At 66.9% G+C, this 55,514-nt stretch carries 54 protein-coding genes (1 of these 54 running past the window's edge); 32 read left to right on the top strand and 22 right to left on the bottom strand.

Features of this window, described 5'->3' with window-relative positions:
- The 3 genes from rfaE2 to glmS all read left to right on the top strand — a co-directional run.
- Nucleotides 1-602 carry the end of a D-glycero-beta-D-manno-heptose 1-phosphate adenylyltransferase gene (rfaE2, locus tag EDC64_RS16385; RefSeq protein ID WP_132033578.1) on the top strand. Its footprint begins 838 nt before the window's first position, so the window shows 602 of its 1,440 coding nt (coding positions 839-1,440); its start codon lies beyond the left edge, outside the window; its stop codon occupies nucleotides 600-602.
- 95 nt (nucleotides 603-697) lie between these two features.
- Nucleotides 698-2,056, top strand: a complete 1,359-nt coding sequence (gene glmU / locus EDC64_RS16380; protein ID WP_132033323.1) for a bifunctional UDP-N-acetylglucosamine diphosphorylase/glucosamine-1-phosphate N-acetyltransferase GlmU — start codon at nucleotides 698-700, stop codon at nucleotides 2,054-2,056.
- Between the two features lie 116 nt (nucleotides 2,057-2,172).
- On the top strand, nucleotides 2,173-3,996 hold the full coding sequence (gene glmS, locus EDC64_RS16375) for a glutamine--fructose-6-phosphate transaminase (isomerizing) (protein ID WP_132033321.1): 1,824 nt from the start codon (nucleotides 2,173-2,175) through the stop codon (nucleotides 3,994-3,996).
- 12 nt (nucleotides 3,997-4,008) lie between these two features.
- On the opposite strand, the gene EDC64_RS16370 is transcribed toward glmS, so the two are convergent.
- Both EDC64_RS16370 and recG read right to left on the bottom strand, forming a co-directional pair.
- Entirely contained in the window at nucleotides 4,009-4,374 is a 366-nt protein-coding gene (locus tag EDC64_RS16370) for a YbaN family protein (protein ID WP_132033319.1), read from the bottom strand.
- Between the two features lie 9 nt (nucleotides 4,375-4,383).
- A complete protein-coding gene (gene recG / locus EDC64_RS16365; RefSeq protein WP_132033317.1) occupies nucleotides 4,384-6,477 on the bottom strand; it encodes an ATP-dependent DNA helicase RecG in 2,094 nt (697 codons plus the stop codon).
- Between the two features lie 121 nt (nucleotides 6,478-6,598).
- Here recG and EDC64_RS16360 point away from each other — a divergent pair, with 121 nt between their 5' ends.
- The 3 genes from EDC64_RS16360 to EDC64_RS16350 all read left to right on the top strand — a co-directional run bounded on the left by EDC64_RS16360 (nucleotide 6,599) and on the right by EDC64_RS16350 (nucleotide 9,922).
- Nucleotides 6,599-7,252: a protein-L-isoaspartate(D-aspartate) O-methyltransferase gene (locus EDC64_RS16360; RefSeq protein WP_132033315.1), complete on the top strand. Its 654-nt coding sequence runs from the start codon at nucleotides 6,599-6,601 to the stop codon at nucleotides 7,250-7,252.
- 79 nt (nucleotides 7,253-7,331) lie between these two features.
- The gene (locus EDC64_RS16355; protein WP_132033313.1) at nucleotides 7,332-8,603 is read left to right on the top strand and encodes an alpha/beta hydrolase; all 1,272 of its coding nucleotides are present in this window, start codon (nucleotides 7,332-7,334) and stop codon (nucleotides 8,601-8,603) included.
- Nucleotides 8,604-8,758: 155 nt separating this feature from the next.
- A complete protein-coding gene (locus EDC64_RS16350) occupies nucleotides 8,759-9,922 on the top strand; it encodes a M23 family metallopeptidase (RefSeq protein ID WP_245504746.1) in 1,164 nt (387 codons plus the stop codon).
- A gap of 223 nt (nucleotides 9,923-10,145) precedes the next feature.
- On the opposite strand, the gene rpmG is transcribed toward EDC64_RS16350, so the two are convergent.
- The 5 genes from rpmG to rnr all read right to left on the bottom strand — a co-directional run bounded on the left by rpmG (nucleotide 10,146) and on the right by rnr (nucleotide 15,141).
- Nucleotides 10,146-10,313 (bottom strand): 50S ribosomal protein L33, encoded by a 168-nt coding sequence (gene rpmG / locus EDC64_RS16345; protein ID WP_132033308.1) that lies wholly within the window; start codon nucleotides 10,311-10,313, stop codon nucleotides 10,146-10,148.
- A 116-nt stretch (nucleotides 10,314-10,429) separates the two neighbouring features.
- Nucleotides 10,430-11,602 (bottom strand): MFS transporter, encoded by a 1,173-nt coding sequence (locus EDC64_RS16340; RefSeq protein WP_132033305.1) that lies wholly within the window; start codon nucleotides 11,600-11,602, stop codon nucleotides 10,430-10,432.
- Between the two features lie 46 nt (nucleotides 11,603-11,648).
- Nucleotides 11,649-12,380, bottom strand: coding sequence for an NUDIX hydrolase (locus tag EDC64_RS16335; protein WP_132033303.1), 732 nt, complete (start codon nucleotides 12,378-12,380; stop codon nucleotides 11,649-11,651).
- Nucleotides 12,377-12,808: a DUF983 domain-containing protein gene (locus EDC64_RS16330; protein WP_132033576.1), complete on the bottom strand. Its 432-nt coding sequence runs from the start codon at nucleotides 12,806-12,808 to the stop codon at nucleotides 12,377-12,379. Before EDC64_RS16330 ends, EDC64_RS16335 begins: the two co-directional genes overlap by 4 nt.
- Before the next feature lie 8 nt (nucleotides 12,809-12,816).
- Nucleotides 12,817-15,141 (bottom strand): ribonuclease R, encoded by a 2,325-nt coding sequence (gene rnr / locus EDC64_RS16325; protein WP_132033301.1) that lies wholly within the window; start codon nucleotides 15,139-15,141, stop codon nucleotides 12,817-12,819.
- Nucleotides 15,142-15,432: 291 nt separating this feature from the next.
- Between rnr and EDC64_RS16320 the strand changes: the two genes are divergently transcribed.
- Nucleotides 15,433-16,920 (top strand): MDR family MFS transporter, encoded by a 1,488-nt coding sequence (locus tag EDC64_RS16320; protein ID WP_132033299.1) that lies wholly within the window; start codon nucleotides 15,433-15,435, stop codon nucleotides 16,918-16,920.
- A gap of 24 nt (nucleotides 16,921-16,944) precedes the next feature.
- Here EDC64_RS16320 and topA read toward each other — a convergent pair whose 3' ends face one another.
- Complete coding sequence (topA, locus tag EDC64_RS16315; protein WP_132033297.1) at nucleotides 16,945-19,680, bottom strand: type I DNA topoisomerase; 2,736 nt, start codon at nucleotides 19,678-19,680, stop codon at nucleotides 16,945-16,947.
- Nucleotides 19,681-19,875: 195 nt separating this feature from the next.
- Between topA and EDC64_RS16310 the strand changes: the two genes are divergently transcribed.
- The gene (locus EDC64_RS16310) at nucleotides 19,876-20,073 is read left to right on the top strand and encodes a hypothetical protein (RefSeq protein WP_132033295.1); all 198 of its coding nucleotides are present in this window, start codon (nucleotides 19,876-19,878) and stop codon (nucleotides 20,071-20,073) included.
- Nucleotides 20,074-20,075: 2 nt separating this feature from the next.
- On the opposite strand, the gene dprA is transcribed toward EDC64_RS16310, so the two are convergent.
- From dprA to EDC64_RS16290, 4 genes are all read right to left on the bottom strand, one after another.
- Nucleotides 20,076-21,188 (bottom strand): DNA-processing protein DprA, encoded by a 1,113-nt coding sequence (gene dprA, locus EDC64_RS16305; protein WP_132033293.1) that lies wholly within the window; start codon nucleotides 21,186-21,188, stop codon nucleotides 20,076-20,078.
- Complete coding sequence (plsY, locus tag EDC64_RS16300) at nucleotides 21,185-21,826, bottom strand: glycerol-3-phosphate 1-O-acyltransferase PlsY (protein WP_165933798.1); 642 nt, start codon at nucleotides 21,824-21,826, stop codon at nucleotides 21,185-21,187. The genes dprA and plsY overlap by 4 nt, the downstream gene beginning before the upstream one ends.
- Nucleotides 21,827-21,905: 79 nt before the next feature.
- On the bottom strand, nucleotides 21,906-23,216 hold the full coding sequence (locus EDC64_RS16295; RefSeq protein ID WP_132033291.1) for a dihydroorotase: 1,311 nt from the start codon (nucleotides 23,214-23,216) through the stop codon (nucleotides 21,906-21,908).
- The gene (locus EDC64_RS16290; RefSeq protein WP_132033289.1) at nucleotides 23,209-24,156 is read right to left on the bottom strand and encodes an aspartate carbamoyltransferase catalytic subunit; all 948 of its coding nucleotides are present in this window, start codon (nucleotides 24,154-24,156) and stop codon (nucleotides 23,209-23,211) included. The genes EDC64_RS16295 and EDC64_RS16290 overlap by 8 nt, the downstream gene beginning before the upstream one ends.
- A gap of 315 nt (nucleotides 24,157-24,471) precedes the next feature.
- Between EDC64_RS16290 and EDC64_RS16285 the strand changes: the two genes are divergently transcribed.
- Entirely contained in the window at nucleotides 24,472-24,915 is a 444-nt protein-coding gene (locus tag EDC64_RS16285) for a BA14K family protein (RefSeq protein ID WP_207916120.1), read from the top strand.
- 56 nt (nucleotides 24,916-24,971) lie between these two features.
- Here EDC64_RS16285 and EDC64_RS16280 read toward each other — a convergent pair whose 3' ends face one another.
- On the bottom strand, nucleotides 24,972-25,907 hold the full coding sequence (locus tag EDC64_RS16280) for an AEC family transporter (protein ID WP_132033287.1): 936 nt from the start codon (nucleotides 25,905-25,907) through the stop codon (nucleotides 24,972-24,974).
- Nucleotides 25,908-26,021: 114 nt separating this feature from the next.
- Nucleotides 26,022-26,525: a Holliday junction resolvase RuvX gene (gene ruvX, locus EDC64_RS16275; protein ID WP_132033285.1), complete on the bottom strand. Its 504-nt coding sequence runs from the start codon at nucleotides 26,523-26,525 to the stop codon at nucleotides 26,022-26,024.
- Nucleotides 26,526-26,701: 176 nt separating this feature from the next.
- On the opposite strand from ruvX, the gene EDC64_RS16270 reads away from it, so the two are divergent.
- Together EDC64_RS16270 and EDC64_RS16265 are read left to right on the top strand one after the other, a co-directional pair.
- Nucleotides 26,702-27,412 carry a metal-dependent hydrolase gene (locus EDC64_RS16270; RefSeq protein WP_132033283.1) on the top strand — a complete coding sequence of 237 codons (711 nt, stop codon included), beginning with the start codon at nucleotides 26,702-26,704 and terminating at the stop codon, nucleotides 27,410-27,412.
- Between the two features lie 217 nt (nucleotides 27,413-27,629).
- Entirely contained in the window at nucleotides 27,630-27,986 is a 357-nt protein-coding gene (locus EDC64_RS16265) for an argininosuccinate lyase (protein WP_132033281.1), read from the top strand.
- A 52-nt stretch (nucleotides 27,987-28,038) separates the two neighbouring features.
- Here EDC64_RS16265 and xth read toward each other — a convergent pair whose 3' ends face one another.
- On the bottom strand, nucleotides 28,039-28,827 hold the full coding sequence (gene xth, locus EDC64_RS16260) for an exodeoxyribonuclease III (RefSeq protein WP_132033279.1): 789 nt from the start codon (nucleotides 28,825-28,827) through the stop codon (nucleotides 28,039-28,041).
- 89 nt (nucleotides 28,828-28,916) lie between these two features.
- Between xth and EDC64_RS16255 the strand changes: the two genes are divergently transcribed.
- Entirely contained in the window at nucleotides 28,917-30,365 is a 1,449-nt protein-coding gene (locus EDC64_RS16255; RefSeq protein ID WP_245504745.1) for an MBOAT family O-acyltransferase, read from the top strand.
- A gap of 3 nt (nucleotides 30,366-30,368) precedes the next feature.
- On the top strand, nucleotides 30,369-31,505 hold the full coding sequence (locus tag EDC64_RS16250; protein WP_132033277.1) for an alginate O-acetyltransferase AlgX-related protein: 1,137 nt from the start codon (nucleotides 30,369-30,371) through the stop codon (nucleotides 31,503-31,505).
- Nucleotides 31,506-31,523: 18 nt separating this feature from the next.
- Here EDC64_RS16250 and erpA read toward each other — a convergent pair whose 3' ends face one another.
- Entirely contained in the window at nucleotides 31,524-31,874 is a 351-nt protein-coding gene (erpA, locus tag EDC64_RS16245; protein ID WP_132033275.1) for an iron-sulfur cluster insertion protein ErpA, read from the bottom strand.
- A gap of 76 nt (nucleotides 31,875-31,950) precedes the next feature.
- On the opposite strand from erpA, the gene EDC64_RS16240 reads away from it, so the two are divergent.
- From EDC64_RS16240 to EDC64_RS16230, 3 genes are all read left to right on the top strand, one after another.
- Nucleotides 31,951-33,153 carry a deoxyguanosinetriphosphate triphosphohydrolase gene (locus tag EDC64_RS16240; protein WP_132033273.1) on the top strand — a complete coding sequence of 401 codons (1,203 nt, stop codon included), beginning with the start codon at nucleotides 31,951-31,953 and terminating at the stop codon, nucleotides 33,151-33,153.
- A 33-nt stretch (nucleotides 33,154-33,186) separates the two neighbouring features.
- Nucleotides 33,187-34,935, top strand: coding sequence for an arginine--tRNA ligase (gene argS / locus EDC64_RS16235; RefSeq protein ID WP_132033271.1), 1,749 nt, complete (start codon nucleotides 33,187-33,189; stop codon nucleotides 34,933-34,935).
- A gap of 84 nt (nucleotides 34,936-35,019) precedes the next feature.
- On the top strand, nucleotides 35,020-36,576 hold the full coding sequence (locus tag EDC64_RS16230; protein WP_132033269.1) for an SPOR domain-containing protein: 1,557 nt from the start codon (nucleotides 35,020-35,022) through the stop codon (nucleotides 36,574-36,576).
- A 92-nt stretch (nucleotides 36,577-36,668) separates the two neighbouring features.
- Here EDC64_RS16230 and EDC64_RS16225 read toward each other — a convergent pair whose 3' ends face one another.
- On the bottom strand, nucleotides 36,669-37,562 hold the full coding sequence (locus EDC64_RS16225) for an ATP-binding protein (RefSeq protein ID WP_132033267.1): 894 nt from the start codon (nucleotides 37,560-37,562) through the stop codon (nucleotides 36,669-36,671).
- A gap of 270 nt (nucleotides 37,563-37,832) precedes the next feature.
- Between EDC64_RS16225 and EDC64_RS16220 the strand changes: the two genes are divergently transcribed.
- Nucleotides 37,833-38,708 (top strand): hypothetical protein, encoded by an 876-nt coding sequence (locus EDC64_RS16220; protein ID WP_132033265.1) that lies wholly within the window; start codon nucleotides 37,833-37,835, stop codon nucleotides 38,706-38,708.
- 7 nt (nucleotides 38,709-38,715) lie between these two features.
- Here the strand turns inward: EDC64_RS16220 and EDC64_RS16215 are convergent, their stop codons facing one another.
- Both EDC64_RS16215 and dusA read right to left on the bottom strand, forming a co-directional pair.
- A complete protein-coding gene (locus EDC64_RS16215) occupies nucleotides 38,716-39,552 on the bottom strand; it encodes a sulfite exporter TauE/SafE family protein (protein WP_132033263.1) in 837 nt (278 codons plus the stop codon).
- A gap of 169 nt (nucleotides 39,553-39,721) precedes the next feature.
- Nucleotides 39,722-40,717, bottom strand: a complete 996-nt coding sequence (dusA, locus tag EDC64_RS16210) for a tRNA dihydrouridine(20/20a) synthase DusA (RefSeq protein ID WP_132033261.1) — start codon at nucleotides 40,715-40,717, stop codon at nucleotides 39,722-39,724.
- A gap of 112 nt (nucleotides 40,718-40,829) precedes the next feature.
- Between dusA and EDC64_RS16205 the strand changes: the two genes are divergently transcribed.
- Nucleotides 40,830-41,891, top strand: a complete 1,062-nt coding sequence (locus EDC64_RS16205) for a site-specific integrase (protein ID WP_132033259.1) — start codon at nucleotides 40,830-40,832, stop codon at nucleotides 41,889-41,891.
- 14 nt (nucleotides 41,892-41,905) lie between these two features.
- Here EDC64_RS16205 and EDC64_RS16200 read toward each other — a convergent pair whose 3' ends face one another.
- Both EDC64_RS16200 and EDC64_RS16195 read right to left on the bottom strand, forming a co-directional pair.
- The gene (locus EDC64_RS16200; RefSeq protein ID WP_132033257.1) at nucleotides 41,906-42,994 is read right to left on the bottom strand and encodes an XRE family transcriptional regulator; all 1,089 of its coding nucleotides are present in this window, start codon (nucleotides 42,992-42,994) and stop codon (nucleotides 41,906-41,908) included.
- 1 nt (nucleotide 42,995) lies between these two features.
- Nucleotides 42,996-43,592: a hypothetical protein gene (locus EDC64_RS16195; RefSeq protein WP_132033255.1), complete on the bottom strand. Its 597-nt coding sequence runs from the start codon at nucleotides 43,590-43,592 to the stop codon at nucleotides 42,996-42,998.
- Nucleotides 43,593-43,808: 216 nt separating this feature from the next.
- Between EDC64_RS16195 and EDC64_RS16190 the strand changes: the two genes are divergently transcribed.
- The 9 genes from EDC64_RS16190 (at nucleotide 43,809) to EDC64_RS16155 (ending at nucleotide 52,275) form a co-directional block, all read left to right on the top strand.
- Nucleotides 43,809-45,002, top strand: a complete 1,194-nt coding sequence (locus EDC64_RS16190; protein WP_132033253.1) for a DUF932 domain-containing protein — start codon at nucleotides 43,809-43,811, stop codon at nucleotides 45,000-45,002.
- Between the two features lie 158 nt (nucleotides 45,003-45,160).
- Entirely contained in the window at nucleotides 45,161-47,224 is a 2,064-nt protein-coding gene (locus EDC64_RS16185; protein WP_132033251.1) for a ParB/RepB/Spo0J family partition protein, read from the top strand.
- A gap of 62 nt (nucleotides 47,225-47,286) precedes the next feature.
- Nucleotides 47,287-48,321, top strand: a complete 1,035-nt coding sequence (locus EDC64_RS16180) for a DUF7146 domain-containing protein (protein ID WP_132033249.1) — start codon at nucleotides 47,287-47,289, stop codon at nucleotides 48,319-48,321.
- Nucleotides 48,322-48,636: 315 nt separating this feature from the next.
- A complete protein-coding gene (locus tag EDC64_RS16175; protein WP_132033247.1) occupies nucleotides 48,637-49,563 on the top strand; it encodes a DUF2493 domain-containing protein in 927 nt (308 codons plus the stop codon).
- Between the two features lie 84 nt (nucleotides 49,564-49,647).
- Complete coding sequence (locus EDC64_RS16170; protein ID WP_132033245.1) at nucleotides 49,648-49,902, top strand: FitA-like ribbon-helix-helix domain-containing protein; 255 nt, start codon at nucleotides 49,648-49,650, stop codon at nucleotides 49,900-49,902.
- On the top strand, nucleotides 49,899-50,321 hold the full coding sequence (locus EDC64_RS16165) for a type II toxin-antitoxin system VapC family toxin (protein WP_132033243.1): 423 nt from the start codon (nucleotides 49,899-49,901) through the stop codon (nucleotides 50,319-50,321). The genes EDC64_RS16170 and EDC64_RS16165 overlap by 4 nt, the downstream gene beginning before the upstream one ends.
- 282 nt (nucleotides 50,322-50,603) lie before the next feature.
- Entirely contained in the window at nucleotides 50,604-50,771 is a 168-nt protein-coding gene (locus tag EDC64_RS23595; RefSeq protein ID WP_165933797.1) for a hypothetical protein, read from the top strand.
- Nucleotides 50,772-50,878: 107 nt separating this feature from the next.
- On the top strand, nucleotides 50,879-51,319 hold the full coding sequence (locus EDC64_RS16160; RefSeq protein WP_132033241.1) for a hypothetical protein: 441 nt from the start codon (nucleotides 50,879-50,881) through the stop codon (nucleotides 51,317-51,319).
- 629 nt (nucleotides 51,320-51,948) lie between these two features.
- Complete coding sequence (locus EDC64_RS16155; RefSeq protein ID WP_132033239.1) at nucleotides 51,949-52,275, top strand: DUF736 domain-containing protein; 327 nt, start codon at nucleotides 51,949-51,951, stop codon at nucleotides 52,273-52,275.
- A gap of 88 nt (nucleotides 52,276-52,363) precedes the next feature.
- Here EDC64_RS16155 and EDC64_RS16150 read toward each other — a convergent pair whose 3' ends face one another.
- Nucleotides 52,364-52,612, bottom strand: a complete 249-nt coding sequence (locus EDC64_RS16150) for a helix-turn-helix domain-containing protein (protein WP_132033237.1) — start codon at nucleotides 52,610-52,612, stop codon at nucleotides 52,364-52,366.
- A gap of 255 nt (nucleotides 52,613-52,867) precedes the next feature.
- On the opposite strand from EDC64_RS16150, the gene EDC64_RS16145 reads away from it, so the two are divergent.
- The 5 genes from EDC64_RS16145 to EDC64_RS16130 all read left to right on the top strand — a co-directional run bounded on the left by EDC64_RS16145 (nucleotide 52,868) and on the right by EDC64_RS16130 (nucleotide 55,462).
- Nucleotides 52,868-53,128, top strand: a complete 261-nt coding sequence (locus EDC64_RS16145) for a DNA -binding domain-containing protein (protein ID WP_245504743.1) — start codon at nucleotides 52,868-52,870, stop codon at nucleotides 53,126-53,128.
- Nucleotides 53,129-53,248: 120 nt separating this feature from the next.
- Nucleotides 53,249-53,629 (top strand): transcriptional regulator domain-containing protein, encoded by a 381-nt coding sequence (locus EDC64_RS23850; protein ID WP_245504742.1) that lies wholly within the window; start codon nucleotides 53,249-53,251, stop codon nucleotides 53,627-53,629.
- On the top strand, nucleotides 53,541-53,981 hold the full coding sequence (locus EDC64_RS16140) for a DUF2285 domain-containing protein (protein WP_245504741.1): 441 nt from the start codon (nucleotides 53,541-53,543) through the stop codon (nucleotides 53,979-53,981). The genes EDC64_RS23850 and EDC64_RS16140 overlap by 89 nt, the downstream gene beginning before the upstream one ends.
- A 121-nt stretch (nucleotides 53,982-54,102) precedes the next feature.
- Nucleotides 54,103-54,384, top strand: coding sequence for a helix-turn-helix transcriptional regulator (locus tag EDC64_RS16135; protein ID WP_132033233.1), 282 nt, complete (start codon nucleotides 54,103-54,105; stop codon nucleotides 54,382-54,384).
- 10 nt (nucleotides 54,385-54,394) lie between these two features.
- Complete coding sequence (locus EDC64_RS16130) at nucleotides 54,395-55,462, top strand: replication initiator protein A (protein ID WP_132033231.1); 1,068 nt, start codon at nucleotides 54,395-54,397, stop codon at nucleotides 55,460-55,462.
- Nucleotides 55,463-55,514 lie beyond the last annotated feature (52 nt).

Genomic DNA, 55,514 nt, shown 5'->3' with positions numbered 1-55,514 from the left:
AGCCGATGGCCCATGTCCTGGCGGTCGCGAATGCGGCGGCAGCCGTGGTGGTCGGTAAGGCAGGAACCGCGACGGTCACCCCAGAGGAGATCGACGAGGAAATGCGGGCCCGCCGAACCCGCCGCTCGGCCGCGCGCAGCAAGGTTGTCGCGCGGGAGGAGGCGCGGCGGGCGGTCGCCCAATGGCGCGCGGAAGGGCGGATCATCGGCTTCGCCAATGGCTGTTTCGATCTGCTGCACCCCGGACATATCGATCTGCTCGAACAGGCGGCCGAACAGTGCGACCGGCTGGTTGTCGCCCTCAATACCGACGCATCCGTCCGTCGGCTGAAGGGAGAGAGCCGTCCGGTCCAGGACGAACACGCGCGGGCCACGGTCATGGCCGCGCTCGGCATGGTCGATCTCGTCGTGCTGTTCGACGAAGACACGCCGAAGGCGCTGATCGAGGCCCTTCTCCCGGACGTCCTCGTCAAGGGCGCGGACTATACGGTGGAGACCGTGGTGGGCGCCGACATTGTTCAGGCCAATGGCGGGCGGGTCTATCTCGCGACCCTGGTGCCGGACATGTCGACCTCGGCGCTGGTGCGTAGGATGCGTGGCTGAACCATTCACGCTTTGGAGGGAATTGACGTGCTTCTCTCCGCGCGGAACACAGTTGGCTGCGGGGCCGGACAGGTAATGCGGGGCGAGGGGCAGCGATGACCGAGCGCAGTCTTCTGGTGGTGGTGCTCGCCGCGGGCGAGGGAACGCGAATGCGGTCCAGCCTGCCGAAGGTGCTGCATCGGATCGCGGGATTCCCGATGCTCACCCACGTTCTGCGTGCCGCCACCGACGCCGGAGCCAACCGCATTGCGGTTGTGGTCGGGCCGGGGCGGGCCGACGTCGCCGAAGAGGCCCGCAAGGTCGCGCCGGACGCGCAGGTGTTCGTCCAGGCGGAGCGGCGCGGCACGGCCCACGCCGTTCTGGCGGCACGCGCGGCGCTCGCCGAACCCGCCGACGACGTGCTGATCCTTTATGCCGATACCCCCCTGGTGCGCGCCGAAACCCTTCTGTCGCTCCGGGCGCCGCTGGCGGCGGGCGTGGCGGTCGCGGCGCTTGGCTTTGAGGCGACCGATCCCGCGGGCTACGGCCGCCTGATCGTCGAGGGCGGCGAGCTGCGCGCGATCCGCGAAGACCGCGAGGCGAGCCCGTCCGAGCGGGGCATTACCTTCTGCAATGGCGGCCTGATGGCGCTCGCCGGCGCTCAGGCGCTGCGCTTGCTGGATGGGGTGCGGAACGACAATGCCAAGGGCGAATATTATTTGACCGATGTGGTCGAACTCGCCCAGGCGGCCGGCCTCGGCGCGGCGGCGGTCGAGGCCGCGCCGGAGGAAGTGGTCGGGGTCAACAGCCGGGTCCAACTCGCCGAGGCGGAAGCTCTGCTGCAACGCCGCCTGCGCCGCGTGGCGATGGAAGCGGGTGCGACCCTTGTTGCGCCGGACACCGTCTTCTTCTCAGCCGATACCCGGCTCGGCCGCGATGTCGTGGTCGAGCCGCACGTCGTTTTCGGCCCGGGCGTGACGGTGGCGGATGAGGTGGTGATCCACGCTTTCTCGCATCTCGAAGGCGCGGTGCTGGCCCGCGGGGTCTCGATCGGACCCTATGCCCGTCTGCGCCCCGGTACCCGTCTCGATGAAGGCGTCCGAATCGGGAATTTCGTCGAGACCAAGGCGGCCCACCTCGAACAGGGGGTGAAGGTCAACCATCTATCCTATGTGGGCGACGCCCATGTCGGGGCCGACAGCAATCTCGGCGCCGGCACCATCACGTGCAATTATGACGGCTATTCCAAGTTCCGCACCGAGATCGGGAAGGGCGCCTTCATCGGCGTGCATTCCGCATTGGTCGCACCGGTGACGATCGGCGCGGGGGCCTATGTCGGAACCGGATCGGTTATCACCGAGGACGTGCCCGAGGATTCACTGGCTCTGGCGCGTGGCAGGCAGGTGACGAAGCCGGGTCGTGCGATCACGATGCGGGCGCGGCTCGCCGCGGCGCGGGAGACGGGACGGGGCTGACGGGCGATGCCTCCCGGACTGCGGCGGCGCTGTCAGAATGCGACAGACGAAGTGAAGGGCCGGCCGCTTCTGCCGTGCTACCAAGACCCCCTGTCATCTGCGGAGCAACATGGTCTATGTGCGGCATAGTGGGCATCCTGGGCAAGGACGCGGTCGCCGATAATCTGGTGGAAGCGCTCCGTCGCCTCGAATATCGCGGCTACGATTCGGCGGGAGTTGCAACCCTCGAACAGGGACATCTCGCGGTCTGCCGGGCCGAGGGCAAGCTCAAGAACCTCACCCACAAATTGCTCAGGCAGCCGTTGTCCGGGCGTTCCGGCATCGGCCATACCCGCTGGGCGACCCACGGCAAGCCCACCGAGCGCAACGCCCACCCCCATGTCACGCCGCGGGTCGCGGTGGTCCACAATGGCATCATCGAGAATTTCCGCGAGCTCAAGGCCGAGCTGGAGGCCGAGGGCGCCTGTTTTCTCAGCGACACCGATACTGAGGTGGTCGGGCAGTTGGTCGACCGTGAAATTGTTCGGGGGAAGGATCCGGTCGCGGCTGTGGAGGCCGTTCTACCTCGCCTCAAGGGTGCGTTCGCGCTGGCCTTCCTGTTCGAGGGCGAGGACGATCTGATGATCGCGGCGCGGCGCGGCTCGCCTTTGGCGATCGGCTATGGCGCGGGCGAGATGTTTCTCGGGTCCGACGCCATCGCGCTCGGCCCGTTCACCGACCTCGTCGCCTATCTCGAAGAGGGGGACTGGGCGGTGATTACCCGCACCGGCGCCGAGATCCATGACGAGAGCGGTGCAGTGGTGGTCCGCCCGGCCCAGAAGGTGCCCCCCGGAACGCTCCTGGTCGATAAGGGCAACCATCGCCATTTCATGGCGAAGGAGATTTACGAACAGCCCGAGGTGATCGCCCACACCTTCGGCCACTATCTCGATCTCACCCGAGAGACGGTGACGCTGCCCGATCTGCCGTTCGACCTCGCCGAAATCGACCATATTTCGATCACCGCCTGCGGCACCGCCCTGTTTGCCGGATCGATCGCGGAATATTGGTTCGAGCGGTTCGCGCGCCTGCCGGTCTCCACCGACATCGCGTCGGAGTTCCGCTACCGCGACACCCCTTTGGGCAAGAACGGCATCACCATCGTCATTTCCCAATCGGGAGAAACTGCCGACACCCTGGCGTCGCTGCGCTATGCGCGCGAATGCGGGCAGAAGACGGTCGCTGTGGTGAATGTGCCGACTTCGACCATTGCCCGGGAGGCCGACATGGTTCTGCCGACCTTGGCGGGACCAGAGATCGGCGTCGCCTCCACGAAAGCCTTTACCTGTCAGCTTGCGACGCTCGCCTGCCTCGCGGTGCACACCGGCCGGGTGCGCGGCGTGCTTTCGGAAGACGACGAGCATCGGCTGGTCCGGGCGATGATGGAGGTTCCCCGCCTCATGACCGAGGCGCTGAAGCTCAGCCCGGAGATCGAGGCGCTCGCCCGCACCCTCTCCAAGGCCCGCGATGTGCTCTATCTCGGACGCGGCACCAATTATCCTCTGGCGCTCGAGGGTGCGCTGAAGCTGAAGGAGATTTCCTACATCCATGCCGAGGGCTATGCCGCAGGCGAACTGAAACACGGGCCGATCGCGCTGATCGACGAGACCATGCCCGTCGTGGTGATCGCACCGTTCGACCGGATCTTCGAAAAAACCGTATCGAACATGGAAGAGGTGGCCGCGCGGGGCGGTCGGATCATTCTCGTCACCGACCAACGCGGCGCGGACCTCGCGCATGTCGAGGCGATGCAGAAACTGATCCTGCCTGAAATGCCGGCGACCGTGACCCCGATGGTCTATGCCCTGCCGGTTCAGCTCATCGCCTATCATACGGCTGTTCTGATGGGCACGGATGTCGACCAGCCGCGAAATCTCGCAAAGTCGGTAACGGTGGAATAGCCGATCGGGAGATCACCCCGACGGCCGCGTCACGATGAAGACCGTGAGGGCGGCGAACACGGCACCCTCGACGCCGAGTACGACAGGCGGCGCTCCGAAATACCAGGTGCCGGACAATGTGCCGACAAAGCTTGCGAGCGCAAACAGCTTCACGATCGGCGGGATCGCCCCCGTTTCCTGCCAGCGGCGGACGCTCGGCCCGAGATAGCGGTGGTTCAGGAGCCAAGCCTCGAAGCGGGGCGAGGTGCGGGCGAAGCACCAGGCGGCGAGGATCAGGAACACCGTGCCGGGCAGCATCGGCACGATCATGCCGATCGCCCCGATGACCAGGAAAACGAAACCGGCGGCAAACAGGGCCCTACGCCAGAGAACCTTCATGGACGCGCCTCAGCCGGCCGAGAGCAGGCGCATCGCCGCATCCCGTTTGTGGAGATAGAGCAAGGTCCGGGCGGCGGCGCTGTCCGGGGCAGACAAATGTGGATCGCGCGCCAGGAGGACCGCCGCCGCCGCGCGCGCGGTGTCGAGCAGCGGCCCGTGCATATCGAGCCGGGCGAGATCGAAACCCGGAAACCCGCTCTGGCGGGTGCCGAGCACATCGCCCTCGCCGCGCAGCCGCAGATCCTCCTCTGCGATGGCGAAGCCGTCATCGCTCGCGCGCAGCATCGCGAGCCGCGCCTTGGCCGTCTCGCCGAGCGGCCCGCGATAGAGCAGAAGGCAGGTCGAGGGCTTGTCGCCGCGTCCCACGCGTCCGCGCAATTGGTGGAGCTGCGAAAGGCCGAAGCGCTCGGCATGCTCGATCACCATCAAGGTGGCATTCGGCACATTCACCCCGACCTCGACGACCGTGGTCGCGACCAGGATGCCGGTTTCCCCCGCTGCGAACCGCGCCATCGCGGCATCCTTCTGGGTCCCCGACAAGCGCCCGTGGACGAGGTCGACCCGCCTCCCGAAGCGAGCCGCCAACATGGCGTGGCGCTCGGTCGCCGCAGCGAGGTCGCTGGCATCGCTTTCGTCGACCAGGGGGCAGATCCAATAGACCTGGGCTCCGGCCTCCAAAGCGCGCCCGATCGCTTCGATCACCTCGCCGAGGCGCTCAAGCGAAACGGTCCGTGTGTCGATGGCCTGGCGGCCCGGCGGCTTCTCCCGGAGTTCGCAGACCGCCATGTCGCCGAACAGTGTGAGAACCAGCGTGCGTGGGATCGGCGTGGCCGTCATCAGCAACATGTCCGCCGCTTCGCCTTTGCGGGTCAGAGCGAGCCGCTGCTCGACGCCGAAGCGATGCTGCTCGTCGATGATGGCGAGGGCGAGATCGGCGAAGGCGACGTCCGGCTGGATCACGGCATGGGTGCCGACGAGGAGACCGGTGCGCCCGGCGGCGAGGTCGTCCAGGATCGCGGCGCGCGCACGCCCCTTTTCGCGACCGGTCAGGATCGCGGTCGCGATCCCGGCGCGGGCGGCGAGTGGCGCAATGGTGTCGTAATGCTGGCGGGCCAGCACTTCGGTCGGCGCCATCAAGGCCGCCTGACGTCCGGCTTCGATCACCAGCGCCGCGGCGAGCAGACCGACCACCGTCTTCCCGGACCCCACATCGCCCTGGAGCAGGCGCAGCATGCGCCTGTCGGAGGCGATGTCGGCGCGGATGGCTGCCACGGCGCTTTCCTGCGACCGCGTGAGCGCGAAGGGGAGGGACAGCCGCACGGCCTCGGCCAGACGGCCGTCTCCGCGCGTCGCTCGACCACCGATTTCGGCCTGACGGACGCGCACGAGGCCAAGCGCGATCTGGTGGGCGAACAATTCCTGGAACGCCAGTCGCTGCCACGCGGCGCCTGTCACCGAAATGTCGGCGATTTCGGAGGGCTGGTGCACCCGTCGCAAAGCCGTCTTGAGATCGGGCCAGCCTTCGGCGGCGAGAATGCCTCCGGGAACCGGCTCGCCGAGGGTTGGCACGCCGTCCAGCGCCGCGGCGATTGCCCGTCGCACCTGGCCGCCGGAAAGCCCTTCGACCAGGGGGTAGACCGGCTCGATGGGCGGCAGCCGCGCAAGGCCCGCCGCATCGAGGATCCGATCGGGATGGGTCATCTGGCGCATGCCGTCATAGAGCGTGATGCGTCCGCAGAGCCAGCGCGTCGCCCCGACCGGAAGGAGCCTTTCGAGAAATGCAGGATCCATTTTGAAATGCGCGATGACGAGGTCGCCGCTGGGATCGCTGACAAAGGTGCGGTGCGGGCTCCGGCTGCCGGGGGGCGGGGGCTGGTGGCCGTCTACCCGGACTTCGAGGGTGACGTCGGTCTCCGGCACGGCCGCCGCGATGGTCGGGCGAGAGCGACGGTCGACGAAGCCGGAGGGCATGTGGAAGAGGAGATCCACGACGCGCGGCGTCTCTGCCCCCAGCAGGCGCGCAAACGGGCGCTCCAGCTTGGGGCCGATGCCCTTGAGCGTCGTCAGGGGGGCGAACAGGGGATCGAGGGCCGCAGGGCGCATGCGGGGCGAAAGTGGCGGACGCGCGCGGCCTGTGCAAGGGTCGTCAAAGCCCCGTTCCATCAAAGATTTCTGGTATTGTTCCAAGCTATCGGAGCGGTCTGATGCGCGGGATGGCATTCCGATGAGTGACCGGCAGGACGAGGACACCGAGATCGCGGCCTTTTTGCGGGGCCTGCATCGGCGCGGCATCCGCGATCCCGCCGTGCTGCGGGCAATGGAATTGGTGCCACGCGCCTTGTTCGTGGAGCCAGGATTGCGCCGGCATGCCTATGACGACGTTGCACTCCCTATCGCCTGCGGTCAGACCATCTCGCAGCCGAGCCTCGTCGCCGAGATGACCGAGGCGCTTCAGGTCACCGCCGGTCATCGCGTTCTCGAGGTCGGAACGGGCTCCGGCTATCAGGCGGCCATTCTCTCCCATCTGGCGGCCGACGTCGTGACGGTCGACCGCTATCGCAGCCTGGTGGCTGAGGCGCAGGTCCGATTTCAGGAACTCGGCCTTCGCAATGTTTCCGCCCTCGTAGCGGACGGCAGGGGTGGCATGCCGTCGCGGGCCCCTTACGACCGCATCATGGTGACGGCGGCAACCCGCGAGGTGCCGCCCGCTCTGTTCGAGCAATTGCGGATTGACGGCCTCCTCGTCGCTCCGGTCGGCGATCCCGCCTCGGTGCAGGATTTGACGCGCTACGCGAAGGGAGTGGACGGCATCTCTGCGACGCGGCTCTGCGCGGTCCGTTTCGTTCCGTTGCTCGAAGGCGTATCCGCGCGCCTGTGAACGGGAACCGGCCCTCAGGCGCATGCGGTTTGCCCTCGGGTCCCACCTCCTCTACTTATCCGGCGGAAAGGGGCGCGGCATGCGGCAAATCCGGACGGGCCTGGCGGGAGTGATCTGGATCGCGGCGGGACTGGCTGTGTCGGCCTGCGCCAGCCGTCCCCCGGGCATAATGGTCCCTGTTGCCGAGAGCGCGCCCGGCGCGAGCCGCGTTGAGATGGTTGTCGCGACCACGCGGGCAAAGGTCGATACCGGCGATCTCTATGGCGGCGATCGCGCCACGGACCCGAGTTTTGCGGAAATTACCGTTTCGATCCCGCCGGCCAGCGCGCGGGCCATCGGCGAGGTCCAGTGGCCGAAGAGCGTGCCGGGCAATCCCGCAACCGATTTCGTGACGCTCAAGGCGGATATCATCGACCAAGCCGAGGCGAAGCGTTGGCTCGACAAGAGGATCGAGCGGACACCGCATCGCCAGGCCCTGGTCTTCATCCACGGCTATAATAATCGGTTCGAGGATGCGGTCTTCAGATTTGCGCAGATCGTGCACGATGCCGGAGCGGACGTGGTCCCGGTGCTGTTCACCTGGCCCTCGCGTGGAAGCCTGCTCGCCTATGGCTATGACCGCGAGAGCGCGTCCTACTCCCGCGACGCATTGGAAAAGCTCCTGACCATCCTGGCAAAGGATCCGGACGTCGGGGAAATTTCGATCCTGGCCCATTCTATGGGCAATTGGGTGACCCTGGAGGCGCTGCGCCAGATGGCGATCCGCAACGGCCGCGTCCTGCCCAAGATTAAGACCGTCATGCTGGCCGCGCCGGATGTCGACGTCGACATCTTCCGCACGCAGCTTGCGGACATGGGAAAAACGCGGCCGCGATTTGCCATCTTCGTCTCGCAGGACGACCGCGCGCTCCAAGTTTCCCAGAGGGTCTGGGGTTCGCGCGCGCGGCTCGGCCAGATCGATCCCGAGGCCGAGCCGTTTCGGACCCAGTTCGAAAGGGAGAAAATCACCGTCCTCGACCTCACCAAGCTGCGCACGGCGGACCAGCTCAATCATGGCAAATTCGCCGAAAGTCCGGAGGTCGTGCAGATGATCGGCGCCCGCCTGGCGCAGGGGCAGACGATGAGCGATGGCCGCGAGGGCGTGGGCGACCGAATTATCCAGGTCACGACAGGTGCCGCTGCAACCATTGGGAATGCAGCGGGCGTGATCATCTCGGCTCCGGTCGCCGTGGTCGATCCCAGCACCCGCGAGAATTTCGGCGCGCAGGTTCAGGAGCTCGGCTCGACCGTCACCAATACGGCGACCTCCACGGGTCGATTGCTCACCACACCCGCACCTGTTCCCCAATAGGATGTGTTGTATTTTTATCGCACACCAGAGGGACCGCGCGCAAATCTGCCGCATTTAAGCCCGCGTTTACTCAGCCACGGTTTACTCGCGTCATGTTCGTAGCGTGCGAGTCGGGCCACATGCCTTCTTCCAGCAACACCTTGGGATCCGGCGCTTTGGCGAAGCTTGCCGTCCTCGGGCTGGTGTCCGGCGCACTCGCCGGCTGCAGCTCGGACGCCACTCGCCTTACGTCTTTAACCAGCCCCTATCCGCCGGCGACCCAGGGCTCGCCGGAAGTGACCGGTTCCCTGGGTGCGGCGCCGACGGCCCGTGTCGATTCGGGTGCTTTGGGGTCTCCGGCATTGGCCGCGGCACCGACCGCACCGTCGGGTCCGCCGGTCGCCTATGCTCCGGCAAGCTATCCGGGGCCGGCATCGATGCCGACTCAGGTCGCGCCCGCGATGGCCGCGGCACCCGTCACGTCGATGGCGACGTCGACCCATGTCGTGGTCGGCGGGGAGACACTCACCTCCATTGCCAGGTCTTACGGAACCACGGCCGCTCAAGTCGCGAGCCTGAACGGGATGCCGCCGGACGCCGTCCTGCGCATTGGTCAGCCGCTCACAGTACCGCGCACGTCGACCACGGTAGCCCAGCCGCATGTCGTCGCTGCACCGGTGGCCGTCGCTCCGAAGCCGGCCGTGGTCGCGGGGACACAGGCGGCAGTGCCCGTGCCCCCCGCAGCGAAGCCCGTGACCGCGCCGCCGGCCGCCCCGGCCGCAGCAAAGACCTCTCCGGTCCAGGCCGCCGGCATGCTCGCCGCGCCCACGGCCGCGCCGGTCGCCACAGCGCCTGCGCCGGCGTCGGCCAAGGGTGCCGCAGCGCCCGCCGCCCAAGCCGCAAAGACTGCTGCCGTCGCTCAGGACGATGCCGACGACGCGCCGCGCGCCGCCGGGTCAGGCCCGCAGTTTCGCGCGCCGGTCCGTGGACGTGTGATTTCGGGCTTCGGTCCGAAACCCGGCGGGGCCCGCAATGACGGGGTGAATTTCGCGGTGCCGGAGGGCACGTCCGTGCGCTCGGCCGAGGACGGCACCGTGGCTTATGCCGGCAATGAGTTGAAAGGTTACGGCAATCTGGTCCTGATCAAGCACGCCGACGGCTATGTCACTGCCTATGCCCACAATAGCGAGCTTCTGGTGAAGCGCGGCGACACGGTACGGCGCGGCCAGATCGTCGCCAAGGCCGGGCAGAGCGGCGGTGTGAGCACGCCGCAACTCCATTTCGAGATCCGCAAGGGATCGCAGCCGGTCGATCCGAGCCAGTACGTCGCCGGCCTCTGAGCACGACCGGGTCAGGTCGAAACGGCTTGATCGGGGATCGGTCTCCAACGCGCCGAAAACGCGCCAAAATCTGGAATTCAATCCCCCGAATCGGCCGGCCTTCCGCCGGCCGTTTTCATTTGTGCTCTGCTTGGCTGAACCGACCTGCGGCAGAAGGGATATCGTCAAACAAAAAAGGCGCCCGGTGGGGCGCCTTGAGGTCACGCTCGGACGGAAACCAAGATCACTTGATCTTGGTCTCACGGAATTCGACATGCTTCTTGGCGACCGGATCGTACTTCTTCAGGACGAGCTTGTCGGTCTTGGTCCGGGAGTTCTTCTTGGTCACATAGAACACGCCCGTGTCCGCGCTGGACAGAAGCTTGATCTTGATGGTTGCAGCCTTGGCCATGATCCTGAATCCTGATGCCGCAGACGTGCACGGGGCAGCGCGGTTCAATAAATATCGCACGCGCTGCCGGCGCGGCGGCTCGTGGGGGCGGAACCTCGGTTATCGGAGCGGATTTGTCAAGCCTCGGACCGCTTCACGAAGGCGAGCCGCAGCGCCACCACGGCGACATAGACGCCCAGCATCCCACCGATGACGATGGCGAAGCCGAACGGATCGTAGAGGTCCATTCCGAAGCCGACCATTGGCGGCCCGATCACGAGGCCGATCGAGTACAGCATGACGAACGCCGCATTTGCCGCGGCGAGGTCCGCGCCGTGGAATCGTGCACCGAGATGGGCGAGCCCGACCGTGTAAAGGCTCCCCACGATGCCCGTGACGATGAAGATCGCGATGTGGAACGACAGGCTCTGGACCGGCACGAAAGGCAGGATGAAGGCCCCGATCGTTCCCACCAGGGCGCAGAACAGAAGCAGCAAGCGCCGATCTACGCGGTCGCTCACGAGGCCGAGCGGGATCTGAAAAGCGACATTGCCCATCACCGCGATGGTGAGCAGCAGCGACGCTTGTCCCGCCGGAAGGCCCAGCCGCAGGCCATACAGCGGCAGGAAGCTCATGACGGCTGTCTCGATCGCGCCGAAAACCAAAGCCGCGAGTGTTGCCGTCGGAGAGCGGCGGATGAAGGACAGGACTCCGTGCGCACCGCTCTCGATGAGTTTCGGCGCCATGCCGCGGGACAGGAGAATCGGGACGAGACCCGCGGAGAGGACGGCGCATCCGGCGAGATAAGGCAGCCAGCCTTGGGTGCCGAGAAGGCTGAGCATGGCCGGGCCGATCGCGGCGCCGATCGACAGTGCGGTGGCGTAGACCCCCATGATCAACCCGCGCCGGTGCGGCGGCGCCACGGTGTTGATCCAGAATTCGCTGACCGCGAACAAGATGCACAAAGCGGCGCCTAGCGCGAAACGCAGCGGGAACCAGACGATGAAGGCGTCGGCCGCCTTGAAGGCCGGCAGGCTGAGCGCCGTCACGACAATCGCAAAGGCGAGCAGCGCCCGAGGCCCGACACGTCGCAGCAGAGCGGGAATGAACGGCGCGGTCGCCACGGTCGCAAGACCAGCGACGGCGGTGTTGATCCCGATCCAGGTACGGCTGATCCCGCGCGACTCCATCTCGATGGCGAGCAGGGGAATGGACAGGCTGATGCCGATGCCGACGACCGAAATGGCCGCGATGGCGGCGGTGATCGAGGCGGTCCGGCTCATGGGGGCGGCCGACGCCGGGGCGTGCATGGAAAAGTCCTTGTTGCGGCGACGTCGCAGAGGTCGTCGGTCTGCTCTAATCGAGCACCGTGCGCACGAACCGGCCGTGATGCATACTGTAGAAGGGCACCGGCAATGTGCGCTGGAACCCGGCATCCAGCCGACCCCTCAACTCGTCGAGTATGACGCGGGTAATGGCGGGAAGTTCCGCGTGCTCGGTTTCTTTGAATGTGAGCCAGCGGGTTTCGACCAATTCGGACGCGGGGCCGACCATCCCTTCCACGCGGCTGCACACCGCCTGGACATCAGCCACGAAGAAGCGCGTGTCGAACCGCTTGGGCCGTCGTGGTGGCGTGATGGCGCGCAGCACGAAGGTGAGCGCCTCGAGATCCGGGAATACACCGGCTTCGCCAAAGGCCGCCCAGGGTTCCGGACATTCGGGGGCGCCGGCCTCCTTCGTCCCGAGCATCAGGCCGGTCTCCTCGAACATTTCGCGAATCGCCGCCGCGGCGAGGGCGCGCCCACGCGTCGCGCTCGGGCGCGAAACATTCTGTTGCAGGCGCCGGTCGCTATCGCCGTCGAGCGTGCCGTAGACCGGCATCGCCTTGTCGGAGGTCTCTACCCGGCCGCCCGGGAACACGAACACGTTCGGCATGAACCGGTGGCCGGGATGGCGCAGTCCCATCAGCACGCGCGGCTCGCGGCCGCTGCGATCGATCAGGATCAAGGCGGCGGCATCGTTCGGGCGCGTGTTCGGCCAGTCCTGGCGGCGCTCGGCGGCGGTGAGGCGTTGGGCGAGGTCGGTCATGGTGCCTTGGACGGTGCGGCCGGAGGGAGGGGCTCGTGCTCCGGGCTGCGCGGATCGAAGCCGTGCATCCGCAGCGCCCATTGCAGCCCGACGAGAGCGCCCTTTATGGGCGGGAGGAAGGCCAAGCTCAAGAGCAACGTCAGCGGCATGAAGATCGCGAGATGCAGCCAGATGGCCGGGCGGAATATCTCTTCCACCAGAACCAGGATTGGAACGACGATATGGCCGACCGCGACGATCACCATATAAGGCGGCGCGTCGTCCGCCCGGTGATGATAGAGCGCTTCGCCGCAGACCGGGCAGTCATCCGCCACCTTGAGATAGCCGCGAAACATCGAGCCCGCGCCGCATTTCGGGCAGCGGCACATCGCGCCCCGCATCATCGCGGTGCCTGGGGCGCGGGGGGCGCCGTCGTCTATAACCGTCATCGAGGTCATCAGCTCCTGCCCCGCCCGCCCTTTGCCGGTCCCTTGGACGATCGCCCCTTCGGGGCCTTGCCCTTGGTGGCGCGCGGCGCGCCGCGAAAGCCCGGGCGCGGAGCCGGGCCCGCTTTGTCCGCGCCTCCCGGCCGGGCGGATCGGCCACGCCGCCCCGCCCCTAGATAGGTGCCTTCGCTCAGAAGCTCAAATCGCAGGGCGCCGGCGACCGGCGCCGCCTCGACCAGGCGCACCTCCACCCGGTCGCCGATGCGGTGCATTTCGCCCGTCCGGTCGCCCACAAGTGCCTGGCGCGTCTCATCGAATCGGTAATAGTCGGCGCCGAGCGTGGAGGCCGGAACAAAGCCGTCGGCGCCGGTCTCGTCGAGTGCGACGAAGAGCCCCGCTTTGGTCGCCCCGGTGACCCGCGCGGCGAAAGTGGCGCCGATCTGGTCGGCGAGATGGTGGGCGATGAGCCGGTCCACCGTCTCGCGCTCTGCCGCCATGGCCCGCCGTTCGGTCACCGAAATGCTCGCGGCGACCTCGCCGAGTGTCTCGGGCGTGGCGTCGTCAGGCAGCCCGTCGCGCCCGAAATTGTGGGCGCGGATCAGTCCGCGGTGCACGACGAGGTCGGAATAACGTCGTATCGGGGAGGTAAAATGCGCATAACGGCGCAGATTAAGGCCGAAATGTCCGTAATTATCGGCGGCATATTCGGCCTGAGACTGGCTGCGCAGCACCACCTGATTGACCAGCGCCGAGACGTCCGTGCCGCTCACTTCGGCCAGGATGCGATTGAAGGTCGACGGGCGCACCGAGTCCCCCTTCGGCAGTTTGATGTCGATGGTCAGGAGGAAGGTGCGCAAATTTGCGATCTTCTCCAAGGTGGGGCCGTCATGCACCCGGTAGATCAGGGGCGTTCGCTTGGCCTCGAGGGTCTCGGCTGCGGCGACGTTGGCGAGGATCATGAATTCTTCGATCAGGCGGTGGGCGTCGAGCCGCGCCGGCACGATCACGCGGTCGACGGTGCCGTCCGGCTTCAGCACGATCTTGCGCTCCGGCAGATCGAGGTCGAGCGGCTGGCGGGCGTCGCGGGCCTTTTTGACACAGGCATAGGCGGCATAAAGCGGGCGCAGCACGTCGGCGACCAGCGGGGCGGCAATCTCGTCCGGTGAGCCGTCGATGGCCGCCTGAGCCTGGGCGTAAGCGAGTTTCGCCGCCGAGCGCATGAGGATGCGGTGGAAGCTGTGGTCGCGCTTGCGGCCGTCGGCGCCGATCACCATCCGCAGGGCGAGGGCAGGGCGGTCTTCGAGGGGGCGCAACGAGCACAGATCGTTGGAAATGCGCTCCGGCAGCATGGGGACCACGCGATCCGGGAAATAGACCGAATTGCCGCGCAGCAGCGCCTCGCGGTCGAGCGCCGACCCCGGCAGGATATAAGCCGCGACATCGGCGATGGCGACGATGACGACGAAGCCGCCCGGGTTCGCGGGATCCGCGTCGGGCATGGCGAAGACGGCGTCGTCATGGTCCTTCGCGTCGGGCGGATCGATGGTCACGAGCGGCAGGTCGCGCCAGTCCTCGCGGCCTGCGAGGGTCGCCGGCCGCGCGCGCTCGGCTTCCGCCAGCACCGGCTGGGGAAAGACGTGGGGGATGCCGTGGGCATGGATGGCGACCAGCGACACCGCCTTCTCGCTCGACAGCGAGCCGAGCCGCTCCTTCACCCGCGCGGTCGGCAGGCCGAACACGCGCTGGCGCAGAATGTCCACCGAGACGAGGTCGCCGTCCGCCGCGTCCTGCTCGGCACCGGGCGGCACCTGGAGTTCGCGGCCGAGATTTTTCTTGTCGATCGGAATGATGCGCCCGCCGCCCTGGGGCGCGGCCCGGAAAATGCCGAGGGTCTGGCGGCGCGCCTTTTCGATGACCTTGAGAACGCGCCCGACAGGGCGGCCGTCTTCCATGTCGTCGGCGATCCGCAGCAGCACCCGGTCGGAGAGGCCGGGCGCCGGCCCCTTGGCGCGGCGGGGCACCTGGACCAGGATCCGCGGCGCCTCGCCGTGCTCGATCTCGTCCCACTCGACGGGAACCGCGATCAGTTCGCCATCGGCGTCGCGGCTCGAAATGTCCGCGAGGACGACCCCGGGCAGGGCGCCAGCCACATGCATCTTCCGGCGGCGGCGGGAGACGCTGCCCTCCTCGGAAAGTTCGCGCAAAAGCGCCCGCAGCGCGCCTTTCTGGTCGGCGCCGATGCCAAAGGCGCGCGCAATCTCGCGCTTGTCCACGTCCGCGCCGCGCTGGGCGATGAAGGCGAGAAGCTGGTCCTTGGTGGGAAGCGCGCCGTCCAACGCGTCGGGTGCCGCAGCAGCGGCTTCCGCCGCCTCGGATGCGCCCGCAGGCTGAGATGCGCTTCGGCGCGGGGTCCGGCGCGGTTTCACCGAGCGGCCTGCCGGGGAGATGCGTTTTGCCAAGAGTCAAAAGTTCCGTTGGAGGAGAAGGGTAGCCGAACGCGCCCGTGCGAGCCAGTCGCGCAGGCCGGGGGCGGGCGCCCAGTTGCGGAGGCCATCGCCCGGATATAGTAAGGGAGCCTCGCTATTGCGAACCTGCCGCGATAACCCCCCGGCCAAAGAGTCAGTTTCATGAGCGGCCCGTCCGATCCCGTCGCGCCCTCGACCGGGTTCTCCCACGCTGAGATTCTCTCGATCGTGTCCGGCCTGATGCTCGCCATGATGCTGGCCGCGCTCGACCAGACCATCGTTGCCACGGCGCTGCCGACCATCGGCGCCGATCTCAACGACTTCGTCAATCTGTCCTGGGTCGTGACCGCCTATCTGCTGGCCTCGACCACGGTCACGCCACTCTACGGCAAGCTGAGCGACATCCATGGGCGCGGGCCGGTTCTGCTGGTGGCCATCGCCCTGTTCTCGATCGGGTCGCTGGCCTGCGCGCTGGCAGAGAACATGCTGGTCCTGGTGATCGCGCGCGGCCTCCAGGGGCTCGGCGGCGGCGGTCTCATCTCGCTCGCTCAGACGGTGGTCGCGGACGTCGTCTCGCCGCGCGAACGCGGTCGGTACCAGGGCTATTTCGCCAGCGTTTTCGCGGTGGCCTCGATTGCGGGGCCGGTGATCGGCGGGGTGGTGGCGCAGCATCTTCACTGGTCCCTGATCTTCTGGATCAATCTGCCGCTGGGTCTCGCCGCTTTCCTGGTGATCCGCCCGAAGCTCGCGCGTCTGCCGCGGCACGGCCGGCCCCACAAGCTGGATTATCCGGGCTGCGGCCTGATGGTGGTCTCGTCCACCTGCCTGCTTCTCGCCGTGACATGGGGCGGGGTTCAGTTTCCCTGGACCAGCCTCGAAATTCTCGCTTTGCTGACCGTCGCCGCGGTGGCCGGCGTGCTGTTCGTCGTGCGCATGCGGACCGCGCCGGAACCGTTTCTGCCGCTGGCGATCCTCGCCGATCCCGTGGTCGGCTCCGCCATCGGCGCGGCCTGCTTCATCTATGGCACGATGATCGCGCTCACCATCGTGTCGCCGCTCTATTTCGAGACCGCCCGCGGCTTCTCGTCCAGCGTGGCGGGCATGGCCCTGATCCCGCAAATGGGCGCGACGGTCGCCGGGGCGGTGCTCGGCGGACGGGCCATGGCGCGGATGACCCATTACAAGCGGCCGGCTGTGGTCTTGATGTTCCTCTCCACGTTTTGCCTGCTGGCTCTCGCTTTGATTCCGGTCGATTGGCCGGTCTGGGTCTGGATCGCCTTGCTGTCGGTCGCCAGCCTCGGGATGGGAACCGTGTTCCCGATTTCGACGGTCTGCATCCAGAACGCGGTGCCGATCCACCTTCTCGGCACCGCGACCGGCGCCGCCAACTTCTTTCGGGCCCTGGGCGGCGCGCTGATGGTGGCGATGCTCGGCGCTGTGTTCATCGGAGCGCTCGGAGCGAGCAAGCCGGGCGATCTGGCGCAGCTCGCCCAGAGCTCGGACACCATGAATGTCGCCTTCGCCTTCAAGATCGTGTTCGGCTGTTCGGCGGTGGCGCTTTTGATCGGGACCGGCTTCCTCATCGCCATGAAGCAGCTCCCGCTGCGGGCCACGGTGCGGGAGGCCGCCGAGATCGTCGCGGTGGAATGACCCGGCGCGGGCGCCGGATCCGGCTCAACCCGCCCCCGTCTCCCGCTTCGCAGCCCTTGGGGCTTTCGCGCTCTTGGCTTTGGCGCCCGATTTGGCAGCCGACGTCCCGGCTGGTTTGGACCGTGGAGCGGCCGTCTTTGCCCCCGCAGACTTTGCCTCCTTGGGCTTGGCACCTGCCGTCTTGCGCGCAGGCGCCGCCTTTTTGGCCGTGCCGGCGTCGCCATCGGGCTTGGTGCGGCCCTTTGCGGCGGACTTGCCCGGCGGCAGGGTCGCGGCCTTGGCATCGAGCAGCGCAATCGCTTCGGCCAGGGTCAATGCATCGGGGTCCGCGGATTTCGGCAGCGTGGCATTGAGCTTGCCAAGGCTGACATAAGGCCCGTACCGGCCGGCCCGTACGCTGATGCTGCCGCCCGAAGGATGATCGCCGACGACCCGGCCGGCCCCCGCGCCGCGCCCCTTCGCCTGCTTCTCGGCGAGCAGCACGACGGCGCGATTGAGGCCGATCGAGAGGATGTCGTCGTCCTTCTCGATATTGGCGTAAAGCTTGCCGTGCTGGATATAGGGACCGAACCGGCCGATCCCGGCGAGAATCGGCGCGCCGTCCTCGGGATGGGTGCCGATTGTGCGCGGCAGAGAGAGCAGGCCGAGCGCCTTTTCGAGGTCCACATCTGCTGGCGCCAGTCCCTTGGGCAAGCTGGAGCGCTTCGGCTTCCCGTCCTTCTCCGCCTCACCGAGCTGGAGATAGGTGCCGAAACGGCCATCGCGCAGCGTCACTTCGAGCCCGCTTTCGGGATCGACGCCCAGCTTGCGCACCCCATCACCTTCCGGCGCGGCGTCGCTGGTGCTGAGCGGGCGGGTGTAGCGGCACTCGGGATAGTTGGAACAGCCGATGAAGGCGCCGAACTTGCCCATTTTGAGGGACAGGCGCCCCGTGCCGCAGGTCGGGCAGGTGCGCGGATTGGCGCCCTCGGGACCGGGGGGAAAGATGTGCGCGGTCAGCATCTCGTCGAGGGCGTCGAGCACCTGCGAGACGCGCAGATCCTTGGTCGCGTCCACCGCCAGGGCGAAATCGGCCCAGAATTCGCGCAGGACCTGCTTCCAGTCGATTTCGTCGGCCGAGACCCGATCGAGCTTTTCCTCGAGATCCGCCGTGAAGTCGTATTCGACATAGCGGGTGAAGAAGCTCTGGAGGAAGGCGGTGACGAGTCGGCCCTTGTCTTCGGGGACCAGTCGCTTCTTGTCGATCTTGACGTATTCCCGATCGCGCAGCACGGCGAGCACCGCCGCATAGGTCGAGGGGCGGCCGATACCCAATTCTTCCATGCGCTTGACGAGCGACGCCTCGGAATAGCGCGGCGGCGGCTCGGTGAAATGCTGGCTGGTGAGGATTTCGCGCTTGTCCAGCGGCTCGCCCTTGGACATTGCGGGCAGCCGGCGGCTCTCCTCGTCTTCCTCCTCGTCGTCCCGTCCCTCGCGATACAGCGTGAGGAAGCCGTCGAACTTCACCACCGTGCCGGTCGCGGTCAGATCCAGCTCCCGGCCGGCGACGCTCGCCCGGATGTCGGCGGTGGTGCGCTCCATCTCGGCCGATTCCATCTGGCTCGCGACGGTGCGGGTCCAGATCAGCTCATAGAGCCGCGCCTGGTCGGCATCGAGCATGCGCGCGACGGCACTCGGACGGCGCGCCGGATCGGTCGGCCGGATCGCCTCGTGGGCCTCCTGCGCATTCTTCGCCTTGGCGGTGTATTTGCGCGGCGCGCTGGGAAGATAGCGTTCGCCGAATTGGTCGGCGATGGCGTCGCGGGTGGCTGCCACGGCCTCGGGCGCCATGTCGACGCCGTCGGTCCGCATATAGGTGATCAGCCCGACCGTCTCGCCCCCGACATCGACGCCTTCATACAGACGCTGGGCGATCTGCATGGTCCGGGCGGGCGCGAGGCCGAGCTTGCGGCTCGCCTCCTGCTGCAGCGTCGAGGTGGTGAAAGGCGGCTGAGGATGGCGACGGACGGGCTTCGCCTCGATGTCGCGAACGACGAAGGCGGCGGTGTCCAGCGCGGCGCGGAAGGCCGCGGCTTCTTCGCCCGTCCCCACCGAGAGCCGCGTGATCTTCTTGCCGTCCGCGCCGCTGAGGCGGGCCTCGAACACGTCGCCGCGCGGCGTCGCGAGCCGCGCCGCGATCGACCAATATTCTCGCGCGACGAAGGTCTCGATCTCGCGTTCGCGGTCGCAGACCAGCCGCAACGCCACCGATTGGACGCGGCCGGCCGAACGGGCCCCCGGCAATTTTCGCCAGAGCACCGGCGAGAGCGTGAAGCCCACCAGATAATCGAGCGCCCGGCGTGCCAGATACGCGTCCACCAGAGCGACATCGATCGCCCGCGGCGCCTTCATGGCCTCCAGCACGGCCTGCTTGGTGATCGCGTTGAAGACGACGCGCTCGACCTTCTGGTCGCGCAGGGCCTTCTTCTCCCGCAGGATCTCCAGCACGTGCCAGGAAATCGCCTCACCCTCGCGATCCGGATCGGTGGCGAGGATCAGGCCGTCGGCCCGCTTCACCGCCTGCGCGATCTCGCTGAGCCGCTTCTGCGCCTTCGGATCGATCTCCCAGAGCATCCGGAAGTCGGCGTCGGGATCAACCGAGCCGTCCTTGGAAGGGAGGTCGCGCACATGTCCGTAAGAGGCGAGAACCTCATAGTCCGGACCGAGATATTTGTTGATCGTCTTCGCCTTGGCAGGCGATTCGACGATGACGACCTGCATCGGAAGCTGTCTCTTGAGAACGCCGCGGCCCCTGCGGCGGCGGCAACATGGGGTGCGAAGGCTGACCTGTCAAATCTGCTTCCTCAGCCCCCTTAAAGCCGAATGCATCGCGAAATACAACCCTAGGTATGTTGTGAAAGTACCGACAACCTTGAGGATCGTACCGCTGATCGATACGGAAGGGAGCGGGCGAGGATGAAAGAAGGGCCTCAACCATACGAAGAGGCCGATGTGGGCGAGTTCGCGGCCTATGTGGCGGCGCTCACCTCCGAACTGTCCCGGCTGGCGCGGGATCACAGACTTATCACATTGGCCTATCTCCTGGAAATGGTGCGATTGGAAGCGCGGGGCGTTGCCGCCGAGGACGCGGCGATCCGGCCGCACGAGCCATGACGTCACCTCAAGGAGACGGCGCCTCCGCTGTGGCGTTCGAGGCGCCCGGCGAGTTCGAGTTCCAGGAGGATGATCTGCACCTCCGCTGCGGTGCATCGGGCGAGACGGACGAGATCGTCCGGAAAGGTCGGGACCGGACCCAGAAGTTCGACGACCCGGCCGCGCACCGTATCCGGCGGCGCGGCAGGAGGATCCAGCCGAGGCGGCGGCGCCTCCACCTCGTCGGACGGGCCGCGGGCGCGCAACGGGGCCAGCGCCTCGATCACGTCGGCCGCCTCGGTGACGAGACCGGCCCCGTCCTTCAACAGGCGGTTGCTGCCGCCGGCGCGCGGATCGAGGGGCGAGCCGGGGACGGCGAAGACCTCGCGGCCCTGCTCGCCGGCGAAGCGCGCGGTGATGAGCGAGCCGGAGCGCTCCGCGGCCTCGACCACGATCACCGCCAGCGCCATACCCGACACCAGCCGGTTGCGGCGGGGAAAGTCGCGGGCGCGGGGCTCCCAGGCGATCGGCATTTCCGAGACGACCGCGCCGCTCTGCGCGACCTCTTCGATCAAGGGTAGGTTTTCCGGGGGATAGGGGCGGGCGAGCCCGCCGGCGAACACGCCGATCGTCCCGGTCGGCAGGCTCGCGCCATGCGCCGCCGCATCGATGCCGCGGGCGAGGCCGGACACGACGACATAACCCGCCGCGCCGAGGTCGCGGGCGAGGCGCCCCGCCATGGTGCGTCCGGCGGCCGAGGCGTTGCGGGCGCCGACGATCGCGACCTTCGGCGCGGCGAGGGCGGTCTCGGTTCCGCGCACCGCCAGCAGCGGCGGGGCATCCTCGATCCCGCGCAGTTCGGGGGGATAATCGGGGTCGGTGGTCGCGACGAACCGCCCGCCGAGATCGGCGAGCGCGTGCCATTCCTCTTCGGCCTCGCGCAGGCTGGGAATCCGGGGCGCGGCGTGGCGTCCGCCCCGGCGTGCGAGGCCCGGGAGGGCCTCCAGCGCCGCGGCGGCGCCGCCGAACTGGTTGATCAGGGCGCGGAAGGTGCGCGGGCCGACATTCTCGGTGCGGATCAGGCGCAGCCAGTCGAGGCGCTGGGCATCGGTCAGCCGCGCGCCCCGCCGGGTCATGCCGCCGGGCCGCCGGCTTTCGGACCGCCTTTCCCGCCGATGCGCGATTCGGTGCCGGCGATCAGGCGGCCGATATTCTCGCGATGCTTGAGCCAGAGCAGGGCCGTCAGCACGGCCAGAAGCAGCGCGGTCGGCGTGGCGCCGAGCGCGGCCGCGGCGAGGCAGGTGGCGAGCGAGGCGGCGAGCGCGGCGAGCGAGGAATATTTCGTCGCGGCGGCGATGGCGAGCCAGACCAGAGCGAAGGCGATGCCGGCCGGCCAGAGCAAAGCGAGCGTCACGCCGAGAAAGGTCGCGACGCCCTTGCCGCCGCGAAACCCCAGCCAGACCGGCCAGAGATGGCCGCAAAACGCTCCCAGCGCCGCCGCCAGCGCGGCCTCTTCGCCGAGTGCGGCGCGCGCGATCAGCACCGCGGCGGTCCCCTTCAGCGCGTCGCCGAGCAGCGTGAGCGCGGCGAGGTCCTTGCGGCCGGTGCGCAGGACGTTGGTGGCGCCGATATTGCCGGAGCCGATCGAGCGCAGATCGGCGGTGCCGGCCATCCGCGTGACCAGAATGCCGAACGGAATCGCGCCGAAAAGATAGCCGACGGCGAGCGCCGCGAGCGCAAGAGGAAGAGAGAGAGACCAGGACAAAGAGGTCATGTCAGGCGCCGGCGGCAATAGGAGGGAAGGCGGTGGACCGGCCTCGCAGTGCCAGTTTACCGCCGGACCGGATCCCGTCTCAAACGTATTCGTAGACCGTCCGGCCGGCAACGAGGGTGCGAAGGACGCGCCCAGTCATGCGCGCTTCGTCGAACGGGGTATTGCGCGAGCGCGATTTGAGCTGGGCGGGATCGAGCACCCAGGCCTGGTCGAGGTCGAACACGACGATGTCGGCCGGCGCGCCGGGGCGCAGCGTGCCGGCACGCAAACCGAGCAGCTCGGCCGGGCGGGTCGAAAGCGCCCGCAGCAGATTGACGAGGTCGACCTCGTCCGAATGAACCAGGCGCAGCGCGGCGGAGAGCAGCGTCTCGATGCCGATGGCGCCCGGCTCGGCCTCGGCGAAGGGCAGGCGCTTGACCTCGACATCCTGCGGGTTGTGGTCGGAGACCACCACGTCGATCAGGCCGGAGGCCAAAGCGCGCACCAGCGCCTGCCGGTCGTCCTCGGCGCGCAGCGGCGGGGACACCTTGAAGAAGGTCCGGTATTCGCCGATGTCGCGCTCGTTGAAGCACAAATGGTTGATGCTCGCGGCGGCGCTCACGGGCAGGCCCTGTTCCTTGGCGCGGGCAAGCACGTCGAGCGATTCCGCGCAGGTCAGAGAAGCGGCATGATAGCGCCCGCGCGTTCCGGCGACGAGCCGCAGATCGCGCTCGAGGACGATGGTCTCGGCCGATTTCGGAATGCCCGGCAGGCCGAGGCGGGAGGCGAAGGCGCCTTCGTTCATCGCGCCCACGGACATCGTGGCGTCTTCGGTATGATGGGCGATCAGCGCGTCGAAATCGCGGGCATAAGTCAGGGCGCGGCGCAGCACCTGCGCGCTGGCGAGCGAGCGGGCGCCGTCGGTAAACGCCACCGCGCCGGCGGCCTGGAGCAGGCCGATCTCGGTCATCTCCTCGCCGCGCCGGCCCTTGGTCACGGTGGCCATGGGATGGATGCGCACCACCGCCGTGTCGCGCGCGCGCCGCAGGATGAAGTCGACGATGGCGGGATCGTCCACCGGCGGATCGGTATCCGGCTGGCACACGATGGTCGTGACCCCGCCCGCCGCCGCCGCGTGGCTCGCGGACGCCAGGGTCTCGCGGTGCTCGGCGCCGGGTTCGCCGATGAAGGCGCGCATGTCGACGAGGCCGGGCGCGACCACCGCGCCGCGGCAATCGACCACCTCCGCACCGTCCGGAATGCCGCCGGCCGCCAGACCGAAGGCGGCGTCCCGGATGATGCCGTCGGAGACGAAGAGGTCGCCGTGGAAGTCGGAGCCGCGCGAGGGATCGACGATGCGGGCATGAACCAGCATCAAAGGGGGAGGGACGGCGCGTCCGGTCTCACGCATTGGGCAGCTTCCGCGCCAGAGCATCGAGGACGGCCATGCGGACCGCAACGCCCATTTCCACCTGTTCGCGGATCAGCGACCGTGGACCGTCGGCGACCGCGGAATCGATCTCGACGCCGCGATTCATCGGGCCCGGATGCATGACGAGCGCGTCGGGCCTGGCATGGTGCAGCTTGGCCTCGTCGAGGCCGAAATAATGGAAATATTCCTTCACCGAGGGAATGAAGGAGCCGGCCATCCGCTCGCGCTGGAGCCGCAGCATCATGACGATGTCGGCGTCCGCGAGGCCGCTCTCCATCGAGCGGTGAACCTCGACGCCATATTGTTCGATGCCCGCCGGCAGCAGCGAGGAGGGCGCCACGACCCGCACCCGCGCGCCGAGCGTCGAAAGCAGAAGCATGTTGGAGCGCGCGACCCGGGAATGCAGGACGTCGCCGCAGATGGCGACGGTCAGCCCCTGAATCCGGCCCTTGTTGCGGCGGATTGTGAGCGCGTCCAGAAGCGCCTGGGTCGGGTGCTCGTGGGCGCCGTCACCGGCATTGACGACGCAGCAATCCACCTTGCGGGCGAGCAGAGCGACCGCGCCGGAGGCATGGTGGCGCACGACCAGAATGTCGGGATGCATCGCGTTCAGCGTCATCGCGGTGTCGATGAGGGTTTCGCCCTTCTTCACCGAGGAGGTTCCGACCGACATGTTCATGACGTCGGCGCCGAGCCGCTTGCCGGCGATCTCGAACGACGCCTGGGTTCGGGTGGAGGCCTCGAAGAACAGATTGATTTGGGTGCGTCCGCGCAGAGTGGTGCGCTTCTTCTCGATCTGGCGGTTGAGATCGACGAATTCCTCCGCCAAATCCAGAAGGCCGAGGATCTCGGCGGCGGACAGGCCCTCGATGCCGATCAGGTCGCGGCGTTCGAGGGTGAAGGCGGAGGGCGCATGCATGGCAAGCCCGAGGCTTTAAAGAACACAGGCCGCCCCGGCAAGCGCGGAACTGAAGCGGGGGCATTCGGAGTTTTCTTCATCTTTCCGCCGGAATTGGCCGGAATGGATGAACAGAGCCAAATGTCGCCACGAAGTGGGACGTGCCTCCACCGCAGGGCCTCATTCGGTTCAGATCCTATTCAGTAGACTATAAAGATATTCGTCGGAGCAGAGAGAAGGCGTGGTGCCGGAGCGTCCGGAAACCTCTATCCTGCACGGGACAGGGCCCGCGGCGGAGACGTAAAGGCCGCCTACGGGTCATCGGAGACTTGAATCATGGCCATCCTTACGAAGAGCTTTGCGGCCCTCGCTTTCGTCGCGGCGCTCGGCACCGCCGGCATGTCCCCCGCTTTTTCCGCCGCGCTCGGCACCGGTGCCCTGTCGGTCGCCCCGGCGGCATCCGCGAACGTCGTGAATGTCGGCTATTGGGGCCCGGGCGGCTGGCGCGGCGGCTGCTGGAATTGCGGCGGCTGGAACAATGGTGCGGCGGTCGGCGCCGGCATCGCGGCCGGCATTATCGGCGGCGCGGCGCTTGCCGCGGCGGCCTCCCAGCCACAGGTCTATTATGCCCCCCCGCCGCCGGTCTATTACGCGCCCCCGCCAGCTTATTACGCGCCGGCACCGACCTATTATGCCCCGCCGCCGCGCGCCTATATGGCGCCGGCCCGGTGCTGGCACGAGACCGACGATCGCGGCTTCGGCTATTGGGGCGCGTGCTGAGCGCCGCCCCAAGCCACGGGCGGTCCGGCGACCGGTCCGACCCGTGATCGCGCCCGTCAAGCGCCGAGCGCCGTGGCCGTAATCGCCACCAGCGGGAGCGTCACGGCGGCGGCGACGATCTGGACCGAGAGGATTTCGGCGAGCAGAGGGGCGTCGCCGCCCATCTGCCGCGCCAGGACATAGCCGGTCGGCGCCGACGGAACAGCCGCCAGAAGCGTGATCACCGTCAGTTCCATTCCCCGCAGGCCGAAGGCGAAGCCGATGGCGAAGGTCGCCGCCGGCTTCACCAGCAATTGCAGGCCTGTGGCGAGGAAGGTGACCGGTCGAGGCCGCACCAGATCGCGCAAAGACAGTCCGGCGCCGACGACCAGGAGGCCGGTGGCCAGGGAGGCGGCGCCGAGGACTTCGCCGAATTCGATCGCGGCGGCAGGAACGGGAAGGCCCGAGAGGTTGATCGCCATCCCGGCGGCGCAGGACCAGATCAGCGGGTTGCGCACCAATTGTTGGACGATCCCCGACATGCGGGGCGTCGCGCTGGCATGGCGGGCCAGGACGCCGACCACCATCACGTTCACCATCGGGATCAGGCAGACCAGCGTGACCGCTGCCACCGCCACGCCTTCGGCACCGAACAGACCGTCTGCGATGGCGAGCGAGAGATAGGTGTTCCAGCGCACCACGCCTTGGAAAAGCGAGGTGAAAGCGGGGCCGTCCACCCCCATTCGCCGCTGCAGCACGGGGCGCAGCGCGAGCACCGCCGCCCCGAGCAGAAGGAGCATCAGCGCATAGGCGCCGACGACGCCCGCAAAGGAGACCTTGGACAGGTCGGCCTTGATGGCCGAGACGGTGAGCAGCGCGGGGAACAGGACGAAATAGGTGAGTTGCTCCAGTCCGAACCAATAGCTCGTTTCGCGCAGGAGCGTGCGGCGCAGGACGAGGCCGAGCACGATGACCAAGGTGACCGGCACCAAGGCGTTGAGGATCGCCGACATTTTTCGCTTACGGGCTGAGAGGGGGCAGGTTCGTCCCGTAACGGGACAGGCGAAGGATAGCGAGGGGGAACGGGTGGGGACCGGAAGCAGCGCGAATCGCGATTTCAGGGGCGTTCATGCTTCGCCCCGCAGCACCGCGCTCCGCCGCAGGAAGGTGAGGGCACCGTCCAGAATGTAGGCCGCGGCGTGCTGGTCGATCACTTCCGCCCGGCGGGCGCGGCTCATATCGGCGGCGATCAAGGCGCGCTCGGCCGCAGCCGTCGACAGGCGCTCGTCCCACAAAGCGATCGGCAGTCCGGACAACCGGGCGAAATTGCGCGCGAAAGCACGACTCGCCTGAGCCCGCGGCCCTTCGCTGGCGTCCATATTCAAAGGCAGGCCGAGCACATAGGCGACCGCCTTGCGCTCGCCCGCCAAGGCGACGAGGCGCGCGGCATCGGCGGTGAATTTGGCCCGGCGGACCGTTTCCACCCCCGTCGCGAGACGCCGGTCGGGATCGCAGGCGGCGACCCCGATGGTCTTGGTCCCGAGATCGAGGCCGATCAGGGTGCCGCGTTCCGGCAAATGGGGCGCCAGTTCGGCGAGCGGCAGGACGAGGGCGGGGGCGGCCGAATTCATCCCGCCTCGCTATCACGCCGTGCACGCGGCGGCGAGATCGGAACGGTGGATGGGTGCGCGGCGTTCCGGTCTTGAATCCGGCGTTGACGCCATATCGCCGGGCTGCGTTGCGCTCGGGGAGCGGCTTCGGCATGCTCCCGCCGCAGCCCCATTGCAGATCATAAGAGGCACCGCTCATGAAGATCATTTGGTACGGACACGCGGCCTTCCGGCTGGAATTCGCCGGCAAAGTGGTGCTGATCGACCCGTTTTTCACAGGCAATCCGGCCTTCACCGGCTCGGTCGAGGAGGCCGCCCACGGCGTGACCCACATCCTCCTCACCCACGGCCATGGCGATCATCTCGGCGACACGGTGCCGATCGTGAAGCAGGCGGCAGGCTCGGGGCGTACGGTGCCGGTGGTGGCGAACGCCGAAATCTGCGGCTATCTCGGCGGCGAAGGCCTCGACGCCCTCCAGATGATGAATACCGGCGGGACCATCGCGCTCGACGGCTTCACCGTGACCATGGTGCGGGCCGACCATTCTTCCGGCGGCGGCGGGGCGAATCCGGTCTATCTCGGCAATCCCTCCGGCCTGATCGTCAAGGCCCCCGGCGAGCCGGCGATCTGGCATCTCGGCGACACCGATATCTTCTCGGACATGGCGCTGATCAGCGAGATCCACAAGCCGAAGGTGGCGTTTGTGCCGATCGGCGACCGCTTCACGATGGGACCGGAGACCGCGGCACTTGCGGTGCGGCGCTTCCTCAATGTCGAGACCGTGGTGCCGTGCCATTACGCCTCCTTTCCGCCGCTCGCGAAGGATGCCTCCGGCTTCGTCGCGGCCCTGGAGGGCCACACCACACAGGTCGTCGTCCCGAAACCGGGCGTCGCGTTCGATATCTGAGGTCCGTCGGGTTCTGCGAACGTATTTATAAGAGTCCATTCATAAAAGCCGGGCCGCGAGGCCCGGCCTGCCGGTTTTTCCGGGGCACTTTCTCTTGCCCGGCCGGGTTCTCCGGTCCCCTGCCAACATGCCGCAATTGAGCTCGCGCGCAATTCCGCTCATACGCTAAAGTCCCGCGGGGGAAATATCGGGGGTCACCAAGATGAGATATGCGTCGATGGCTGTCGGCGTTGTCACCGCCGCCTTTGTCGCCTGGGCTGGTCCGGTTGCGGCGGCGAAGCAGAACTTCGAGCTGGTCAACAGGACCGGCTACGACATCAGCGAAGTCTACGTCTCTCCCACCAAGTCGGACGATTGGGAAGAAGACGTTTTGGGAATGGATATTCTCGAGAACGGTGAGGCGTCGAATATCATCTTCGAGCGTGGCGTGCGCACCTGCCGCTGGGATCTCAAAGTTGTCTATGACGACGACGATTCCAGCGCCGTCTGGACCAATATCGACCTCTGCGCGGTGCGGCAGATCACGATCCGCTACAACCGCAAGACCGATACCACCTCGGCCACCTTCAAGTGACGTGGAGGGGGCCCGGCGCTCCGGCGCACGGGCCCTTCGGCCCGCGGCCCCGCTATGCGGCGATCGCGAGATCCGCCCAGACCGGCACATGGTCCGAGGGCTTCTCCCAACTGCGCACATGCTTGTCGATTCCGGCCGCGATCAGGCGGTCTGCCGCCTGCGGCGAGAGCAGGAGGTGGTCGATGCGGATGCCGAGATCGCGTTGCCAGGCGCCCGCCTGGTAGTCCCAGAAGCTGAACAGCCGCTCCGCATCCGAGGTCGCCCGCACCGCATCGGTGAGGCCGAGATGGACGAGATCGCGGAACGCGGCGCGGGTCGCGGGGAGATAGAGTGCATCGTTCACCCAGGCGGCGGGGTCGGCCGCGTCGATCGCGGTCGGGATCACGTTGAAATCGCCGGCGAGAACGAAGGCCTCTTCCAGCGCCAGGCGCCGGGCGGCGAGGGCGCGCAGACGTGCCATGAATCCTAGCTTGTAGGGATATTTCTCGGTGTCCGGCGGGTTGCCGTTCGGCAGATAGAGACAGCAGATGCGCACCGCCGCGCCCTTCACCGAGACCACCGCCTCGATGAAGCGGGACTGCACGTCGAGATCGTCGCCGGGCAAGCCCGTGGTGACGTCCTCCAGCGGCAGCTTGGAGAGCAGGGCCACCCCGTTGAACCCCTTCTGGCCGTGCACCGCCACATTATAGCCGAGCGCCTCGAACGCCTCGCGCGGAAACGCCTCGTCCTGGCATTTGATCTCCTGCAGGCAGACGACGTCGGGCGCGGCCTCGCCGAGCCAGCGCACGGCATGGTCGAGGCGCTGGCGGATGGAGTTCACGTTCCAGGTGGCGATGCGCATGAGCGGGCTCCGACTTTGTCGCCACGATAGGGCCAGCGGCCGGGCGCGCAAGCTTCCTCGGCCGGTCGGGTTGCCGAACGGGAGAAAGGATGGCATTGCAAGGTCCCTCTCCATCGGACCTCAGCGCCGGCATGACGTTCGCCTCGATCCAGTTCCTCTTCTATTTCCTGCCGCTGTTCCTGGTCCTGTATTTTGTTGCGAAGACCATCAAGACTCGCAATGCGATTTTTGTCGTCTTCTCGCTGATCTTCTATTCGGCGGGCTATACCCCGCATCTCCTGCTGCTTCTATTCTCGATCTTCGTGAACTACCGCGTCGCGCTCGCGATCGATGGGCGCGTGGGTGATGCGCGCAAGAAGGTCCTGGTGTGGGGGGTCGTCTTCAACGTCGCGCTCCTAGGCGTGTTCAAATATACGTCCTTCATCCTCGACAATATCGACGCGCTTCTGATGCCGTTCGACGTGCGCATTCCGGTTCCGCACTTCGACCTTCCCTTGGGCATCTCGTTCTATTCCTTCCATGCGATTTCCTACATCGCGGATATCTACAAGGGCAGGGTGCGGGCGAACCGGGATCCGCTCCAGTTCATCCTCTATATGACGATGTTTCCCCAATTGGTGGCGGGTCCGATCGTCCGGTATTCGACGGTCGCGCGGCAACTCGGCCGGCGGCGCACCACCTGGGGGCGATTCTCGGCCGGGGCGCGCATGTTCGCCATCGGCCTCGCCTGGAAGGTGATGATCGCCGACGAGGTCGCGCCCTTGGTCGCCGCGGTGTTCGACGGCACCTCGAATCCGAGCCTGATCGACGCCTGGCTCGGGGTCTATGCCTACGCGATCCAGATCTATTTCGATTTCGGCGGCTATTCCGCCATGGCCGTGGGCCTCGGCGTGATGGTCGGGTTCACGCTGCCGCGCAACTTCCGCATTCCCTATGCCGCGCGCAGCATCACCGAATTCTGGCGGCGCTGGCACATGAGCCTGTCGTCCTGGCTGCGCGATTATGTCTATATCACGCTCGGCGGCAACCGGCGCGGGCTGGGGCGGACCTATGCCAATCTCTGGGCGGTCTTCCTGCTGTGCGGGCTTTGGCACGGGGCGAGCTGGAACTTCGTGATCTGGGGCGCGCATCACGGCGCCTTCCTGGTGCTGGAGCGGGCCTTTCTCGGCCGGCATCTGGCGCGCGGGCCGAAGGCTGTGGCGCATCTCTACACCTTCCTCGCCGTCCTGCTCGGCTGGGTGTGGTTCCGCGCCGAGACCTTCGACGGCGCGCTGGAAATGTTCGCCGGCCTGTTCGGGCTCAACGGGGTGGGTGGGTTCAGCTTCGCGATCGGCGCCGGGCTCTACCCGCTGTCGGCGGCGGCCTTGATCGTCGGCGGGCTGATCGGGCTCTGGAAATGGCCGCGCCTGCGCACCGCGCCCGCTCTGCGGCCGGTGGTCGCCATCCTCGATTATGCCATGGTCGCGGCCATCATGATCGTCAGCGTCCTGTGGATCGGCGGCGGCCCGGCCGCTCCGTTCCTATATTATCGGTTTTGACCCATGCCGCTGCTGCTCCCCTCTCGCCGCTATATGGGTGCTCTCGTCGTCGGCATTGTCGGCCTGCTGCTGCTCAGCAATCTGATCCCCGACCCCTCGGGTCGCTTCATCTGGCGCGGCGGCCAGAAGGCGCCGGACGCGCCCTGGTATCATCAGGCGCATGGCGCGCTTCAGCGGCTCGGCTTCTATCTCCAGGACAATTTCGGCTTCCGGGCGAGCCTGCCTTTGCTGCGCGGGGAGATCCGCGACTGGGCGGGCGCGCCGGAGACCGGGCCGGTCTATGAGGGCCGCAACGGTCAGCTGTTCTGGGCCGGGCAGGAGGCGCCGGCCCAGTCGGCCGGTGCTCTTTTCCGGACCGAAGCGGTCGAGCGGTTCGCGGCATTGATGACCGCCCTGAAGCGCGAACTCGCCCCGCAGGGCGCCGAACTCGTGGTCGCGCTGCCGCCCAATGCGCAGTCGGTGGATGTCGGGGAATTGCCGGAATGGCAGGACCGCCTTCCGCAGCGCCGGACGGAATATTCCTATATTCTGGACGAGCTGAAGACCCGCGGGATCGTCGCGGTGGATCTGCGGGACGTGCTCAAAGCCTCACCCGATCCGCGCAAATATCTCGTCAACGATTCCCACTGGAACAACCGCAGCACGGTGCTCGCCTTCAATGCGACGATGCGTGCCGCAGGCCATCCCGACTGGCAGGTCAGCGAGGCCGAACTCGTCGGGCCGATGCAGCCTTATCCGCTCGGCGACCTCGCCCGCAGCCTCCGGCGCGCGCCGCCGCATCCGGACGAGAACCAGGCGCTGCATCTGAAGGCCGTCGGCACGCGGTCCGATCAGGCGTTCGAGACCAACCACGAATCCCGGCTCTTCAACGGATTTTCCATCCGCTATGCCGAGACGGGTCCGCGCGTCCTGATCATTGGCGATTCCTATACGGTGCGCTCCTGGCCCTATCTGTTCGCCTTCACCCCGGTCGCCGAGGCGGGGTGGATGCATTTCAGCCAGACGACGTTCGGCGCGTGCGATTTCGACTTCGCTCAGGCGCGCAAGTTCAAGCCGGATCTTCTGATCGTGGCGCGGGCCGAACGCATGTTCCCCTGCCTTGAGAATGCGTGGCCGTTCAACCTCCCGGCGCCCGACTGACGGCGGGCGGGCGGCGGATCAGAGGGCGAAGCTGGTGCCGCAGCCGCACGAGGCGGTGGCGTGGGGATTGTCGATGCGGAACGCCGCGCCGATCAGATCATCGACGAAATCGAGTCGCGAGCCGGAGAGATAATCGAGCGATACGGGGTCGACCACGATGGTCGCGCCCGCCTTCTCGATCACCAGATCGTCCGTCTCGCGCTCGCGCGTGACGTCGAAGCGATATTGGAAACCCGAGCAGCCGCCACCCTCGACGCTGACGCGCAGCACGCTCTCGGGTGCTTCGCTCGCGAGGATCTGGCTGATGCGGCGCGCGGCATTGTCGGTGACGGTCAAGGAAGCTTGGGCTGCGGCATCCACGGCGGACATCCCGGAAACGGCGGTTGATCCTGATCAGGCATGATAGTTAAGTGCGCGCGCGGCGAAGTTAAAGGGGCGGGACGTTATGGCGGTGGCGGGCGGACGGCCGCGTGTGCCTTGGGCGAGCGACCCGTTCAAGACCCGGGGGCGGAAATTCCCAGAACCCGACGATTCCCGCAATCCGTTCCGCCGCGACTGCGACCGCATCATTCATTCGACGGCGTTCCGCCGGCTGAAATACAAGACCCAGGTCTTCGTGTTCCATGAAGGCGACCATTTCCGCACCCGCCTGTCCCACACCCTGGAAGTCGCGCAGGTGGCGCGGTCGGTGGCGCGGGCGCTCGGCCTGGACGAGGATCTCGCCGAAGCGCTGGCCCTGGCGCACGATCTCGGCCACCCGCCCTTCGCTCATGCCGGCGAGCGCGCGCTCGACGCCTGTCTCGCGGCACATGGCGGGTTCGACCACAATGCCCAGTCGCTGCGTGTCGTCACCCGCCTCGAGCGCCGCTATGCCGCGTTCGACGGGCTGAACCTGACCTGGGAGACGCTGGAGGGGATCGCCAAACATAATGGGCCTTTGACCGATGCCGCGGGGCGGGGGATCGGCCGCTATGCCGGCGGCCTTCCCCATGCGGTGGTGGTGCATTCGGCGGCGCAGGACCTCGAACTCTCGCGCTTCGCCGGCCCCGAGGCGCAGGTCGCTGCGGTCTCGGACGATGTCGCCTATGACGTCCACGATCTGGACGACGGACTGCGGGCGGGCTTCTTCGCGCTCGAAGACATTGCGGGCCTGCCCCTGGTGGGCGAGGCGTTGGTCGAGGTGGAGGCGCGCTATCCCGGCCTTGAGCGGGCCCGGGTCGCGACCGAAGTCATGCGCCGCGTCATCACCCGCCTGATCGAGGACGTGGTGCGCGAAACCGACCGGCAGGCACAGGCGGCGGGCGTCGGCAGCGCCGATGCGGTTCGGTGCCTCGGCCGGCCGGTGGTCGGCTTCTCGCCCGAGATGCAGCGGGCAGAGGCGCAGATCAAAGCGTTCCTGTTCGCCCGCATGTATCGCCATGCCCGCGTCCAGCGCGTCATGGACGAGGCGCAAAGCGTGGTCCGCGACCTGTTTGGCCATTTTCTGGCGCAGCCCGACGACATGCCGGAGGGCTGGCGCATGGGGCTCGACGCCTCCGACCGCACCCAGCGGGCGCGCCGCGTTGCGGACTATATCGCCGGCATGACGGACCGCTATGCCCTCGACCAGCACGCCCGCTTCTTTGACACCACCCCGGATTTGCGTTAGGCGCGCCCAGACCTCTCCACCTTGGATGCGTTCATGAACGTCTACGCGATCTTTGCCGATCACGTGCGGGCCGCGGTTGCCGAGCTCGACGCGGTGCCGGCCGGCCTGGATCTCTCGCGCATCGTGGTCGAACCGCCGCGCGATGCCGCACACGGCGACCTTGCCACCAATGCCGCCATGGTGCTCGCCAAGGAGGCGGGCCTGAAGCCGCGCGATCTGGCGGGCCTGATCGCGGCTCGGCTCGAGGGGGTGCCCGAGGTCGCGCGTGTCGAGGTGGCGGGACCGGGTTTCATCAATATCGCGCTCTCCCCGGGCTATTGGGTGCGGGTGCTGGAGGCGGCTTTGCGTTCAGGGCCGGATTTCGGCCGCTCCACCTTCGGCGCCGGCACGCCGGTCAATGTCGAATATGTCTCGGCCAATCCGACCGGACCGATGCATGTCGGCCATTGCCGCGGCGCCGTGTTCGGTGACGCGATGGCGAGCCTGCTCACCTTCGCCGGATTCCCGGTGACGCGCGAATATTACATCAACGATGCCGGTGCGCAGGTCGACGTGCTCGCCCGCTCGGCCTTCCTGCGCTATCGCGAGGCGCTGGGCGAGACCATCGGGGCGATCCCCGACGGGCTCTATCCCGGCGATTATCTCGTGCCGGTCGGCACGGAACTCGCCCGCATCCATGGGCGCGCCTTATTGGGGCTGGCCGAGGCGGAGTGGCTGCCGATCGTCCGCGCAGAGGCGATCTCCGCCATGATGGCGATGATCCGGGAGGATCTGAGCGCGCTGGGCATCGCCTTCGACGTGTTCTTCTCCGAGCGCTCGCTGACCGAGGGCGACGATCGCGTGGCGCGCGCCATCGCGCAGCTGCGCGAGAGCGGCGAGGTCTATCAGGGCCGGCTCGCCCCACCCAAGGGAGCGCCGATAGAGGATTGGGAGGACCGCGAGCAGACGCTGTTCCGGTCGACCGATTTCGGCGACGACGTCGACCGGCCTCTGGTGAAGTCGGACGGCAGCTACACCTATTTCGCCGGCGACATCGCCTATCACAAGGACAAGTTCGACCGCGGCTTCCGCCGCATGATCGACGTCTGGGGCGCCGACCATGGCGGCTATGTCAAGCGCATGCAGGCGGCGGTGAAGGCGGTCAGCGGCGGCACGGCGACGCTCGACGTGGAACTGTGCCAATTGGTGCGCCTGACGCGCAATGGCGAGCCGGTGCGCATGTCGAAGCGCGCCGGGTCGTTCGTGACGCTGCGTGAGGTGGTCGACGAGGTCGGCCGCGATGCGGTGCGCTTCATGATGCTGTTCCGCAAGAACGATGCGCCACTCGATTTCGATCTCGCCAAGGTCATCGAGCAGTCGCGCGAGAATCCGGTCTTCTACGTCCAGTATGCCCATGCCCGGGCGCATTCGATCCTGCGCAATGCGGCGGAGGCCTTCGCCGACCTGCCTTCGGACCGCGCGGCCTTTGCCGATGCCGCCCTGGCGCGGCTCAACGATGCCGGAGAGACGTCGCTGATGATGCGCCTCGCCGGTTGGCCGCGGCTGATCGAGCAGGCGGCGACGGCGCGCGAGCCGCATCGCATCGCGTTTTTTCTTTATGATCTGGCAAGCGAATTCCATGCACAATGGAATCGCGGAAAGGACTTGCCACATTTACGCTTCATTATGGAGAATGATCGAGAGTTGACCATGGCTCGTCTGGCCCTGGTCCATGGCGTCGCTGCGGTCGTCGCCTCGGGCTTGAGCCTGCTGGGGGTCGAGGCCGTCGAAGAAATGAAATGACCGTGCTCCGGGGCGGTCCCGGCGCGCCGCGCGCTTCATCCGCGGCAGCGGTTCGAACTCAATCACGGACACCGTCGAGGCACTATGGGCGACGAAAGCAGCTTCCGCTACCGGCGCGATGACGGCTACGGCGACGAGACGCCCGGTGCACGGGCCGCAAACCCCGCGCAAGGCGGGGAAGACCCTTTGGCCGAACTCGCCCGCCTGATCGGCGAGGAGGACCCGTTCGCCGATTTCGCGGACATCTCGAAGGACGCGCCGACCCAGACGCGCACCACCCGAACGGAGAGCGCCCCCCGCCCGCAGTTCAGCGCCCCCCCGGTCGAGCGCCGCTTCGACGATTGGCAGCCGGGCCGGCGCACCGCGCGCGATCCCCAGCCCGCGCCGGACGCCGGCATCGACGAGCCGACGGTCATGGGTCGCGGCCGCGCCGTCGATCATCAGGGCTGGGACGCGACCGCCTATGAGCGCGCAGTCGAGACTCAGCGCACAACCGTGCGTTCGGGCTATGGCTCGCTCGCCCGCAAGACCGAGGCCGAGCAGGCCGAGACGACACAGCGCCAGTTGCGCTATTCCGAGGCCGCACCGTCGCATGGCGCCCCGGGTTCCGGCGTGCCGGCCCGCGACGGCGAAGACCCGTCCGCGGCGGGCTATGCCTATGGCGCAGAAAGCGACCGGGCGGACTATGACGCGTATGACGACAGCTACGATCCGGCGTTCGGCGAAGAAGGCTATATGCCGCCGCACGGCGAGGAGATCTACGAGACCGAGCCGCGCCGGCGCCGCAGCCGCGTCGCCCTGATCGCGGCGGCGGCGGTTTTGGGCCTCGGCCTTGCCGCGACCGCCGGCTATTTCGTGCTGCTCAACGGCGGCGGCGACGGCAGCGCGTCGTCGGAGAACGCGCCGGTCATCAAGGCCGACACGACGCCGAGCAAGGTCGCCGGGCCGGCGCCCGCGAGCCAGGGGACGGACGGCCAGAAGCTGATCTATGACCGCGTCGGCGGCGCACCCGCCGGCACCGAGCGCGTCGTGCCGCGCGAGGAACAGCCGATGGACGTCAATGCCGCGGCCGCGGCCAATGCGGGCCGCGTCCTGCCCGGCGCCACGCCGGTGTCGCCCACCGAGCCGAAGAAGGTCCGCACCGTGTCGGTGCGGGCGGACGGCAGCGTCGTCCCCGCGACCGCTTCGACGGCCGCGCCCGCACCGCAGGCGAGCGGGGTGGCGCCGACGGCTTATGCGCCGACCCAGAACCCGCTTCCGGCGGGGGCGCCCCAGCCCAAGACGGTGACCACGATCAGCACGGACGGCCGCGGCGCGTCGGCCGGTTCTGCCGCGCCCGCCGCCCCGCCGGCCCAACAGGCCGCCGTGTCCCCGCCGCCGGCGGTCGCCACCGGAAGCTATGTGGTCCAGGTCTCCTCGCAGCGGACGGAGGCCGATGCGCTCGGCTCCTGGAAGGTGCTGCAGGGCCGTTATCCGCAATTGCTCGGCGCCTATACGGCGTCGGTGCGCAAGGCGGACCTCGGCGAGCGCGGCATCTATTATCGTGCTCAGGTCGGCCCGTTCGCCGGCCGCGACGATGCCAACACGCTGTGCAATGCCCTGCGTGCGCAGGGCGGCGACTGCGTCGTCACCCGAAACTGACCGCGATCCGCTGAGTTTTACGCTGGAGCGCGGCGCGGCGGTGCCGCTCGCGCCGGTCGATCGGAGCGGGCCGTGCGCTGCCCGCTCCGCTTTCAGGCCGCCGGCTTGAGCTGGCGGCCGATCTGCCCGGCCAGATCCTGGATATATTGCCACGCCGTTCGCCCGGAGCGGGAGCCGCGCGTGGTGGCCCATTCCAGCGCCGCGGGGCGCCACGTCGCCTCGTCCACGGGCAGATCGTGAAACGCGATATAGGCCGCCACCATCGCCAGATATTCGTCCTGGCTGCATTTGTGGAAGCCGAGCCAGAGCCCGAATCGGTCGGACAAGGACACCTTCTCCTCCACCGCCTCGCCGGGATTGATGGCGGTCGAGCGCTCGTTTTCCATCATGTCGCGCGGCAGCAGATGGCGCCGATTCGACGTGGCGTAGAAGATCACATTGTCGGGCCGCCCCTCGATGCCGCCTTCGAGCACCGCCTTGAGGGACTTGTAGGAGGTGTCGTCGGCATCGAACGACAGGTCGTCGCAGAACACGATGAAGCGGTGCCCCGACGGGCGCATCTGCGCCATCAGCTCCGGCAGGCTCTCGATATCCTCGCGGTGGATCTCCACCAGCTTGAGCCGGGCCGGCGCGTCCTTCAGCGCGGCATTGACGTGCGCGTGGGCAGCCTTGACGAGGGAGCTCTTGCCCATGCCCCGCGCGCCCCAGAGCAGCGCATTGTTGGCGGATAGGCCGCGCGCGAAGCGTTCGGTATTCTCGACCAATTGATCGCGCACCCGATCGATGCCGTGCAGAAGGTGCATGTCGACGCGGTTGACGCGCGGCACCGGCTCGCAGCGCGGCGGGTCGGTGTGCCAGACGAACGCGTCGGCCGCCTCGAAATCGGGCGCGGGCACGCGCGGCGGGGCGATCCGTTCGAGCGCGTCGGCGATCCGCACGAGCAGCGTCTGCAGGGCGTCGGGGGCGAAAGTGGTGTCTGGCGTCATCGGTGTCTCCCTGGGACGGGGATAGCGGCGCACCGTCGGCCGGGCAAGCACCGGGCGCGCGTGGCGGCGGCCTCCAGTCATGCCGGCGGCGCATGCGGCAAAGCTTTCTGCCGGCTTGGTCTTGCCCGATTTGCGCGGGGATTTTCACAGGCCTCTGTTGCGCTGCGGTAGGATTCCTTTAACGTCGGGGGGATATCTCAGCGGTGCTCCGGGTGGCTGGGCCGGGGCGCATCCGAGGCGGACCTCAGGGTCCGAAGCTGTGGAGCGGATATGCGATCGACCAGCCTGACCGGCGTTGCGGCGCCGGCGCTTTTGCCCCTGATCTTGATCGGCGCCTGGACGGTGCCCGCGGCCGCGAATGGCGCGGGAGAGACCGCACGGCCGGCCGTTTCTGCCGACACGCGCGTCTCCGCGACGCCCCTTTCGGGCACCCCCGACTGGACCTGGAGCGAGGTCGATATCGAGGTTCCCGGCATCGTGGCGGTCGGACCGGTGACGGCAAAGCGGGCGGCGGCCGTTCCGTCGGCCGCTCCGGCCCCAAGCGCCGTGACGACGCGCGTCTCCGGCAGCCTGCATCCCGACGGCACCAGCGCGGTCACCGCGGCGGGCAGCTTCTCCGACTGGACCTGGACCGAGTTCGGGGTCGACATGTCGCTCGCCGAAGGCGCGCAGACCGCCGGCCTGCCCTACAAGACCTCGTCGATCTCGACCCCCGCCGGCTCGGGCGCGGTCGCCTGGGCACGCACCACGCTGCCCGCTCTGTCCAACCTCTCGATCTGGGAGAAAGGCAGCGTCGATCTGCGCCTCGACGCGCTGCAGGACGAAAGCCGCCTCGGCACCAGCTTCACCCGCGAATGGACCCTGCTCGATTCGGTGACGGCGAGCCTGACCGACGCTTATGCCTTCGTCATGGGCGCGGGCGGGACCGAGCAGTGGGAGACCGGCAAGACCGTCAGCGTAAATCTCGCGCAGACCGGAACGCGCATCAGCATGGCGACGACGGCGTCGAGCGCCGGCTCGACCTGGCAGCCGAGCCTCAGCGCCTCGCAGACCCTGTTCGGCCCGCTGGTCGTGACGACCTCGGTGACCGACACCGGCGAGACGCTCAACAAGGCGGTGAGCGCAGGCTTCCGGCGCAGCTGGTAGCCCCTCGTCAGCCCCAGACGATGGCGATGAAGAACCGCGCCGCCATCAGCAGCAGGAAGACGCCGAAGCCGATTTCCAGCGCCCGGCGGGACAGGGAATGGGCGAGGCGGGCGCCGAACGGAGCGACCAGGGTGCTCACCGGCGCCATGCAGGCAAAGCCGAGCAGCGAGACATAGCCGATCGACAAAGGCGGCAGTTCGGACAGGTGCGGCCAGCCGCCGATCGCATAGCCGATCACCCCGGGAATCGGCACCAGCATGCCGATGCCGGCGGCGGTCGCCACCGCGGCATGGATCGGCACGCCGTAGAGGCTGAGCAGGATGGTGGCGAGCCCGCCGCCGCTGATGCCGATGAGCGAGGCGGCGAGCCCGACGATGAAGCCGTAGACCCACATCATGCGGCGTCCCGGCAATTCGCCGGCGATGCGCCAATCGTCCCGGCCGGACAGGACCTTCGTCGCCATCAGCAGGGCGATGACCACGAAGGCCGCCTGGAGCACCCAGCCCTCGACCACCGCGGCGATCGCGCTGCCGGTGACGATGCCGAGAATGGCCGGGATGCTCCAGGTCCGCAGCACGCCGGGAATGACGGCGCCCCGCGCTTTGTGGGTGCGGTAGGATTGCAGCGAGGTCGGCACGATGATGGCGAGCGAGGTGCCGACGCACAGCTGCATCCGCACCGATTCGTCGACACCCACGGCGCGGAACACCTCGTAGAGCACCGGGACGATCACCGCGCCGCCGCCCACGCCGAGCAGCCCGGCGAGAATCCCCGTGACCACCCCGCCGATCAGCAAGGGGGCGACGAGCGCGGCGATGTCGCCCCAGGACAGTGCGGTGAGCATGAGGAAAGCCTTTGGGGACGCGGGCGCGGCGAGGAGCCGGGAGGGCCGGGAAGGGCGCGAACTGTGTCCCAAGCGTGGCCGACCTGTCCAGGCCGCCCAGCGCGAGGGCAGGGGCCGCGATATGCTCTCAGAGCATGGCGGGAAGGGCCTCGCAGCGCGACTGCGCCAATCAGGCCGCGTCACGCCGGGCCGGGGCGCGCAGATCCGCGAGCGCGGCGCGCAGCACGTCGAGGCCGGCCCCGGGCGCAACCCCTTCGGTGGCGAGCCGACGTCGGAAGCGCCGCGCCCCCGGCCGCCCGCCGAACAGGCCCAGCATGTGGCGGGTGATGTCGTGCAGCCGCCCGCCGCGCGCGAGATGCGCCGCAATATAGGGCTCGAAGGCCGCGACCGCCGCAAACGCGTCGGCGTGCGGCGGGGCGCAGCCGAAGAAAACGGGATCGACTTCCAGGAGGAGTTCGGGGTTCTGATAGGCCGCGCGGCCGAGCATCACGCCGTCGAGGCCGGCCATCGCCGCGCGGGCGTCCGCGACCGAGGCGAGGCCGCCGTTCAGGCTGACCGGAACGTGCGGCAGGCGGGCCTTGAGCCGGTGGACGCGGTCGTAATCGAGCGGCGGGATCTCCCGATTCTCCTTCGGCGAAAGACCCTGGAGCCAGGCCTTGCGGGCGTGCACGACGAGCCCGTCCGCCCCCGCCGCGACCACCGCGTCGGCCAGCGCGTCGAGCGCGATCTCCGGGTCCTGATCGTCCACGCCGAGGCGGCACTTCACCGTGACCGGGACCGCGACCGCCGCCTTCATCGCCGCGACGCAGTCCGCGACGCGCGCCGGCTCCCGCATCAGGCAGGCGCCGAAACTGCCGCCCTGCACCCGGTCGGAGGGGCAGCCGACATTCAGATTGATTTCGTCATAGCCCCGCTCGGCGCAGATCCGCGCCGCCTGCGCGAGCGACGCCGGCTCGCTGCCCCCGAGCTGCACCGCCACGGGATGCTCGACCGCGTCGAAGCCGATCAGCCGATCCCGGTCGCCGAAGATCACGGCCTGCGCCGTGACCATCTCGGTATAGAGCAGCGCGCGCGCCGTCAGGCTGCGGTGGAACGCCCGGCAGTGCCGGTCGGTCCAATCCATCATAGGTGCCACGGCAAATCTAAATGATTGATTTTTCGACATTATTTTTGTATCTTCAACGGGTTGGGGCATGCCGTGTGCACTCGATTTTCCGCCACGATACGCCCCAATTTCCGATTTTTCGACGCGTGAGTGCACACGGAGCGCACACGGTTTGGCTACCTTCACTAAACTAAAATCCGGATCCTGGAGAGCCCAGATCCGTCGGAAGGGGCAGTACGTCAGTGAGACGTTCCTGCGCCGCAAGGATGCTGAAGAATGGGCGATCGAAACCGAACGCCGCATAGATCGGCAAGAGCCGGCCATCTCGCGCAAATCGCGGGATGCGAAACGTTTTGGCGACCTTGTCGCGCTTCACCGGCATGACATGGCCGAGGTGGGGGTCAGGATCGGGCGCTCCAAGGACTTCTGCCTTACCGCCATCGACGAGGCGCTCGGCGCCTTGAAGATTGCCGAGCTCGACCGCGAGCGTCTCATCAAATATGGCAAGGACCGCGCGAAGGAAGGGGCTGGTCCGGTCACGGTGGGCATGGACTTCGGATATATCAAGACCGTGCTCTCCCACGCTGCGGCGGTCCACGGCGTGACCCTCTCGACCGAACCCCTCGATCTCGCGCGCATTGCCTTGAAGCGGCTTGGCTTGATCGGGAAAGGCAAGGAGCGGGATCGCCGGCCGACGCAGGATGAGCTTGACCGCATCATCAAGGCTCTGGACGAGAACCCTCGGCAGAACATTCCCGTCGGAAGGATCGTGCGCTTCGCCGTAGCCACAGCGATGCGTCAGGAAGAAATCTGCCGTGTCGAATGGCGCGACTTCGATCCAAGGACGCGGATGCTGCTCGTTCGGGACCGCAAGGATCCGCGCAGGAAAGACGGCAACCATCAGCGCATCCCGCTGCTCGACGTGTCAGGCTACGACGCATGCAAGATCATCGAGGAGCAAGGAGCCGCCTTGAGCCGGCGGGAAGGCCGCATCTTCCCCTACAACGGCCGCTCGGTCGGCACCGCATTTCGTCGCCAGTGCCAGGACCTCAAGATCGAGGACCTGCATTTCCACGATCTGCGCCACGAAGGCACCAGCCGGCTATTCGAGGCCGGCTTCACCATCGAACAGGTTGCGCTAGTTACCGGTCACAAGGACTGGAAGATGCTGCGGCGCTACACCCACCTCAAGCCGGAAGCGCTGCACACCATCCGGGCTGCGAGAGCGGCATAGCTTATCGCGAAGAGTTATTTGATGAGCCGTAGTCCCTGCGGCCTTGTTGGCTTATCACGTAGGGCTTCTATCAAATCATAAAAGTCTGGCAATTCCAACTCGTTCATCGTCAACATGCGCGCCAGATCGGCTATCGAATAGCCCAAGTTCTCGATGTGAGCTCTAAGCAAGCTTTTTATGATCGTCGGCTCTTCGCGCGGAAAGTCAAGCTCCGGCGGTTCAGCCATGCGTATCTTGGCAACCGAGAACTGCTGCCAGATGTAGTTTTTCTGAGCTGGCGTCAGCTTGCCAGCACGGTCCGCGGCAAAGACAAGGCTGGCCATCGACACCCGCCAAACCCGCTTCAACGCTGCGAGTCTAGGGAGGTCTACGCGGCCAGTACCAAAATGAGATTTAACGTCCTGCGTTGGCACCAGGAAGCAACTGGCAAAGTCGTTCGCCTCCTTTTCCATGGTAGGTGTCGGGAACCGGTGCATCACGATGTGCCCCAACTCATGGCTCAGCGTGAAGCGCATTCGATCAGCCGGCTGGTCGCTGTTGAGAACAATCAGCGGGGGAAGGCCAGGCACACGGAATGTTACGCCGGACACAGAAGAGCCGCCCATTGGGGAATGTACAACGATAACGCCGGCCTCTTCCAGCAGAGCCGTTAGGTTCTTCACCGGTCCAGCAGGCATCATCCAGTGCCTCCGCAACAGTCCAGCTACCGTTTCCGCGTCACCATATTCCTCGATATCTAATTGCGGGATGGTGCGGCTAGGATTGATCTCCGTGGCCTGCAACAATCGGCGGAGATGCATGATGCGAACGTTGAGCTCGGCAATGACACTGTCGAGCTCGCCTGCGGAGACGTCCGCTTTTTTGCGCCACATGGGATGCACCGAAACGGGCGCTCCATAGACGGTATCTGTCAGTGCGAAAAAGCCTTCCGGTACTCGGAAAGCAGCAGCCGCCTTTTCGATGAAAGTCTGGGGCGGCTCCTTGGCGTCGTTTTCGATGCGGGACAGATCTGACGGCGAGACGCCCAACTGCTGGGCTGCCTCGTTCTGGCGAATCCCTCTCCTCTGCCGCGCAAGACGGAGCATTGCTCCTGAAAATGCCATGCTACTCGCCGTCCTTTGTATCTGTCTTTGGCACTGGTTTGACCGTGACCAGAGGTGCCGTCTTGGTGGGGACGATCGGATCGACCGGGGCGTCAAACGGCAGCGTGGCGATATCAGGCTCGCTACCCATTGGGTAGCCCCAGAGCCGCCGCTTACCGTCTCGGGCGGTAACCTCGACGCGATCAAGCTTGGTGCGCAGACGGTTTTCGTACCATAGCAGTTCGACCTTCATCGCTTCAGGCATGCCCAGCAAATCGACCTGAGCATCGATGAAATCATCATTGGCCTGAGTATCAATATTGCTACCTAGTCCCCTTGCCGAGCCGTGCTTGAACCGCAGCAACACACGATCCTTAAACAGATACCGCACGCTCTTATCGTGCGCGATGCGACTAACCCCAGGCATGTCGTCCAATGCGAAACCCGCCTCTTGGACGATAAAGTCATGCATCATGCCTGTTCCGGTCCTGGCGAAAACCAGTGACGGCCAATCAGGGTTCGAGACCAGCCGATCCCACGCCTTGAGGTGCACGGCCATCAACGGCTCTTCGAAGTCTTTCAACACTCGGTAGACTTCGTCAGCGTCTGGATAGCTCACGGTGGCGACTCGCGCTGTTGCTGATGATCAATCGATACTCCGGAAATTTCGTAAATTAAACGAAAAAATTTCAATTATGTTTCGCGAGGCCCCGGGAGGCTTTCGAAGCGACGCGAGTAGATCCCATCCTCAAAGTGAGAGGCCGGATCGGAGTTCCGTGATGGGTTGAGGGTCGGGAGAGAGTCTTCCCGACGCCCGTCATGGAGGGTGATCCCCATGAACATGCAGGTTCTGGATGCCGGTCGTGATGTCAGCGGCGGCTACAAGGTGGATGTCACGCGCGGCGAGCGGATCGGGCGCGTGTCGTCGGAATGGTTCTCCCGACCGGACGACGAGCGCTTCCTGTCGCTCGGCGAACTGGCCGCGATGGTGCGGGGCCGGGCCGATCACAGCCGGTCGCGCCTTGTGGAGACGTCCCGCATCCATGTGGAGGCGAGCCGGTCCAATACCGAGCGGCTGGCGCTGGTGCTGCCCGGGGCGGACGCACCCGTTGAGCCCAACCATTGGTCCTTCGGCCAGCTCGCGGCCCAGATCGGGGCGCCGGCTGCCTATCTGCGCCAACTTCCCGCCGCGCTGGCCGGCATCAATCTGCAATATGGCCTGACCTCGCACCGCGCCGAGCAGATCAAGACCTTTGAAACCGCCGATGGCCGCGTCGAACTGCGCGCGGTGACCGGCCCGGACTATGGCCGGATCTACGATCATGAACTGGTCGAGGCAGTGCAGCGCATCGCTGGCAACGGCACCGGCGACACGCGCTGGAAGGTGCCGGGCGTGCTCGACTGGTCGACGGGCATCTACAATCCGCGTGTCGACATCACCAAGGATACGACGACGCTCTATGCCTCCGACCGCGACGTCTTCCTGTTTCTGGTCGACGATCTCAACCCGATCGAGGCCGGGCGGCTGCCCGACGGCTCGCCGGACCTCTATTTTCGAGGCTTCTACTGCTGGAACTCGGAGGTCGGGGCCAAGACGCTCGGCATCGCGAGCTTCTATCTGCGTGCTGTGTGCCAGAACCGCAATCTCTGGGGCGTCGAGGATTTCCAGGAAATCACCATCCGCCACTCCAAATACGCCGCCTCGCGCTTCGCTCATGAGGCGGCCCCGGCCCTGACCCGCTTCGCCAATTCCTCGCCCATGCCCTTCGTCAACGGCATCAAGGCCGCACGCGAGAAGATCGTCGCGCGGACCGACGAGGACCGCAGCGACTTCTTGCGCAACCGGGGCTTCTCCAGGGCCGAGACGGCGCGGATCATCGACACGGTGCTGGCCGAGGAAGGGCGCAAGCCCGAGAGCATCTTCGACTTCGTGCAGGGCATCACCGCGGTCGCACGCGACAAGCCGCACCAGGATGCAAGACTCGACCTCGAGGGGCGGGCCAAAAAACTGCTCGATCGGGCCGCCTGACTTCCGGAAAGCCGGAGATGCGGAGATCCGTGTCTCCGGCTTTCCGCTTGTGCGGATCTGCGGCGTCGCCCTCCAGAGTGAGAGGGCGGCGCTGCGCTTCGTGACGGGTTGGAGGCCGAGAGAGAGGCTCTTGGCCGCCCGTTGCGGAGGTGCCTTCCATGGCGATCACTGTTCAGAAGATCACGCTCTCGCCCTCGCGTGACATCCCCTTCAACAAGCTCCTGCTCAGCCAGTCGAACGTCCGGCGCATCAAGGCTGGCGTCTCGATCGAGGAACTGGCCGAGGACATCGCCCGGCGCGGCCTGCTGCAGGGCCTCAGCGTTCGCCCGGTCGTTGACGACACCGGCGTCGAGACCGGCATGTTCGAGATCCCGGCGGGCGGGCGGCGCTATCGGGCGCTGGAATTGCTGGTGAAGCAGAAGCGCCTCGCCAGGACCGCGCCAGTGCCCTGCGTCATCCGGGAGGGCGGTATCGCCGAGGAGGATTCGCTCGCCGAGAATGTCCAGCGCGCGCCGCTGCACCCGCTCGACCAGTTCCGCGCCTTTCTGGCCCTGCGGGAGAAGGGCCAGTCGGAAGAAGAGATCGCCGCCGCCTTCTTCGTCTCCGTCGGCGTAGTGAGGCAGCGCCTCAAGCTCGCCTCGGTCTCGCCGGTGCTGCTGGAGGTCTATGCCGAGGACGGCCTGACGCTCGACCAGCTCATGGCCTTCACCGTGTCCGGCGACCATGCGCGGCAGGAACAGGTCTTCGAGCGGCTGAAGACATCCTATGACAAGCAGCCTTATGCCATCCGCCGCATGCTGACCGAGGGCGCGGTCCGCGCCTGCGACAAACGCGCCCAGTTCATCGGTCTCGAGGCCTATGTCGATGCCGGCGGCACCATCCTGCGTGACCTGTTCCAGGGTGATGATGGCGGCTGGCTGCAGGATGTCGCGCTGGTCGACCGGCTGGTGGCCGAGAAGCTGAAGGCCGAGGCAGCCACTGTCTCCGCCGAGGGCTGGAAATGGGTCGAGATGGCGCCCGACTTCGCCTATGGCCACACCTACGGCCTGCGACAGCTGCGCGGCGAGACCATCCCGCTCACCACTGAGGAGGAAGCGAGCCGCGACGCCCTCCAGGCGGAATATGATCGCCTGTCCGAGACCTATGCCGAGGCGGACGAACTGCCGGAAGAGGTCGATGCGCGGCTCGGCGAGATCGAGACGGCGATCGAGGCCTTCGAGGCGCGTCCGATCGCCTTCGATCCGCTGGATGTGGCGCGCGCCGGCGCGTTCGTCAGCATCGCCCATGATGGCGCGGTGCGCATTGAGCGCGGTTATGTGCGGCCGGAGGACGAACTGCCGGTGGAACCCGAAGTCGTCGCGGAAGACGCCGGGCCGCACCTTGCCGCCGCTGTGGCCAGGGGTAACGGCGAGGCCGTCATGGCAGACGCGCCGATCCCCGAGCCCGACGAGGACGAAGGGCTGTCTGCGCTCTCGGACCGGCTGATGACCGAGCTGACCTCGCATCGCACGCTCGGCCTGCGCCAGGCGCTGGGCGAACGGCCCGACGTCGCCTTCCTCGCGGCCCTGCATGCCCTGACGCTGAAGAGCTTCTATCACTACGGCTCGGATAGCTGCCTCGAACTCGACCTGAAGAGCGTGGCGTTCAGCGCGCAGGCGCCGGGGCTGAACGACAGCGTCTCGGCCGCGGCGATCCACGCCCGACATGAAGGCTGGGCCAAGGCCCTGCCGAAGGACTCGGCTGATCTCTGGGAGGCTCTGCACGACTGGGACAGCGACAGCCGCGCCGGCCTGTTCGCCCATGTGGTGAGCCTATCGGTGAACGCCGTCCATGAAGCCTGGAACCGGCGCCCGCGCGCGCTGCACCATGCCGATCAGCTCGCACGCGCCGTCGATCTCGATATGGCGGCCTCCGGGTGGAAGCCGACCGTGGACAATTTCCTCGGGCGCGTGACCAAGGCCCGCATTCTGCAGGCGGTGAGCGAGGCCAAGGGGCCGCGTGCGGCAGAGCGCATCGCGCACCTGAAGAAAGGCGACATGGCCCGCGAGGCCGAAACGCTGCTGGCTGATACCGGCTGGCTCCCGGAACCGCTGCGCGGCTCTGAACCCGCAGTTGGCGGAGAAACGGCGGCTCAGGACAGCACAACGGCCATGGGCGAAGACGGGAGCCTTGAGGATACTGAGGACACCACGGACATCCCCCCTGCCGTAGCGGCGGAGTAACCCTCAACACGATCTCGGCCCGCCGGCTCTGTCGGCGGGCCTTTGCTTTTGAAAAGCTCGCCATGTCCGGGATTGCTCACGATCTGTCGCGGCGGCTCGCCAATCAAGCCGAGGCGGTCTGCCGACACTATCTTTCCAATGGTCGCCGGGAGGGTCGTTACTGGCTCGTCGGCGATATCAGAAACACACCCGGTCGCTCGCTCTTCGTCCGGCTCCAGGCATCCGCGAAGGGGCCGGCGGGCAAATGGACCGATGCCGCCACCGGCGAACATGGCGATCTTCTCGATGTCATCCGCGGATCGCTGGGCCTCACTGATTTCATCGACATTGCTGCCGAAGCACGAACGTTTCTCAGCCTGCCGGATCCCAAACCGGAACCCGCAGCACCACCTAGCCGTGTCCGGCCGGCTCCATCGGGGGCGGTCGAAGCGGCACGCCGGTTGTTCGCCATGTCGCAGCCCATCGCCGGGACCATCGCAGAGACGTATTTGCGCCGACGCGGCATTACGCTTTTGCACGGAACCGGAAACCTGCGCTTTCATCCACGCTGCTACTACAAGCCTGACGACGGCCCGTCAGAGACCTGGCCCGCCATGATCGCCGCCATTTCCGATTTCACCGGCAGGATCACCGGCGTACACCGCACCTGGCTCGCCCCCGACGGTACGGACAAGGCTCCAGTCGACACGCCGCGCAAGGCGATGGGTAATCTGCTTGGGTCTACCGTTCGCATCGGCGTGCCCGACAGCGTGATGGCGGCAGGTGAAGGCATCGAGACCATGCTGTCTCTCCGGCAGGTCCTGCCCGATATGGCGATGGCACCGGCACTTTCGGCCGCGCATCTGGCCGCCATCCTGTTCCCACTGAGGCTGCGGCGGCTTTACATCATCCGCGACAACGATCCTGCCGGTGACGCCGCCCGGGACACGTTGATCGAACGGGCGAACGCCGAGGGCATCGAGGCCATCCCATTGTCGCCAGCGCTCGGGGACTTCAACGAGGATCTCCAGCGGCTCGGTATGGATGCACTTCGGACGGGTGTTCGGGTGCAACTCGCCACGGAGGACGTGGCGCGCTTCATGAACCTGCCCCCATAGCCGGAGCGGGCTGAACCGCGATCCTTGGCTGCCATACCCGCAAGGATGCGTCAGTGACGGCAAGAGGACCGCGCCTTGCGCCTTCGAGAGGGCGATCGGCCGTCAGCCGGGCCGGATCGGCAATGGCTGCCACCGACGATTTTCCGGCGCAGCCTTCTGGCCGCTTTCCATCGCGAAGCAAAATCGCCGGCTTCTCGCCATCCTCCGCTACGCTTCGGCCCTCTCGCTTCGCTCCGGGTGCAGTTCCGTCCCGCCCGACGGCTTCGTCGCCATGAAGGCCGCCACGGCAAGCGGTCCACACCGACGGAGCATCCCATGAGCGCGCATGACGACCACGAGCCGCACCACGTCTCATCGCCGACCGACCACCTGATCCAGGAGTTGCAGCTCCACGGCCATCGTCCTTCCGAGGACGAGCGCGACCAGCGCCCGCCACCGGAGGACCGCCTCATCGACGGCGCCGTTGCCGACATCTTCGACGCCCTTGTCGCCACGATCACCGACACCAGCCTCGATGCCGAGCTTCCCGATCTCCTCTGGTCGACCGTCAACATGTTCCACCGCGCCGTGGACCGGATCGAGCAGAAGCTTGACGATAATGAGCAGGACCAGAAGCAGCTTCAGCGCGAGCAGGACGGGTCCGAGGTGAAGTCTCTCGAACTCGAGCGACTGATTGACATCGGCATGAACCTGATCGGCCGCCGCGACGGCATGGAATCCTTCCGCGAGGCCGCCGCAGACCGCTACCGTATCGCCACAGGCTCGCCCTGGACGCCACGGGCCGGATCACGGGTCAACCATCGCCATCTCACCGCAGCACTGATCGACAGCCGGGATTTCCTCGCGGCCAGAAGGCGTGCCGATACCGAGGTGCTGGTACCCGCCGGGCCAAAGATCGCCTTCTCGGGGGGCGACACCGCCGATCACCGCCAGATCTGGGCCAAGCTCGATCAGATCCACGCCAAGCACCCGGACATGGTGCTGCTGCATGGCGGCTCGCCCAAAGGCGCGGAGAAGATCGCGTCCCTCTGGGCCGACAGCCGCAAGGTCCCGCAGGTGGCCTTCAAGCCCGACTGGACGAAGCACGCCAAGGCCGCGCCCTTCAAGCGCAACGACCAGATGCTGAACGTGGTGCCGATCGGGGTCGTGATCTTTCCCGGCACCGGCATTCAGGACAATCTGGCCGACAAGGCCCGCAAGATGGGCATTCCGGTCTATCGCCTCAGTTCCGGCGGCGCATGAGCGCCGCCATACCCGCAATCTTGAATATGATGGCAACTCCTCTATTTTGCTATCAATGCTATCAGCCTTACTGGAGGCGCCATCATGCCCGCAGTGACGATCCGGAATCTGTCGGAGGCAACGCACCGCGCCCTCAAGGTGCGTGCGGCCCAGCATGGCCGCAGCACCGAAGCCGAGATGCGCGACATCCTGGAGACCGCCGTTCGCCCTGACACGCGCCTTCGGCTCGGAACGGCGCTCGCGGAGCGCAGCCGCCGCCTCGGCCTGACCAATGAGGACATCGACGGTCTCAGCCCGGCGCGTGAGAGGACGCCTGCCGAGCCCATGAGCTTCGAATGATCCTTCTCGACACCAATGTCATCTCGGAGGCGATGAAGCCTATCCCCGACGACGCCATGCGGGCTTGGCTCGACGAGCAGGCTGCCGAGACGCTCTATCTCTCCAGCGTCACCATCGCCGAGCTGTTGTTTGGCATCGGTGCGCTGCCCGCGGGCAAGCGCAAGGACCGGCTCACCGAGGCCCTGGATGGGGTGATGGAGCTGTTCGCCGACCGTGTCCTGCCATTCGACATCGCTGCCGCACGACATTATGCCGGCCTCGCCGTGAAAGCACGCGCGGCCGGGAAGGGCTTTCCGACGCCCGACGGCTATATCGCTGCAATCGCAGCCTCCCGGGGCTTCACTGTGGCCACGCGCGATACCAGCGCGTTCGACGCCGCCGGTGTGGCGGTCATCAATCCGTGGAACGTGGACAGCTGACGACCTGCCACAGTCAGCACGTGTTCAACCTGGCAACGCTGCGGAAGCGACCTGCGCAGTAGCCCGCCATCACGGTCTCCTGACCGGACGACCATCCCCGCTTCACGACGCTGATCCTTGGGTCCAGCCGATGGCCTGACGCCATCAACCCATGAAGGGTCGGACGACGCTGCGCGTGCCTCCGCTCCGGCTGCGCCTCACGCGGTGATTGCGGCCAACGGCCGGCCTCTTCGGGCGCCTGTCAGCGGGGGATGGACCTCCGCTCGCGCAGGAGCCAGGTCGATGTCCGCCCAGATCGCTCACGCCTTCGCCTTAAGCCTCGCCACCACCCTAATGGCCACCGTCGTGATCTTCCGCGCCGGCGACGGAACGCTCTCCGTCATTCCTGCTGCCGAGTATGACGGCGACGAAGCCGCCATCGTCCGGGAGATCGACCCCTTCGCCTCCTGAGAGGCGAACCGGCGGCCATGAATGGTGGCCGCCGCCAATTCTGCTCATCGGGCGGGTGCGTCGGAGTCGGTGGCGACACATTCCTCCGATCTTACGGAGCCGTCCCCATGATCTTCATCGGCATTCTTCTCGGCATCGCGACGATCGCATTCCTCTGCTGGCAACTCTTCGCGCTTGCGGTGTTCGCGTTGCCGCTGTTTGCGGGCATCACGGCGGGCACATGGGCCTATGGCACCGGCGGCGGATGGCTCGGCGTACTTGTTGTCGGCCTTGCCGCCGCTGGCCTGACTTACGGCCTCGGCCAGTTCCTGTTCGCGATCGTCCGCCCGATCTGGGCGCGCCTGATGATCGCGGCCGCATTCGTCGTCCCGGCCGCTGCGGCAGGCTTCCACGCCACCCATGGCATCGTTAAGCACACCATGCCCTCCCATACGTGGCAGATGGTGTTTTCGATCCTCGGAGCCGGCGTGGTCGGCATCGTCGCCTTCGTGCGCATCACCGGAAGGAAGGCATTGCGCCCTTCTGGCGGACACAGCTCCGCCCACTGACACCGCAACATCCGCTCGGCGCACCAGAAGGCGAATGACATTACGTCCGCGTCAAAGGGCTGGGCCGGGAGGGAGCGGAAGCCCAAATGGTCCGTTTCGCCATGCTGTACGGCAGAGTTAGCGTGCGCGGCAAACGGCGGCCGTGTCGCTGTTGAAAGGCCCCTCGGAGTGGAGCATTCGAGGCGTTGGCGGGCCAGGGAAACGGCAGTTTGGCCAAGCTCAGGGTATCGTCCGCCGATGCTCGCCGGCGCGTCTCTATGTCCGGCGCGAGGCCAAACCATCTCCCTCATCCATCAGCCATTGCCCGCTCCAGACGGCCTCTTCAATGGCCTGATCTGGCCGAAGGTCGGCTGCGCCTCGAGCGCCTATGCCACAACGGCTGGTCCCGACTTTCTTCCCCTGCCGACGCCCACCCCGCGCGCTGCGCGGGGCCCCGGATCGCCGTCATTCCTCGCGGAGCAACAAAGTCGCGCCTGCGCCGTCCTCCGCTGCGCTGCGGTCGCAATCCTCACCCCATCGCGCGAGCGCGACGGGGACCCCGAGGCGATGCGGCGCCGCTCGCCTTCGGCCTTTCGATCGCCATCGAGGCCGCAATGGCGCGGGCTCAGAAGACAGGACGGAGACGGAACATGGCCACCATCGGCACCTTCAAGAAGACCGGCACCAACGAGTTCACCGGCGACATCGTGACCCTCGGCGTGCAGGCCCGGGGCGTGCGCATCATCCCCGACACCCGCGCCACCGGCGAGAACGCCCCCAGCCATCGGGTCCTGGTCGGCCGCGCCGAGATCGGGGCCGCCTGGTCCAAGCGCTCCACCGAGGGCCGCGACTATCTGGGCCTCAAGCTCGACGATCCGAGCTTCACCGCCCCGATCTACGCCAATCTCTTCGACGACGAAGACGGCGAGTCCTTCTCCCTCATCTGGTCCCGCCCCAACGGACGCCGCAGCGACTGAAGCGCGGGCCGCGTCCCCGGCCTCCGAGGCCGGGGACGAACGCCATCGGCAAGACGGCGACGATCGCGATGATGGCTACAATCGTTCCCTACTTGTCGTCTTCGAGAGCGGTCTCGGCTGGGCCTTTCGGCCGACGCAGGAGCAGGTCGGACGCCTCGACGCCGAGAACCGAGGCGAGCCGCTCCACCACATCGATGCTGGCGTTGTAAACGCACCGCTCGAGTGAGCTGATATAGGTGCGATCAATGTCCGCGAGGTGCGCAAGCTCCTCCTGCGACAGCCCCTTGGCAAGCCGCAAGGCCTTCAGATTGTGCGCGAACACCTCTCGGATCTCCATGACCGAGAGAGCAGTCGCTTGATGAGTATTTCACCACGGAGTATTCTCTACATCGCACTCGCCACGGCGTGGGTAGCGGTCGCCTGATGCCTTGCATCGGCAGTGCCAAAGAGGTGGTGGATCAGGTGTGCGCACCGGCGACGCGGCGTTCGGCTTTATGAGCACGCATGATAGAATGATCCCAAATTGCACCCCCACACCGTCGCCGACGGCTTGGCTTGCGACAGAAGAAGCGACAGCTTGCGGGGGATGGACGTGGCCAAGGCGTTTGAGGATAAGGCGCCGTCCGGTCAGGAACTGACCGCCTACGACCGCGCCCATATCAAGCTCTATATGCGCCTGCTCGATGCGACCGCCGAGGGAGCGGACTGGCAGGAAGTGGTGGTCGTCCTGTTCGGGATTGATCCGGCGCAGGAGCCTGCCCGCGCCCGCGCGGTACATGACAGCCATCTGGAGCGCGCCCGTTGGCTCGCCCAGACAGGCTATCGCGATCTGCTCCCGCACAGTGTCAACTGAAGCGCCTCCGGTCCATGTGATGCGCGCGCCGCATCACCTGTTGCCTGTGAGGTGAGTTCTGCCTCGCGATGCAATCCTTAATTGCTGTTCCCAACGGCATGCACCGTCTGGGAGTCGCTCATGAAGCCCGATACGTCGCGCTGGCGAGACAGTCGGACCTACGACTATTTCGATGATCTCTCCGTGGAGGGATTGGCCTGGGAGTGCCTGAGGCGCGATGAAGCCTACCAGCAGGCTTATCGAGACCTCGTGGATGCCGAGAGAGCGGCTGAACATTTCTCGGCCGAGGTAGAGCATCGCTGGGGGTTACGATGTCCCGGCGAACCCCTCGTTTCCTGCACACTTACAACGGCTTCAGTGGTCGCCGCGCGTCAATCCGGCCGTAACGATTTTCACCGCGCTGCCCGACAATTTGCCGGACACCGGCAAGACCTGTCTGCCTGCTCCTGCGGAGACACCTGCTTCTGCAGCACCGCTGCCCCTCTTCCTCTCCATCGTTGAACCCGGCGCACCGATCGCCGCCCTGATCCCTTTCGACGACGATCTGCCGGGCCGTATCGAGGCGCTGAACCGCCTCTGGCATGCGCGCCGTAGGAAGCCCGTGCCCCCCGACACCCGCATGACCCGCCAGCAACGGGGGCGCCTGCGGCTGATGCTTCAGGCCTGCGACGGACGAAACCGGGGTGCGAGCTACCGGGCCATCGCAGAGGCTGTCTTCGGCACAGAGCGTGTGGCGGCCGATCCCTGGAAGACATCTCCCTTGCGCGACCGCGTCATCGGCCTTGTGGAAGGCGGCTCCGGCCTGATTGCCGGCGGCTATCTGCGGCTGTTCCGGCATCGCCGCCGCCCGTGACGGGTGGGGATTTTAGCCCCCCAATCTTCCCCATCCCTCCCGACATTCCTCCTCCGCCACCGTGGTCACCGTCCGCCGCCGCACTCCGGCAGCACCCGCCACACCCACGGAGGCCCGCTCCATGCGACCCGATCTCGCCCCCCTCCCGCCGCGCTATCTGCGCACCAAGGAAGCGGCTGCGTTTCTCAGCCTCTCGGCCCGCACGCTTGAGAAGCACCGCACCTATGGCACCGGTCCCGCCTTTCGCAAGCTGGGCGGACGCGTCGTCTATTCCATCGACGACCTGCAGGCATGGACCGAGCGCGGCGCGGTCACCTCGACATCCGATCCGCGCGGCACCGTCCTGCCGGCCAAGCGCCACGCGCTTGCCGCCGGTTCGTTCGCTGGCCGCGCCGCGCGCTGAACGCACCACCATGGCGGCGCGGCATCACAGCCTCTCGGAGCGCGGACAGCTGGATCTGTTCCGCGCCCTGCCAGGCGACTTCGCGCCACGAGATGCGCAGGATCTCATGGCCTATCCCTTCTTCTCCCTCTCCAAGACCCATCGCGTGGCGCCGATCGATTTTCGGACCGGCAGCATCGCCATCCGGGTCGAGGCCGTGCCCGACCACGGCATGGCGACGATCTGGGACGCCGACATTCTCATCTGGGCGGCGAGCCAGATCGTCGAGGCGCGCGACGCGGGGCTGCGCACCTCGCGCCTGATGGCGGCGACGCCCTATGAGATCCTCACCTTTGTCGGGCGCGGCACCTCGCTGCGCGATTATCAGCGCCTCAAGGCCGCGCTCGACCGTCTCCAGTCCACCACGGTCTCGACCACCATCCGCCAGCCGGCGGAGGGGCGCCGGCACCGCTTCTCCTGGATCAATGAATGGCAGGAACGGACCGACCGCAACGGCCGACCTGATGGCGTCGACCTCATCCTGCCGGACTGGTTCTACCGCGCCGTGCTCGACGACGCGCTCGTGCTTACCATCGACCGGGCCTATTTCGGGCTGACGGGCGGGCTGGAACGCTGGCTCTACCGGCTGGTGCGCAAGCATGGCGGGCGGCAGCAGGACGGGTGGCGGTTCGATTTCCGGCACCTACACCAGAAGTCGGGCAGCTTGTCGCCGTTCAAGCGCTTCGCCTTCGAGCTCAGGGATCTGATCCGGCGCCAGCCGCTTCCCAACTACATGCTGTTCGTTGAGGTCGAGGTCAGCGGCCGGCTGCTGCTCGCCTTCGAGCCAGCCGCGCCCTGTGGACAGGCTGTGGATAGCCTCGTGCTATCGGGAACCCGGACTATCGTGCCATCGGGAACCGGTGCCTCGTGCTATCAGGAACCCAAACAGGCCTTAACTCCCTGTCCTGCATCAGGAAATCGCGCCCTTAACTTAGAGTCTAACCCAGAATCTAACTTTAAGAGGCGCGCGAGCGCTTTTGTGAGCGCCGCAGATCAGCTGTCAGTTTTCCGCAAAGCGAAGACTGGGGGTGATCGGTGACTGATCTTCCCCTTAAAGCGGAGACTCGTTTTCCCTTAATCGTAGACTGGAG

Origin of the sequence: Aquabacter spiritensis, assembly GCF_004346185.1 — a bacterium.
GTDB classification, from domain to species: domain Bacteria; phylum Pseudomonadota; class Alphaproteobacteria; order Rhizobiales; family Xanthobacteraceae; genus Aquabacter; species Aquabacter spiritensis.
This window is presented reverse-complemented; position numbering and strand designations above follow the sequence as displayed.

Bases quoted from the DNA above. Each gene is read 5' to 3' on its own strand.
- EDC64_RS16255 (WP_245504745.1), top strand. From the start codon at position 28,917: ATGGCATTGCAAGGTCCCTCTCCATCGGACCTCAGCGCCGGCATGACG.
- xth (WP_132033279.1), bottom strand. From the start codon at position 28,827: ATGCGCATCGCCACCTGGAACGTGAACTCCATCCGCCAGCGCCTCGAC.
- EDC64_RS16190 (WP_132033253.1), top strand. From the start codon at position 43,809: ATGAACATGCAGGTTCTGGATGCCGGTCGTGATGTCAGCGGCGGCTAC.
- EDC64_RS16160 (WP_132033241.1), top strand. From the start codon at position 50,879: ATGATCTTCATCGGCATTCTTCTCGGCATCGCGACGATCGCATTCCTC.
- EDC64_RS16225 (WP_132033267.1), bottom strand. From the start codon at position 37,562: ATGACGCCAGACACCACTTTCGCCCCCGACGCCCTGCAGACGCTGCTC.
- EDC64_RS16370 (WP_132033319.1), bottom strand. From the start codon at position 4,374: ATGAAGGTTCTCTGGCGTAGGGCCCTGTTTGCCGCCGGTTTCGTTTTC.
- EDC64_RS23595 (WP_165933797.1), top strand. From the start codon at position 50,604: ATGTCCGCCCAGATCGCTCACGCCTTCGCCTTAAGCCTCGCCACCACC.
- glmS (WP_132033321.1), top strand. From the start codon at position 2,173: ATGTGCGGCATAGTGGGCATCCTGGGCAAGGACGCGGTCGCCGATAAT.
- EDC64_RS16310 (WP_132033295.1), top strand. From the start codon at position 19,876: ATGAAAGAAGGGCCTCAACCATACGAAGAGGCCGATGTGGGCGAGTTC.
- EDC64_RS16250 (WP_132033277.1), top strand. From the start codon at position 30,369: ATGCCGCTGCTGCTCCCCTCTCGCCGCTATATGGGTGCTCTCGTCGTC.
- recG (WP_132033317.1), bottom strand. From the start codon at position 6,477: ATGCGCCCTGCGGCCCTCGATCCCCTGTTCGCCCCCCTGACGACGCTC.
- argS (WP_132033271.1), top strand. From the start codon at position 33,187: ATGAACGTCTACGCGATCTTTGCCGATCACGTGCGGGCCGCGGTTGCC.
- EDC64_RS16240 (WP_132033273.1), top strand. From the start codon at position 31,951: ATGGCGGTGGCGGGCGGACGGCCGCGTGTGCCTTGGGCGAGCGACCCG.
- EDC64_RS16165 (WP_132033243.1), top strand. From the start codon at position 49,899: ATGATCCTTCTCGACACCAATGTCATCTCGGAGGCGATGAAGCCTATC.
- EDC64_RS16130 (WP_132033231.1), top strand. From the start codon at position 54,395: ATGGCGGCGCGGCATCACAGCCTCTCGGAGCGCGGACAGCTGGATCTG.
- EDC64_RS16150 (WP_132033237.1), bottom strand. From the start codon at position 52,612: ATGGAGATCCGAGAGGTGTTCGCGCACAATCTGAAGGCCTTGCGGCTT.
- EDC64_RS16170 (WP_132033245.1), top strand. From the start codon at position 49,648: ATGCCCGCAGTGACGATCCGGAATCTGTCGGAGGCAACGCACCGCGCC.
- EDC64_RS23850 (WP_245504742.1), top strand. From the start codon at position 53,249: ATGAAGCCCGATACGTCGCGCTGGCGAGACAGTCGGACCTACGACTAT.
- EDC64_RS16185 (WP_132033251.1), top strand. From the start codon at position 45,161: ATGGCGATCACTGTTCAGAAGATCACGCTCTCGCCCTCGCGTGACATC.
- dprA (WP_132033293.1), bottom strand. From the start codon at position 21,188: ATGACCCGGCGGGGCGCGCGGCTGACCGATGCCCAGCGCCTCGACTGG.
- EDC64_RS16180 (WP_132033249.1), top strand. From the start codon at position 47,287: ATGTCCGGGATTGCTCACGATCTGTCGCGGCGGCTCGCCAATCAAGCC.
- ruvX (WP_132033285.1), bottom strand. From the start codon at position 26,525: ATGAATTCGGCCGCCCCCGCCCTCGTCCTGCCGCTCGCCGAACTGGCG.
- EDC64_RS16280 (WP_132033287.1), bottom strand. From the start codon at position 25,907: ATGTCGGCGATCCTCAACGCCTTGGTGCCGGTCACCTTGGTCATCGTG.
- EDC64_RS16270 (WP_132033283.1), top strand. From the start codon at position 26,702: ATGAAGATCATTTGGTACGGACACGCGGCCTTCCGGCTGGAATTCGCC.
- EDC64_RS16290 (WP_132033289.1), bottom strand. From the start codon at position 24,156: ATGCATGCGCCCTCCGCCTTCACCCTCGAACGCCGCGACCTGATCGGC.
- EDC64_RS16295 (WP_132033291.1), bottom strand. From the start codon at position 23,216: ATGCGTGAGACCGGACGCGCCGTCCCTCCCCCTTTGATGCTGGTTCAT.
- EDC64_RS16135 (WP_132033233.1), top strand. From the start codon at position 54,103: ATGCGACCCGATCTCGCCCCCCTCCCGCCGCGCTATCTGCGCACCAAG.
- dusA (WP_132033261.1), bottom strand. From the start codon at position 40,717: ATGTCGAAAAATCAATCATTTAGATTTGCCGTGGCACCTATGATGGAT.
- EDC64_RS16220 (WP_132033265.1), top strand. From the start codon at position 37,833: ATGCGATCGACCAGCCTGACCGGCGTTGCGGCGCCGGCGCTTTTGCCC.
- EDC64_RS16155 (WP_132033239.1), top strand. From the start codon at position 51,949: ATGGCCACCATCGGCACCTTCAAGAAGACCGGCACCAACGAGTTCACC.
- EDC64_RS16175 (WP_132033247.1), top strand. From the start codon at position 48,637: ATGAGCGCGCATGACGACCACGAGCCGCACCACGTCTCATCGCCGACC.
- glmU (WP_132033323.1), top strand. From the start codon at position 698: ATGACCGAGCGCAGTCTTCTGGTGGTGGTGCTCGCCGCGGGCGAGGGA.
- rpmG (WP_132033308.1), bottom strand. From the start codon at position 10,313: ATGGCCAAGGCTGCAACCATCAAGATCAAGCTTCTGTCCAGCGCGGAC.
- EDC64_RS16335 (WP_132033303.1), bottom strand. From the start codon at position 12,380: ATGACCGACCTCGCCCAACGCCTCACCGCCGCCGAGCGCCGCCAGGAC.
- EDC64_RS16340 (WP_132033305.1), bottom strand. From the start codon at position 11,602: ATGCACGCCCCGGCGTCGGCCGCCCCCATGAGCCGGACCGCCTCGATC.
- EDC64_RS16330 (WP_132033576.1), bottom strand. From the start codon at position 12,808: ATGACGGTTATAGACGACGGCGCCCCCCGCGCCCCAGGCACCGCGATG.
- EDC64_RS16320 (WP_132033299.1), top strand. From the start codon at position 15,433: ATGAGCGGCCCGTCCGATCCCGTCGCGCCCTCGACCGGGTTCTCCCAC.
- EDC64_RS16200 (WP_132033257.1), bottom strand. From the start codon at position 42,994: ATGGCATTTTCAGGAGCAATGCTCCGTCTTGCGCGGCAGAGGAGAGGG.
- topA (WP_132033297.1), bottom strand. From the start codon at position 19,680: ATGCAGGTCGTCATCGTCGAATCGCCTGCCAAGGCGAAGACGATCAAC.
- EDC64_RS16285 (WP_207916120.1), top strand. From the start codon at position 24,472: ATGGCCATCCTTACGAAGAGCTTTGCGGCCCTCGCTTTCGTCGCGGCG.
- plsY (WP_165933798.1), bottom strand. From the start codon at position 21,826: ATGACCTCTTTGTCCTGGTCTCTCTCTCTTCCTCTTGCGCTCGCGGCG.
- EDC64_RS16355 (WP_132033313.1), top strand. From the start codon at position 7,332: ATGCGGCAAATCCGGACGGGCCTGGCGGGAGTGATCTGGATCGCGGCG.
- erpA (WP_132033275.1), bottom strand. From the start codon at position 31,874: ATGTCCGCCGTGGATGCCGCAGCCCAAGCTTCCTTGACCGTCACCGAC.
- EDC64_RS16215 (WP_132033263.1), bottom strand. From the start codon at position 39,552: ATGCTCACCGCACTGTCCTGGGGCGACATCGCCGCGCTCGTCGCCCCC.
- EDC64_RS16360 (WP_132033315.1), top strand. From the start codon at position 6,599: ATGAGTGACCGGCAGGACGAGGACACCGAGATCGCGGCCTTTTTGCGG.
- EDC64_RS16265 (WP_132033281.1), top strand. From the start codon at position 27,630: ATGGCTGTCGGCGTTGTCACCGCCGCCTTTGTCGCCTGGGCTGGTCCG.
- EDC64_RS16230 (WP_132033269.1), top strand. From the start codon at position 35,020: ATGGGCGACGAAAGCAGCTTCCGCTACCGGCGCGATGACGGCTACGGC.